This window comes from Mesorhizobium sp. M0894 (assembly GCF_040319725.1).
In the GTDB taxonomy this organism is placed as follows: domain Bacteria; phylum Pseudomonadota; class Alphaproteobacteria; order Rhizobiales; family Rhizobiaceae; genus Mesorhizobium.
Window position 1 is genome coordinate 1 of sequence record NZ_JAMYOG010000019.1, and the last position, 54,132, is coordinate 54,132.

At 62.8% G+C, this 54,132-nt stretch carries 61 protein-coding genes, 2 tRNA genes and 1 pseudogene (1 of these 64 only partly in view); 28 read left to right on the forward strand and 36 right to left on the reverse strand.

Translation table 11 applies throughout. The features are described 5' to 3' along the window. Positions 1-1,274 (forward strand): chaperonin GroEL (groL, locus tag NKH91_RS26805; protein WP_352951019.1); only part of this gene is annotated, 1,274 nt, incomplete at its 5' end. Between the two features lie 217 nt (positions 1,275-1,491). On the opposite strand, the gene NKH91_RS26810 is transcribed toward groL, so the two are convergent. Further along, positions 1,492-2,091, reverse strand: coding sequence for a TetR/AcrR family transcriptional regulator (locus NKH91_RS26810; protein ID WP_352481740.1), 600 nt, complete (start codon positions 2,089-2,091; stop codon positions 1,492-1,494). Positions 2,092-2,321: 230 nt separating this feature from the next. Between NKH91_RS26810 and NKH91_RS26815 the strand changes: the two are divergent. From NKH91_RS26815 to NKH91_RS26830, 4 genes and pseudogenes are all read left to right on the forward strand, one after another. Next, positions 2,322-2,798, forward strand: a pseudogene (locus NKH91_RS26815) (zinc-dependent alcohol dehydrogenase family protein); the annotation flags it as partial. A 40-nt stretch (positions 2,799-2,838) separates the two neighbouring features. Next, positions 2,839-3,201, forward strand: coding sequence for a zinc-binding dehydrogenase (locus tag NKH91_RS26820; RefSeq protein WP_352848378.1), 363 nt, complete (start codon positions 2,839-2,841; stop codon positions 3,199-3,201). 52 nt (positions 3,202-3,253) lie between these two features. Beyond that, complete coding sequence (locus tag NKH91_RS26825) at positions 3,254-3,700, forward strand: OsmC family protein (protein WP_023722760.1); 447 nt, start codon at positions 3,254-3,256, stop codon at positions 3,698-3,700. 16 nt (positions 3,701-3,716) lie between these two features. Further along, positions 3,717-4,103: a nuclear transport factor 2 family protein gene (locus tag NKH91_RS26830; RefSeq protein WP_352848381.1), complete on the forward strand. Its 387-nt coding sequence runs from the start codon at positions 3,717-3,719 to the stop codon at positions 4,101-4,103. Between the two features lie 160 nt (positions 4,104-4,263). Here NKH91_RS26830 and NKH91_RS26835 read toward each other — a convergent pair whose 3' ends face one another. Continuing rightward, positions 4,264-4,689 carry a GFA family protein gene (locus tag NKH91_RS26835; RefSeq protein WP_031195266.1) on the reverse strand — a complete coding sequence of 142 codons (426 nt, stop codon included), beginning with the start codon at positions 4,687-4,689 and terminating at the stop codon, positions 4,264-4,266. A gap of 192 nt (positions 4,690-4,881) precedes the next feature. Here NKH91_RS26835 and NKH91_RS26840 point away from each other — a divergent pair, with 192 nt between their 5' ends. Further along, entirely contained in the window at positions 4,882-5,916 is a 1,035-nt protein-coding gene (locus NKH91_RS26840) for an AraC family transcriptional regulator (protein ID WP_352848384.1), read from the forward strand. 60 nt (positions 5,917-5,976) lie between these two features. Here NKH91_RS26840 and NKH91_RS26845 read toward each other — a convergent pair whose 3' ends face one another. After that, a complete protein-coding gene (locus NKH91_RS26845; RefSeq protein ID WP_352848387.1) occupies positions 5,977-6,588 on the reverse strand; it encodes a LysE family translocator in 612 nt (203 codons plus the stop codon). 86 nt (positions 6,589-6,674) lie between these two features. Beyond that, positions 6,675-7,079 carry a nuclear transport factor 2 family protein gene (locus NKH91_RS26850; RefSeq protein ID WP_352885038.1) on the reverse strand — a complete coding sequence of 135 codons (405 nt, stop codon included), beginning with the start codon at positions 7,077-7,079 and terminating at the stop codon, positions 6,675-6,677. A 170-nt stretch (positions 7,080-7,249) separates the two neighbouring features. On the opposite strand from NKH91_RS26850, the gene NKH91_RS26855 reads away from it, so the two are divergent. Next, positions 7,250-8,170: an AraC family transcriptional regulator gene (locus NKH91_RS26855; protein ID WP_352848393.1), complete on the forward strand. Its 921-nt coding sequence runs from the start codon at positions 7,250-7,252 to the stop codon at positions 8,168-8,170. Between the two features lie 29 nt (positions 8,171-8,199). On the opposite strand, the gene NKH91_RS26860 is transcribed toward NKH91_RS26855, so the two are convergent. The 7 genes from NKH91_RS26860 to NKH91_RS26890 all read right to left on the reverse strand — a co-directional run bounded on the left by NKH91_RS26860 (position 8,200) and on the right by NKH91_RS26890 (position 11,740). Further along, the gene (locus tag NKH91_RS26860; RefSeq protein ID WP_502895891.1) at positions 8,200-8,517 is read right to left on the reverse strand and encodes a YkgJ family cysteine cluster protein; all 318 of its coding nucleotides are present in this window, start codon (positions 8,515-8,517) and stop codon (positions 8,200-8,202) included. Between the two features lie 71 nt (positions 8,518-8,588). Further along, positions 8,589-8,753, reverse strand: a complete 165-nt coding sequence (locus NKH91_RS26865; RefSeq protein ID WP_352481746.1) for a hypothetical protein — start codon at positions 8,751-8,753, stop codon at positions 8,589-8,591. 1 nt (position 8,754) lies between these two features. Further along, positions 8,755-9,162 carry a hypothetical protein gene (locus tag NKH91_RS26870; protein WP_023722751.1) on the reverse strand — a complete coding sequence of 136 codons (408 nt, stop codon included), beginning with the start codon at positions 9,160-9,162 and terminating at the stop codon, positions 8,755-8,757. Then, a complete protein-coding gene (locus NKH91_RS26875) occupies positions 9,162-9,389 on the reverse strand; it encodes a hypothetical protein (RefSeq protein WP_352481748.1) in 228 nt (75 codons plus the stop codon). Before NKH91_RS26875 ends, NKH91_RS26870 begins: the two co-directional genes overlap by 1 nt. A gap of 414 nt (positions 9,390-9,803) precedes the next feature. Then, entirely contained in the window at positions 9,804-10,013 is a 210-nt protein-coding gene (locus NKH91_RS26880; protein ID WP_010915421.1) for a cold-shock protein, read from the reverse strand. A gap of 429 nt (positions 10,014-10,442) precedes the next feature. Beyond that, positions 10,443-11,231 carry an SDR family oxidoreductase gene (locus NKH91_RS26885; protein ID WP_352848396.1) on the reverse strand — a complete coding sequence of 263 codons (789 nt, stop codon included), beginning with the start codon at positions 11,229-11,231 and terminating at the stop codon, positions 10,443-10,445. A gap of 47 nt (positions 11,232-11,278) precedes the next feature. After that, positions 11,279-11,740, reverse strand: a complete 462-nt coding sequence (locus NKH91_RS26890; RefSeq protein WP_031195259.1) for a RidA family protein — start codon at positions 11,738-11,740, stop codon at positions 11,279-11,281. 97 nt (positions 11,741-11,837) lie between these two features. On the opposite strand from NKH91_RS26890, the gene NKH91_RS26895 reads away from it, so the two are divergent. After that, the gene (locus tag NKH91_RS26895; protein WP_352848399.1) at positions 11,838-12,689 is read left to right on the forward strand and encodes a LysR family transcriptional regulator; all 852 of its coding nucleotides are present in this window, start codon (positions 11,838-11,840) and stop codon (positions 12,687-12,689) included. Positions 12,690-12,770: 81 nt separating this feature from the next. On the opposite strand, the gene NKH91_RS26900 is transcribed toward NKH91_RS26895, so the two are convergent. The 3 genes from NKH91_RS26900 to NKH91_RS26910 all read right to left on the reverse strand — a co-directional run bounded on the left by NKH91_RS26900 (position 12,771) and on the right by NKH91_RS26910 (position 15,686). Beyond that, on the reverse strand, positions 12,771-13,463 hold the full coding sequence (locus tag NKH91_RS26900; RefSeq protein WP_352848402.1) for an SDR family NAD(P)-dependent oxidoreductase: 693 nt from the start codon (positions 13,461-13,463) through the stop codon (positions 12,771-12,773). 82 nt (positions 13,464-13,545) lie between these two features. Continuing rightward, positions 13,546-14,214, reverse strand: a complete 669-nt coding sequence (locus NKH91_RS26905) for a glutathione S-transferase family protein (protein ID WP_352848405.1) — start codon at positions 14,212-14,214, stop codon at positions 13,546-13,548. Positions 14,215-14,243: 29 nt separating this feature from the next. Further along, positions 14,244-15,686: a patatin-like phospholipase family protein gene (locus tag NKH91_RS26910; RefSeq protein ID WP_352848408.1), complete on the reverse strand. Its 1,443-nt coding sequence runs from the start codon at positions 15,684-15,686 to the stop codon at positions 14,244-14,246. Between the two features lie 133 nt (positions 15,687-15,819). Between NKH91_RS26910 and NKH91_RS26915 the strand changes: the two genes are divergently transcribed. Then, entirely contained in the window at positions 15,820-15,999 is a 180-nt protein-coding gene (locus NKH91_RS26915) for a CsbD family protein (protein WP_352481754.1), read from the forward strand. A 60-nt stretch (positions 16,000-16,059) separates the two neighbouring features. Here the strand turns inward: NKH91_RS26915 and NKH91_RS26920 are convergent, their stop codons facing one another. Continuing rightward, positions 16,060-17,196: a metallophosphoesterase gene (locus NKH91_RS26920; protein ID WP_352481755.1), complete on the reverse strand. Its 1,137-nt coding sequence runs from the start codon at positions 17,194-17,196 to the stop codon at positions 16,060-16,062. Positions 17,197-17,315: 119 nt separating this feature from the next. Here NKH91_RS26920 and NKH91_RS26925 point away from each other — a divergent pair, with 119 nt between their 5' ends. Beyond that, positions 17,316-17,909 (forward strand): hypothetical protein, encoded by a 594-nt coding sequence (locus tag NKH91_RS26925; protein WP_023722740.1) that lies wholly within the window; start codon positions 17,316-17,318, stop codon positions 17,907-17,909. A gap of 60 nt (positions 17,910-17,969) precedes the next feature. Here the strand turns inward: NKH91_RS26925 and NKH91_RS26930 are convergent, their stop codons facing one another. Beyond that, positions 17,970-18,563: an LmrA/YxaF family transcription factor gene (locus NKH91_RS26930; protein ID WP_352848411.1), complete on the reverse strand. Its 594-nt coding sequence runs from the start codon at positions 18,561-18,563 to the stop codon at positions 17,970-17,972. A gap of 150 nt (positions 18,564-18,713) precedes the next feature. Between NKH91_RS26930 and NKH91_RS26935 the strand changes: the two genes are divergently transcribed. Further along, positions 18,714-19,511 (forward strand): NIPSNAP family protein, encoded by a 798-nt coding sequence (locus NKH91_RS26935; protein ID WP_352848414.1) that lies wholly within the window; start codon positions 18,714-18,716, stop codon positions 19,509-19,511. Here the strand turns inward: NKH91_RS26935 and NKH91_RS26940 are convergent. The 3 genes from NKH91_RS26940 to choX form a co-directional block, all read right to left on the reverse strand. Further along, on the reverse strand, positions 19,464-21,002 hold the full coding sequence (locus NKH91_RS26940; RefSeq protein ID WP_352848416.1) for an amidase: 1,539 nt from the start codon (positions 21,000-21,002) through the stop codon (positions 19,464-19,466). The two genes, NKH91_RS26935 and NKH91_RS26940, sit on opposite strands and share 48 nt — an antisense overlap. An 8-nt stretch (positions 21,003-21,010) precedes the next feature. Further along, the gene (locus NKH91_RS26945; RefSeq protein WP_352848419.1) at positions 21,011-21,766 is read right to left on the reverse strand and encodes an alpha/beta fold hydrolase; all 756 of its coding nucleotides are present in this window, start codon (positions 21,764-21,766) and stop codon (positions 21,011-21,013) included. Between the two features lie 101 nt (positions 21,767-21,867). Further along, positions 21,868-22,803, reverse strand: a complete 936-nt coding sequence (gene choX / locus NKH91_RS26950; protein ID WP_031195251.1) for a choline ABC transporter substrate-binding protein — start codon at positions 22,801-22,803, stop codon at positions 21,868-21,870. Between the two features lie 122 nt (positions 22,804-22,925). Here choX and betI point away from each other — a divergent pair, with 122 nt between their 5' ends. From betI to NKH91_RS26975, 5 genes are all read left to right on the forward strand, one after another. Then, on the forward strand, positions 22,926-23,528 hold the full coding sequence (betI, locus tag NKH91_RS26955; RefSeq protein ID WP_502899034.1) for a choline-binding transcriptional repressor BetI: 603 nt from the start codon (positions 22,926-22,928) through the stop codon (positions 23,526-23,528). A gap of 116 nt (positions 23,529-23,644) precedes the next feature. Continuing rightward, on the forward strand, positions 23,645-24,403 hold the full coding sequence (locus NKH91_RS26960) for an SDR family NAD(P)-dependent oxidoreductase (protein ID WP_352588577.1): 759 nt from the start codon (positions 23,645-23,647) through the stop codon (positions 24,401-24,403). 147 nt (positions 24,404-24,550) lie between these two features. After that, positions 24,551-25,948, forward strand: coding sequence for a class II fumarate hydratase (fumC, locus tag NKH91_RS26965; protein WP_352848422.1), 1,398 nt, complete (start codon positions 24,551-24,553; stop codon positions 25,946-25,948). A 159-nt stretch (positions 25,949-26,107) separates the two neighbouring features. Further along, on the forward strand, positions 26,108-26,542 hold the full coding sequence (locus NKH91_RS26970; RefSeq protein WP_352848424.1) for a DoxX family protein: 435 nt from the start codon (positions 26,108-26,110) through the stop codon (positions 26,540-26,542). A gap of 146 nt (positions 26,543-26,688) precedes the next feature. Further along, positions 26,689-27,111 (forward strand): DoxX family protein, encoded by a 423-nt coding sequence (locus tag NKH91_RS26975; RefSeq protein ID WP_023722730.1) that lies wholly within the window; start codon positions 26,689-26,691, stop codon positions 27,109-27,111. 23 nt (positions 27,112-27,134) lie between these two features. Here NKH91_RS26975 and NKH91_RS26980 read toward each other — a convergent pair whose 3' ends face one another. From NKH91_RS26980 to NKH91_RS26990, 3 genes are read right to left on the reverse strand one after another with little or no spacing between them, the layout of a single operon-like run. Beyond that, positions 27,135-28,196, reverse strand: coding sequence for a serine hydrolase domain-containing protein (locus NKH91_RS26980; protein ID WP_352848426.1), 1,062 nt, complete (start codon positions 28,194-28,196; stop codon positions 27,135-27,137). A gap of 57 nt (positions 28,197-28,253) precedes the next feature. Continuing rightward, positions 28,254-29,786 carry an exopolyphosphatase gene (gene ppx, locus NKH91_RS26985; protein ID WP_023722728.1) on the reverse strand — a complete coding sequence of 511 codons (1,533 nt, stop codon included), beginning with the start codon at positions 29,784-29,786 and terminating at the stop codon, positions 28,254-28,256. Continuing rightward, complete coding sequence (locus tag NKH91_RS26990) at positions 29,786-31,987, reverse strand: RNA degradosome polyphosphate kinase (protein ID WP_352481763.1); 2,202 nt, start codon at positions 31,985-31,987, stop codon at positions 29,786-29,788. Before NKH91_RS26990 ends, ppx begins: the two co-directional genes overlap by 1 nt. A 149-nt stretch (positions 31,988-32,136) precedes the next feature. On the opposite strand from NKH91_RS26990, the gene NKH91_RS26995 reads away from it, so the two are divergent. After that, complete coding sequence (locus tag NKH91_RS26995; RefSeq protein WP_023722726.1) at positions 32,137-32,382, forward strand: zinc-finger domain-containing protein; 246 nt, start codon at positions 32,137-32,139, stop codon at positions 32,380-32,382. Positions 32,383-32,401: 19 nt separating this feature from the next. Then, complete coding sequence (locus tag NKH91_RS27000) at positions 32,402-33,610, forward strand: FAD-dependent monooxygenase (protein ID WP_352717600.1); 1,209 nt, start codon at positions 32,402-32,404, stop codon at positions 33,608-33,610. 194 nt (positions 33,611-33,804) lie between these two features. On the opposite strand, the gene NKH91_RS27005 is transcribed toward NKH91_RS27000, so the two are convergent. Continuing rightward, a complete protein-coding gene (locus NKH91_RS27005) occupies positions 33,805-34,476 on the reverse strand; it encodes a TIGR02117 family protein (protein WP_352481908.1) in 672 nt (223 codons plus the stop codon). Between the two features lie 103 nt (positions 34,477-34,579). Here NKH91_RS27005 and NKH91_RS27010 point away from each other — a divergent pair, with 103 nt between their 5' ends. The 3 genes from NKH91_RS27010 to NKH91_RS27020 are packed head-to-tail and all read left to right on the forward strand — an operon-like array spanning position 34,580 to position 36,612. Continuing rightward, a complete protein-coding gene (locus NKH91_RS27010) occupies positions 34,580-34,843 on the forward strand; it encodes a metal-sensing transcriptional repressor (RefSeq protein ID WP_023719742.1) in 264 nt (87 codons plus the stop codon). After that, positions 34,840-35,868, forward strand: a complete 1,029-nt coding sequence (locus NKH91_RS27015; RefSeq protein ID WP_502895887.1) for a cation diffusion facilitator family transporter — start codon at positions 34,840-34,842, stop codon at positions 35,866-35,868. The genes NKH91_RS27010 and NKH91_RS27015 overlap by 4 nt, the downstream gene beginning before the upstream one ends. 30 nt (positions 35,869-35,898) lie before the next feature. Next, a complete protein-coding gene (locus NKH91_RS27020) occupies positions 35,899-36,612 on the forward strand; it encodes a HoxN/HupN/NixA family nickel/cobalt transporter (protein ID WP_023719744.1) in 714 nt (237 codons plus the stop codon). 74 nt (positions 36,613-36,686) lie between these two features. Here the strand turns inward: NKH91_RS27020 and NKH91_RS27025 are convergent, their stop codons facing one another. The 5 genes from NKH91_RS27025 to NKH91_RS27045 form a co-directional block, all read right to left on the reverse strand. Then, entirely contained in the window at positions 36,687-38,606 is a 1,920-nt protein-coding gene (locus NKH91_RS27025; RefSeq protein ID WP_352814888.1) for a multicopper oxidase domain-containing protein, read from the reverse strand. Positions 38,607-38,863: 257 nt separating this feature from the next. Next, positions 38,864-39,613, reverse strand: a complete 750-nt coding sequence (locus NKH91_RS27030) for an amino acid ABC transporter ATP-binding protein (protein WP_031194215.1) — start codon at positions 39,611-39,613, stop codon at positions 38,864-38,866. 69 nt (positions 39,614-39,682) lie between these two features. Further along, positions 39,683-40,840: an amino acid ABC transporter permease gene (locus NKH91_RS27035; protein ID WP_023719747.1), complete on the reverse strand. Its 1,158-nt coding sequence runs from the start codon at positions 40,838-40,840 to the stop codon at positions 39,683-39,685. A 4-nt stretch (positions 40,841-40,844) separates the two neighbouring features. Continuing rightward, the gene (locus NKH91_RS27040) at positions 40,845-42,032 is read right to left on the reverse strand and encodes an amino acid ABC transporter permease (RefSeq protein WP_023719748.1); all 1,188 of its coding nucleotides are present in this window, start codon (positions 42,030-42,032) and stop codon (positions 40,845-40,847) included. A gap of 80 nt (positions 42,033-42,112) precedes the next feature. After that, on the reverse strand, positions 42,113-43,141 hold the full coding sequence (locus NKH91_RS27045) for an amino acid ABC transporter substrate-binding protein (RefSeq protein ID WP_023719749.1): 1,029 nt from the start codon (positions 43,139-43,141) through the stop codon (positions 42,113-42,115). A gap of 436 nt (positions 43,142-43,577) precedes the next feature. Here NKH91_RS27045 and NKH91_RS27050 point away from each other — a divergent pair, with 436 nt between their 5' ends. From NKH91_RS27050 to NKH91_RS27065, 4 genes are all read left to right on the forward strand, one after another. Then, a complete protein-coding gene (locus tag NKH91_RS27050) occupies positions 43,578-44,747 on the forward strand; it encodes a cystathionine beta-lyase (protein WP_352481770.1) in 1,170 nt (389 codons plus the stop codon). Positions 44,748-44,999: 252 nt separating this feature from the next. After that, the gene (locus tag NKH91_RS27055; protein WP_023719752.1) at positions 45,000-45,671 is read left to right on the forward strand and encodes an RNA polymerase sigma factor; all 672 of its coding nucleotides are present in this window, start codon (positions 45,000-45,002) and stop codon (positions 45,669-45,671) included. Between the two features lie 104 nt (positions 45,672-45,775). Then, positions 45,776-46,300 carry a DUF4142 domain-containing protein gene (locus NKH91_RS27060; RefSeq protein WP_023719753.1) on the forward strand — a complete coding sequence of 175 codons (525 nt, stop codon included), beginning with the start codon at positions 45,776-45,778 and terminating at the stop codon, positions 46,298-46,300. An 11-nt stretch (positions 46,301-46,311) separates the two neighbouring features. Beyond that, complete coding sequence (locus tag NKH91_RS27065) at positions 46,312-46,626, forward strand: cupredoxin domain-containing protein (protein WP_352481771.1); 315 nt, start codon at positions 46,312-46,314, stop codon at positions 46,624-46,626. Between the two features lie 108 nt (positions 46,627-46,734). Here NKH91_RS27065 and NKH91_RS27070 read toward each other — a convergent pair whose 3' ends face one another. The 3 genes from NKH91_RS27070 to NKH91_RS27080 all read right to left on the reverse strand — a co-directional run bounded on the left by NKH91_RS27070 (position 46,735) and on the right by NKH91_RS27080 (position 48,452). Next, positions 46,735-47,955 carry an anion transporter gene (locus NKH91_RS27070; protein WP_352495570.1) on the reverse strand — a complete coding sequence of 407 codons (1,221 nt, stop codon included), beginning with the start codon at positions 47,953-47,955 and terminating at the stop codon, positions 46,735-46,737. 60 nt (positions 47,956-48,015) lie between these two features. Further along, positions 48,016-48,092, reverse strand: a tRNA-Arg gene (locus NKH91_RS27075). 54 nt (positions 48,093-48,146) lie between these two features. Further along, complete coding sequence (locus NKH91_RS27080) at positions 48,147-48,452, reverse strand: ETC complex I subunit (RefSeq protein ID WP_352515784.1); 306 nt, start codon at positions 48,450-48,452, stop codon at positions 48,147-48,149. Between the two features lie 160 nt (positions 48,453-48,612). Here NKH91_RS27080 and NKH91_RS27085 point away from each other — a divergent pair. Beyond that, a tRNA-Pro gene (locus NKH91_RS27085) sits at positions 48,613-48,689 on the forward strand. A 123-nt stretch (positions 48,690-48,812) separates the two neighbouring features. Here NKH91_RS27085 and NKH91_RS27090 read toward each other — a convergent pair. Then, a complete protein-coding gene (locus NKH91_RS27090; RefSeq protein ID WP_352495572.1) occupies positions 48,813-49,640 on the reverse strand; it encodes an alpha/beta fold hydrolase in 828 nt (275 codons plus the stop codon). Positions 49,641-49,769: 129 nt separating this feature from the next. Here NKH91_RS27090 and NKH91_RS27095 point away from each other — a divergent pair, with 129 nt between their 5' ends. Continuing rightward, positions 49,770-50,741: a GlxA family transcriptional regulator gene (locus NKH91_RS27095; RefSeq protein ID WP_352495573.1), complete on the forward strand. Its 972-nt coding sequence runs from the start codon at positions 49,770-49,772 to the stop codon at positions 50,739-50,741. Positions 50,742-50,981: 240 nt separating this feature from the next. Here the strand turns inward: NKH91_RS27095 and NKH91_RS27100 are convergent, their stop codons facing one another. The 4 genes from NKH91_RS27100 to NKH91_RS27115 form a co-directional block, all read right to left on the reverse strand. Then, on the reverse strand, positions 50,982-51,263 hold the full coding sequence (locus tag NKH91_RS27100) for a hypothetical protein (RefSeq protein WP_352495574.1): 282 nt from the start codon (positions 51,261-51,263) through the stop codon (positions 50,982-50,984). A 62-nt stretch (positions 51,264-51,325) separates the two neighbouring features. Then, positions 51,326-52,030 carry a DnaA regulatory inactivator HdaA gene (gene hdaA, locus NKH91_RS27105; RefSeq protein ID WP_023719758.1) on the reverse strand — a complete coding sequence of 235 codons (705 nt, stop codon included), beginning with the start codon at positions 52,028-52,030 and terminating at the stop codon, positions 51,326-51,328. A gap of 5 nt (positions 52,031-52,035) precedes the next feature. After that, entirely contained in the window at positions 52,036-53,262 is a 1,227-nt protein-coding gene (locus tag NKH91_RS27110) for an AI-2E family transporter (RefSeq protein WP_352481773.1), read from the reverse strand. Next, positions 53,234-53,791: a CDP-alcohol phosphatidyltransferase family protein gene (locus tag NKH91_RS27115; protein ID WP_023719760.1), complete on the reverse strand. Its 558-nt coding sequence runs from the start codon at positions 53,789-53,791 to the stop codon at positions 53,234-53,236. The genes NKH91_RS27110 and NKH91_RS27115 overlap by 29 nt, the downstream gene beginning before the upstream one ends. 141 nt (positions 53,792-53,932) lie before the next feature. Between NKH91_RS27115 and NKH91_RS27120 the strand changes: the two genes are divergently transcribed. Continuing rightward, positions 53,933-54,132, forward strand: partial view of a hypothetical protein gene (locus tag NKH91_RS27120; protein WP_352495575.1) — the 5' end (the start) only. 493 nt of this gene lie beyond the right edge of the window; the window shows 200 of its 693 coding nt (coding positions 1-200); its start codon is at positions 53,933-53,935; its stop codon lies beyond the right edge, outside the window.

The following is a 54,132-nucleotide window of genomic DNA, read 5'->3' on the forward strand; positions in this document are numbered from 1 at the left end:
TCGCGACGCTGATCAAGAACGCCAAGAAGATCAAGACCTCGGAAGAGGTTGCCCAGGTCGGCACCATCGCCGGCAATGGCGACGTTTCGGTCGGCTCGATGATCGCGGAAGCGATGCAGAAGGTCGGCAATGAGGGCGTCATCACCGTCGAGGAAGCCAAGACCGCCGAGACCGAGCTCGAAGTCGTCGAAGGCATGCAGTTCGACCGCGGTTATCTCTCGCCCTACTTCGTCACCAACGCCGAGAAGATGGTTGCGGATCTGGAAGACGCCTACATTCTTCTCCACGAGAAGAAGCTCTCCAACCTGCAGGCCATGCTGCCGATCCTCGAGGCTGTCGTGCAGACCTCGAAGCCGCTGGTCATCATTTCGGAAGACGTCGAGGGCGAGGCCCTGGCCACGCTCGTCGTCAACAAGCTGCGTGGCGGCCTGAAGATCGCCGCCGTCAAGGCGCCTGGCTTCGGTGATCGCCGCAAGGCCATGCTGGAAGACATCGCTATCCTCACCGGTGGCCAGGTCATCTCCGAAGACCTCGGCATCAAGCTCGAGAATGTCGGCCTGAACATGCTCGGCCGCGCCAAGAAGGTGTCGATCTCCAAGGAGAACACCACCATCGTCGACGGCGCCGGCAAGAAGGCCGAGATCCAGGGCCGCGTCGCCCAGATCAAGCAGCAGATCGAGGAGACCACCTCGGACTACGACAAGGAGAAGCTGCAGGAACGTCTCGCCAAGCTGGCGGGCGGCGTTGCCGTCATCCGCGTCGGCGGTGCGACCGAAGTGGAAGTCAAGGAAAAGAAGGACCGCGTCGATGACGCCCTCAACGCGACCCGTGCGGCCGTCGAAGAAGGCATCGTTCCCGGCGGCGGCGTCGCACTGCTGCGCGCTTCGCTGAGCATCAAGGCAACCGGCGCCAACTCCGACCAGACCGCCGGCATCAGCATCGTGCGTCGCGCGCTGCAGGCTCCGGCCCGCCAGATCGCGGCCAACGCCGGTGCGGAAGCATCGATCGTTGCCGGCAAGATCCTTGAGAACAAGGGCGCGACCTTCGGCTACAACGCCCAGACCGGCGAATATGGCGACATGATCGCCATGGGTATCGTCGATCCGGTCAAGGTTGTGCGCACGGCTCTGCAGGACGCGGCCTCGGTCGCCGGCCTGCTGGTCACCACCGAAGCCATGATTGCGGAGGCTCCGAAGAAGGAGTCGGCTGGCGGCGGCATGCCTGGCGGCATGGGCGGCGGCGGCATGGGCGGCATGGGCGGTATGGATTTCTAATCCAACCCATCAGCCTTCATGTACGGAAAGGGCGGCCGAGAGGTCGCCCTTTTTCGTTAATGGGACGGAGGATGAGAGGCGGTCCGATTCCAAAGCAAGCGGAAGCATACCCCTGACCGTTTCTTCGGCGTCGGCGCAGAACGTGAATTGCAGAGCTGGAGCGTCGGCCCTTCGGCAGGGCTCCGCGCTGGCCTCGATGCCGTGGAAGCGCGAAACGTCAATGCGCCGTGACTGCGATCTCTTTCGCCGGCAATGCCCCCTCAATCAGCGCCGCGACCTCATCGGCTACCGCCAGCACCGGGGCGCGGTCGCGGGTGGCGCGTGCGATCACCATCAGCCCTTCCAGCGATGATTCGACCAGCAGCGCCAGCGCGTGCGCGCGGCGCTCGGGCACCCCTGCCCTGACGAAGGCCGCCCTGAGCAGGCCTATCCATTGCTCGAAGGCCGACCGGCACAACTCAGCCAACTCCGGCATGTCGGTCGGCGAATCCAACACCACGGGCGCGATCGGGCAACCGAGCGTGAACTGGTTGTCTTCCAGCATGCGCGCGACCGATTGGTAGATGTGGTGGACCGCCACCGCCGGATCTTTTTCGGCAGCGAGCGCGGCGTCCAGCCTCTGCGTCACATCGGCGACGCTATCGCGCGTAACCTCGACGACCAGCTGATCCTTGCCGCCCGGAAAGTGGAAGTAGAGCGAGCCCCTTGGTGCACCTGAGGCACTCAATATGTCGTTGAGCGACGTGCCGTGGTAGCCGCGCTGCCTCAGCAGCAGCGCCGTTGTCTCGAGTATGCGGATGCGGGTGTCGTTCGCCATGTCAACCTCTGTCAGGAATGAGCATTATAGGCCTTGCCTCGAATATGACAACCGGTCTATATAATATATAGATCAGTCTATATATCAGCGAGGGGCGAATGCGTAGTTATCGTCTTGAAGGAACCGGCGTGACCAAGTGCCTGGTGATGCGCGACGGGACGCAGCCGACGCCGAAGCCGCACGAGATCGTCGTGCGTGTCCGCGCCACATCGCTCAACCGCCGCGATACGATGATCCTCAACGGCACCTATCCGCTGACGCCGCGCCAAGGCGTTATCCCGCTGAGCGACGGTGCCGGGGAAGTCGTTGCCGTCGGAGATGCCGTCACCCGCTTTGCCGCCGGCGACCGCATCACCGGCAGCTATTTTGCACGCTGGATTGATGGCCGCATCAATGCCGGGCTGATCGACCAGCTTGGCTGCACGCTGGACGGGATGCTGACTGAATACGCGGTGCTCGACGAGCAATGGGCGGTGTGGCTTCCCGATCATCTCGACTGGCATCAAGCGGCGACACTGACCTGTGCCGGCCTGACCGCTTGGAATGCCGTGACGGCGGCCGAGATGCCGAAGCCCGGGCAGTGGGTTCTGGTCATCGGTTCAGGTGGCGTCGCGCTGTTTGCGCTGCAATTCGCCAAGCTGCTCGGCTGCCGGGTCGTGGCCGTCAGCTCGCGCGGCGAGAAGCTGGACCGGCTGCGGGCGCTGGGCGCCGACCTCGTCGTCTCGACGGCCGACATGCCGGAATGGGGTGCAGCTGTGCGCGAAGCAAACCGGTGGCATCGACCTCGTCGTCGAGACCGGCGGCCCGCCGACCTTCGCGCAATCGATGATCGCCTGCGCGCTTTACGGGCGCATCGTGCTTCTCACCATACAGGATGCGAAAGGCGGGACGGTGCAGATCCCCGGCCCGGTCTACCAGCGCAGCCTCGCCACCATCAGCCGCCTCTTCGTCGGCAATCGCACCAACCTCGAAGCCATGCTGCGCGCCATCTCGGTGCATCGGCTTAAGCCTGTCATCGACAAGGTGTTCGCCTTCGACGAGCCCCAAGACGCCTACCGTTATTTCCAGCAAGGCGACGTCTTCGGGAAAGTGGTCGTCGACGGCGCCTGACTGGTTCGCCCCCAAAATCTGATCGACCCCCTCAAATCAAAGGAGAGACACAATGACCATTCGTGAAGCAGAGGCCCAATGGCAGGGATCGTTGAAAGAAGGTTCGGGCCGGCTGAGGCTAGGCAGCGGCGTATTCGAAGGCGCCTACTCCTTCCCGTCGCGTTTCGAGAACGGTCCCGGCACCAACCCGGAGGAATTGATCGCGGCGGCGCATGCCGGCTGCTTCTCGATGGCGCTGAGCGCCATCCTGGGCCGCGAAGGTTATACTCCCGCACGCATTCACACGATCGCGAAAGCGCATCTCGGCGCCACCGCGGCCGGACCGACGATCACCCGTATCGAGTTGGAGACGGAGGCAAGCGTGGCCGGGCTGGCTGCCGGGGATTTCGAGCGGCTGGCGCAGACGGCCAAGGAGAGCTGCCTCGTGTCGCGGGCGCTGGCCGGCGTCGCGGCGATCACGCTCAAGGCCCGCCTCGTCGAAACCGTTGCTGATCACTGAAGGGAAGGAATATCCAATGACACAGGAACTCATCATCGACATCGCCGCGGCCAAACGCTCCGCCGAGACGGCCGAGATCATGCGGCGCTACAACGACGTCTTCCAGCGCCACGACCCGTCGGCGCTCGACGATCTGGTGGCGGAAGATTGCGTGATCGAGAACACCACGCCGGCCCCGGACGGCGCCCGCCGCATCGGCAAGGGCGCCTGCGTCGAACTGTGGTCGGCGATCGCGACCGGACGCGGCACGCGCTTCGACATCGAAGAAACCTTCGTCGCCGGCGACCGGGCAACGATCCGCTGGCGCTACTGGATGGCCGACGGCAATTCGCTGCGCGGCGTCAACCTGATGCGCCTGGCGGACGGGCAGATTGTCGAGGCCATGGGCTACGTGAAGGGATAGCGCTTGGCGCGACAAGCTGCCGTCAGCCAAGCTGCACCGCGCGCGCATCCTTGCGATATAGATCCTTGATCGGCTCCTGCGCGGCGCGCAATGTCGTGATGTCCATGCATATTCTCCAGTCGTGAGATGTCGCTGTTCGAAATCGTGTGTCATTGCCGGGTTACTCCGGCACGCTCACACCCGAGCCCCCGAGTTCGGCGGGGAAGTCTTTCAGCTTCGGCAATCCGTCCTTCATCGGCAGGACCGTCTCGGCGTAGTTGACATGAACCCCCGGCGTGAACTTCACCGTCGGTATCGTGGCCGCATAGACGTCTACCAGTCCGAGCGGCGGATGATCGGTCATCAGATGGCCGCCGCACTTCGTGCAGAACTGACGGTCGCTCATGTTGGACTTCTCGAAGCCGGACAGGAACTCCTCGCCCTTGGTGACCTTGACGTTTTCCGGCTTCCACAGCGTGAACGCGTTCACGGGAGACGCCGACCACGAACGACAGGAACTGCAATGGCAGTAGCCCATCGCCTCGGCCGCTCCGTGCACTTCGATTTCCACGGCGCCGCAAAAACATCCGCCCTTATGTACCGTCATGACTTAGATCCTCATTTTTCTTGAGTTCGACTGCGCTCAGCAGCTGATTTGAGACAGAGCTCAGCGCCGACGGGGTTTAAAGCTTCCGGCAATGAACGGAATGACGAGGCGTCCGCCTCACTTGACAGCGCGTCCGGAACTCGAAAGGGATGTCGCGCCGGGTTGCCGCGCAACTTACGGGACATGGATGGAATGGCCGGGGACGCTCTGTCTGACCTCTTGAAAAAGGTGCGTCTCACCGGCGCGACGTTTTTCGACATCAAGGCTCAGGATCCATGGGCCGTCTGCTCGCCTGCCCCGTCATCGATACTGCCGAAGATCCTGCCCGGCGCGGACCACCTGATTTCCTATCACGTGGTGACGGCCGGCCGTTGCTTTGCTCGCATCGTGGGCAAGGAGGCGATCGCGGTGGAGGCCGGCGAAGTCGTGGTCTTCACCCACAGCGACCCGCACATCATGTCGAGCAATCCCAAGCTCGCGGCCGATCCTCCGACCGCCGATGTCCTGGAGATCGCGTCCGCCAGCCAAATGCCGTTCCACATCAACCATGGCAGCGACGGGTCGATCTCGGCTAGGCTCGTTTGCGGTTATCTTGCCTGCGACGCACAGCCATTCAATCCGCTGCTCGATGCATTGCCCCCGGTGATCAAGGCCGGGGACGTGAAAGGCGATGCCGGCTGGCTTGGCCAATTCATCAGATTGGCAGTCTCGGAAGTGGCGGAAAAGCGGGCTGGCAGCGAGACCGTGCTCACCAAGCTCAGCGAGCTCATGTTCGTCGACGTCCTGCGCCGCTATGTGGAGTCGCTTCCACCGCAACACACCGGCTGGCTGGCGGGCCTGCGCGACCCGCACCTGCGCAAGGCGCTGGCGCTGATCCACGATCGGCCCGAGCACAATTGGACCGTGGAGGCGCTGGCGAAGGAGGCCGCGCTGTCGCGCACCGTGCTCGCCGAGCGTTTCACCAGGCTCGTCGGGATGCCGCCGGTGCACTATCTCGCCAAATGGCGGATGCAGATTGCCTCGGAACTGCTCAGCACCGGCAACAGCAACGTCGCAAACATAGCGGCGGAAATCGGCTACGAGTCCGAGGCGGCGTTCAGCCGTGCCTTCAAGAAGATGATCGGCGTCCCCCCATCGGCCTGGCGGCTGGGTGTTCGCGCTGCGCCCGGTTTCGGCGGCGGCGAGGCTCCCGAAACCGAAGGCGGACCCGCCGATCCGCAGCGGTAAGAGCAATTCCAGGAAAGGTGCGAAACGGTTTCCGTCCGGAATGCGTCAAAACAAAGAGATCTACCGGTCCGCCAGCGCCAGTTTGGCGCCGAGCATGACAAAGGCTCCGGCGAAGGTGCGGCGCATCCAGGTCAGCACCTTCGGCCGCGACACGACATGGCTGCGGACCGACGCCGCGAAGATGCCGTAACCGACAAAGACCACGAAGGTGAGCAGCATGAAGACGCTGCTGAGCTCCAGCATCTTCGACAGCGCATGCGATTCGGTGGTGCTGACGAATTGCGGCAGGAAGGCAAAGAAGAAGATCGACAGCTTCGGATTGAGGATGTTGATGAGGATGCCCGAAGTGATCACTTTGCCGGCCGAGCGCGGCGCGACATTTTCGTCGACGCTCAGGCCGCCCTTCTCCTTCAGCGTGTTCCAGGCCATGTAGAGCAGGTAGGCGACGCCGAGATATTTCAGCGTCTCGAAGGCGACGGCGCTGGTGTGCAGCAGAGCCGCGAGGCCGGTGATGGCGGCCGCCATATGCGGAATGATGCCGAGCGTGCAGCCGAAAGCGGCAATGATGCTGGCACGCGCACCACGCGAAAGCCCGGCGCTCAGCGTATAGAGAACGCCAGTGCCGGGCGAAGCCACGACAATCAGCGACGTCAACAGGAATTCGATGCTCACAGATGGTCTCCCGGTGCTGGCCCTGCCGCCGGCAGCGTAATCAGCGAAACGTGCGGGCACAAGCCAGCCTGAGAGCCTATCCGCATTCAGATTATGCTATTGGCGTGCAGCTTGCTATCCGCGATGGGCTGCCGAACTTCCCAGTGTTCGACTAGCTTACTCTCGTTCAGCCTGAAAATGTCGACGATGGCCAAGCCCTCCTCTTCGGGTTCGCGTTTTGCGTGCATGTGCACGATGACGAAATCCCCTTCGGCAAAAATCCGCTTCACCTCTCCCCTCACGAGGGGAAATGACTGTTTGAGCTGCTGCAGATAGGCTTTGAAGCCGTCCGCACCATCCGCAATGTTCGGATTATGTTGGATGTAGCGTTCGCCAAAATGCATCGAAGCAGCTTCGATGTTGCCCTGGTTTACTGCTTTGTCGATGAAGTCCAGGACGATCGTCTTGTTGGTCTCGAGCGAATTAACTGGATTTGATGGTTCGTCACGCATGTTTTGCTCCGTGAGGTGCCTGCTTCTGCCTGGTGTGAACAGGAGCGTCCGCACGCCGACATTGCCAACATAATCAGCCACGCTTGTGAGATGGTCGATATGCCATTCCGCTAGATTCTTATCCAATCGTCTAATATCGTTGTCCGATTCATCATCGGAGGATGGTTCTCATGGATGCCTTGTCCGAAGTTCTTGCTTCGCTGAGATTTGGCAGCGCCATGATCGGCAGCGCGACCCTGCATCGGCCATGGGGTATTTCGGTCGATCCGATAAGGAATGCCGCCATCCACGTCATACAGAACGGCGAATGCTGGCTGCGGCTAGCCGGTGAAAAGGAGCCGATCCGCTTAGGCGAGGGAGACGTCATCCTTGTCGCGAGCGGTATCGGGCATGCCCTTTGCAATCCGGCGGATGCACCGACGGCATCGATATCCGCCGTCCTTTCCGCAAATCGGAGCGGACTGGAACCGAAAAGCGAGAGCGGCGCGACAACTCTTCTTTGTGCGAGATATTCACTCGTCGGCGTCGGACCATATCCGATGGTTTCGCTGCTTCCACCGCTGATCCATTTGACCCGAAATCAGATCGACACCAGCGAGCCGCTGCGGCTTGCCCTGGAACTTCTGCAGGTCGAAGCAAAAAGCAATCTCGGCGGTCACGACATTGTCGCCCCACGTCTTCTCGACAGCACGTTGATCTTCTTATTGCGTGCCTGGATAGAACATCAGCCTCTCGGAACAGGCGGATGGTTTGGCGCCTTACGCGATAAAGGCATTGCGCAGGCTTTGCGCCTGATCCACGAGCGGCCGGATGGTCCCTGGACTATCGCTTCCCTTGCCAGCGGCGCGGCACAGTCCCGGGCCACCTTCGCGCGTCGCTTCGCTCAACTCGTGGGACAGCCGCCGCTGTCCTATGTGACTCGATGGCGGATGAACCTTGCCGCCAAGGCTCTGCGAGAAACGAACCAGAACATTGGCGAGATCGGGCGCGCCGTCGGATATGAATCGGTGCCGTCGTTCTCGCAGGCATTCAAACGGTTGACCGGACGATCGCCCGGCCTCTACCGCAGCGACTTTCGATCATCTGACTGACGAATTTCAAAACTGCCCGAGGGCCGTCACTACACCACCGGCAGTCCGTGAGCCAGGCGCGCCATCAGGCAGTCGTCATCGCCCGGCATGCAGGCGCGGCAGACGTCGGGACGGATCTCGTAGATGCCGCAGGCGGTCGACTTGCCGACCTCGCCGCACAGTGCCGAACAGCGCGCGCCGTCGCAGCGCATGCCGGCTTCATCGGCAGCCACGTATTTTTGCGGGATAAGGTCGAGCTGCGCGTCATCCTCGGTTGAAAAGCGCGGCCATCTTGACGAGTAGGCGCAGCAGGCGCCACAGGTCTGGCAATCGAAGGCAACCGGATCGGCGCCCTCTTGTGGCGACAAAAAATCCTCTGCGACCGCCAGGGCAAGCAGCCTTGGCGCAGATTTCCGGCCGGCATTTTGCTGCAAGGGTGCTATTTCTTCTTCGGCTTACGCGGCGGTGCTTCGGCCGGCGACCTGAACAGATCGGTACCCGCTTCGGCGGCTTCACCGGTTTTTGGTGCGGCGGCCGGCTTGGCCGGCTTCACGGCGGCAGTAGGCGCGGCCGGCTGGCCCTTGGCGGAAAACTTGATTGCCATATCAATCCTCGTCAGAGAAACGCGATGATGGCGCATTCGGATTGCGAAGGCGGCCGATGAGCGCCGAAACGGCCGTGATGTTCATTTCTTCGGGCGACCAGTTCCTGGCTTCCTCGATGTGCCGGGGCGCCAGCTCGCGATGCGTGCTGCCGCTGTAGGCGGCGTCCTGATAGGTCACGCGCTCGTGCGTCTTGGCGTTTTCCCGGACGTATTCGATCAGATAATTGGGGCATTCGGCACGGCCGCGCACGCCGAGCCGCACCTGGGCATCGCCGTGGACACGCCGGCAGCGCTCGAGCTTTTCGAGCACGCGCCGGACATATTCGACCGGCTTGTCGAGCTCACCCACGACATCGGCGATGGTCGAATCGGCGGCGATCGCCTTTTGAGGCACGCGTTTGGTGGCCATCAGCGTTTGCCCGCGCGTTTCGGCGAGGCCGCGAGCGCAACCGCTGCCGCCATGTCATCGGCTTCCTTTTCCAGGCGCAGTTCGCGCAGCCGCGCGGTCTTGGCTTCGCGCGCCTGGCTGACGGCATCCCGTTCGGAATTGATGCGGTCGAGCGACATCGACTGGGTCCGCGTCTTGCTAAAAATGGATTCGGCCTGGTCGCGGGGTCTTTTTGAAGTTGCGGTCAAGGTCTTTCTCCCGGTTCGGAGCGCGCCGCCGAAAAGTGGCGAGACTGGTCTTTCGGCCAGGATCCCGCACAAAGCAATACGGCAGCCGGTTTCAAATTGCTGGAACGTCCTCAGAGACCGTTTGGAAATTCTACTCTGACGGCCGTCTGATGGCCGTCAGAGCGAATTTCGAAACAGCCTCTTAGCACGTCCGGGCCGTCGAGCAGCGCTCTTTCGGCGGTCGAAGCGCAAAAATGAAAAAGGCCAGGCACCGCCTGACCTTCCATGAGAGCGCATGCGCATCCCGAGAGACGCGCAAAGAAACGTTCTTCTCATGCGCATGAACGGGGACTTAACCTCCCGCGATCATGTGCTGGAATTTGCCATTCACCGGTGCCAGTACATCCGTGGTCACCGGTGAGGCTGAATTCCGTTTTAGGCCGCCTTCAACTGGTCGGCGGACATCTTGCCCGACTTGTTGTCGCGGACCATCTCGTAGCCAAGCTTCTGGCCCTCGACGATGTCGCGCATTCCGGCGCGCTCGACGGCTGAGATGTGGACAAAAACGTCGGCAGAACCGTCGTCAGGCTGAATAAAACCAAAACCCTTGGTGGCGTTGAACCATTTAACTGTGCCTGTGCTCATAACGAACCCTTTCCATGGCAAATATTCGTTCGCCGTCATGCGGATGCACAACAACGTTTGTCTCGATTTTGATGGGGAAGTTCGTCAAAGGCGCGCCTCGGCACGCGGATAACAAAAGTCGGTCAAACAAACATCGACAAAATTCTTGTAGACTTCTTTGCGCGCTGTGTCAATTTTTTGATTTGCAACACTCGTGGAGATGCGCGGCGGCGGCAAATACGACAGCGAAAACCGGGCTATTGCCCGCCGAAAAAACCACTTAGCCGGGAACCATTTTGGCGCCGGAGCATTTTTTCGGTGTCGAACGCCGTTCTCGAAAGAGCGATCTTGAGAAAAGGCGGACGACCACCAGGACGCCCCCCGCGCAGATAAAAGGCACGAGGGGCGTTCCTGTGTGATGCGACCATTCGCGCCGCCGCCCCCTGCTCCTCACACCATGCCGCGACTGAGCCCGCCATCCACCGGCAAAGCCACGCCGGTAATATAGGCGGCGGCGGCGCTGGCCAGGAATGCTGCAACCGCACCGAATTCGGCGGGAGTGCCGTAGCGCTTTGCCGGGATATCGGCCTGACTCTCGGCGGCGATCACGGCAGCGTCGACACCCCTGTCGGCGGCGTCCATGGCGTCGAACTGTTTGGTCCGGTCCGTCGCAAAACGGCCAGGCAGCAACAGGTTGACGGTAACGCCGTCCGCCGCCACTTCGCCGGCCAGGGTCTTGGCCCAGCCAGCGAGCGACGCACGCAGCGCATTCGAGGCGGTAAGGCCGGGGATCGGCTCGCGGACGGAAGTCGAGGAAACGGCGATGATGCGTCCCCAGCGCCGCGCCCGCATGCCTGGCAGGAAAGAAATGGCAACGCGCATCTGGCTCAGCACCATGCTGGTGAACTGCTTCTCCCAGACGCTCGCATCGAAGACGCTGGCCGCGAAGGGCGGCGGGCCGCCGCCATTGAGCAGGACGATGTCGATCCGCTGATGCTCGTCCTCGACGGCATGGATCAGCCGGGAGACGCTGTCGTGGTCGGAGAGGTCGGCGCTGAAGGTCGAGCAGATGTGGCCGGCGGCCTCGATCGCGCGCCGCGCCACATCCAGGGTCGCCTCCCCTCGTCCGACCAGGATGATCTCGGCGCCTTTCGCCGCGAGCGCTTCGGCAACGCCGAAACCGAGGCCCTTGCCTCCGCCGAGAACAAGCGCCCTCCGCCCCTCAAGATTTGCATCCATCAAGCCAAGCCTCCTGCTGGTTTCACTGGCTATTTCGAGCGACTTCCCTAGCGGACATGCACGATAGCGTCGGCTTCGACCGGAACATTGGCCGGCAAGCCGGCCATGCCGAGCGAGCAGCGGGCGTGCTCGCCACGCTCGCCGAAAACATGGAGCAGAAATTCGGATGCTCCGTTGCCGACCTCCGAATAGGCCGAAAAGCCGGCCGTCGCATTCACATAGACGGTCAGCTTGGCGAATTTCACGACACGGTCAAGATTGCCGTCCAGTTCCTTGTCCAGCCAATAGACGATGTTGGCCGCGCAGAGCCGGGCGGCGTTCTGCGCAGCAGCCAGATCGATCTCTCTGCCGACCTGGCCGATCGCGGCGATCTCCTGCGCGATCTCGGGAATCTGACCGGAGACATAGACGATGTCGGCGACCCGAACCGTCGGCGAGAACGGCAAAGCAGGCCGCTCGAGCGACGGCCAGGCGACACCGAACTCCTCAAATCTTCTTCTGTAGGACAAGGTGGCTGCTCCTGTTTTCGTTCGTGCGAGCGGACCTTGAATTCAGATCGGGCTTTCGGATAGCCTGATAGTGCTGACACAGCTATCAGGAATTCTTATGACTGGAGATATCGACGTCAGGCTGCTGCGCGCCTTCGTCACCGTGGCCGATACGGGAACGGTGAGCCGGGCGGCCGATCGACTTGCCCGCACCCAGGCGGCGGTGAGCATGCAGCTTCAGCGCCTCGAGGGTGAAGTCGGCGCCGAGCTGCTGCGCCGTTCGCCGCGCGGCGTGACGCTGACCGAGGCCGGCGAGATCCTGCTCGCCTTCGCCCGCAAGGCCATCGCGATCGGCGACGATGCCAGGCGCGAGATAGAAGGCCGCAGGCTGGTCGGCCGTGTCCGGCTGGGCATCATCGAGGATTTGGCGGTGACACGGCTGCCGCTGATCATTGCCGACTTCCGCCGCCGGCATCCTTCCGTGGAGATCGAGCTGACATCGGCCAGCAGCGCCGATCTCAGCAAGTCGCTGGGCGAAGGAAAATGCGACATCGTCATGGCCGATCCGGCGCGCTTCACAAAGGCGCCGCGAGGTCATCTGTCACGACAGCTGGTCTGGGCGGCAAGCCGCATGATCGAGATCGATGACGAGGTCGAGCTTCCGCTGGTCATCTTCGAAGGCGCCTGCTCCTGGCAGGACAGAATGCTGGCCTCGCTCGCCGAGGCCGGGCTCGGCTGGAAGATCGGCTGCCGCGTGTCGACTTTCGCGACGCTGATCTCGGCGCTGAGGGCCGGGCTTGGCATCGGCCTTCTGCTGCAGGAAGGACTGCCGCCCGACTGCCAAAGCCTCAACGGACGCTTCAACCTGCCGCCGGCGCCGATGGCGGATTTCGGCGTCTACTTTGCGAGGGACCCGTCCCGGCTGGTCGAGGAGTGTGGCGATTTCCTGCGGGCGGGATTCGAAGTCTAACGAAACGATCCGACGTCATTCACCGTTCCTGGTCGGTCGGGCGGATGACGATCTCGTTGACGTTGACGTGCGCCGGCTGGCTCACGGCGTAGAGAATGGCCGCGGCGATGTCCTCGGCGGCCAGCGCCTCCATGGCGGCGAGCCGCTGGTCGAGCCCAGTCTTCGCCGCCGGATTGGTGATATGGTCGCCGAGCTCGGTGCGCACCAGGCCGGGTTCGATGACGGTGACGCGAACCTTGTCGGAGTAGACTTCGCGGCGCAGCGATTCGGAAAAGCCGACGACGCCGAACTGGTTGCGGCATAGCCGCTGGCGCCGGGATTGGCGACGCGGCCGGCGACCGACGAGACATTGACGATGTGACCCTTGGCGGCCCTGAGATGCGGCAGCGCCGCTTTGGTGACACCCATCAGCGCCAGCAGGTTGAGCTCGACCATGCGGCGCCAGTCATCGAGCACCGCCTCGGCGGCCGGCGACAGAAGCATCACCCCGGCATTGTTGACGAGGATGTCGAGGCGGCCCCATTCGGCGACAACCTTGTCGACCATGGCGGTGACATCGTCGTTGCTGGTGACGTCGGCCGCGATATGGAGTGCCGTGCCGCCGGCCTTTTCGATACGCGCGGCCAGCGCTTCGAGGCGATCGGCGCGGCGGGCGGCAATCGCCACCTTTGCCCCGGCGGCCGCGAGCGCCACAGCGGTTGCCTCGCCGATGCCCGACGAGGCGCCGGTGACAAGAGCGACCTTGCCGGCCAGTGCGGAAGAAACAGCTGTCATTGTGGAGTCTCCAGAGCCCCTGCCCGATCTTCAGATAGGCCGCGGGCCGCGAAGTGGAAGACCAGCTTGTCGGTTGCTCGGCTCATTCGTCGGGGCCGGGCTCCGGCCATGGTTCCTTCGCCGCCTCCGCATACCAGTGGCGCATCGCCGGCATCGAAAGCACGGCATCGACATAGGCGCGGGTGTCGGGCGCCAGCGTGCCGCCATAGGTGTCGAAGCGGGTGACGACCGGCGCGTACATGGCGTCGGCCGCGGTGAAATGGCCAAACAGGAACGGCCCGCCTTTGCCGTATTTTTCCCGGTATTGCCGCCACAGATCCTCGATGCGCGCCCGTTGCGCCTCACCTTCGGCGTCGAGCGGCTTGTGGCCTTTTGGCCGGCGCAAATTCATCGGCCAGCCATAGCGGACCTCGCGAAAGCCGGAATGCATCTCTGTCGCCGCCGAGCGGGCGTGCGCGCGAGCGCCGATATCGGCCGGCCAGAGCTTCTTGTCGGGAAACAGGTCGGCAAGATATTCAAGGATGGCAAGGGTTTCCCAGACGATCCGGATCTCGCCATTCGGCAGCCGATGGTTCAGCACCGGCACCTGGCCGGTCGGCGATATCCTGGCCAGATTGGCGGCGGTCTCGGGCGTGCGCAGGCGCACAAAACCTTCCTCGAACGGTATCTCCAGATGCTTCATCGCCAGCCATGGCCTCAGTGACCAGGACGAGAAGCATTTGTTGCCGATGAAGAGCGTGAATTCAGCCAAGATGGTCTCTCCGTGTCGAGCCCAGCGGCTCAGTTTGCTTGTGCCGCGGCCAATTGTGCCCCCGGCGTGACGCCGGCGCGAGCGCGGATGGCGGCGACCGCCTTGGTGATATCCGCATTGACCAGCAGCGCCTCGCGACCGGCCGCGATGGTGAGGTCGACCTGATCGACCGGCAATTTCAGCCGCGTCGGGACAGCGTTCAGCTTGGCCTGTGTCGCCTGGTCGAGGTCGGCAAAGGACAGATATTGGACCACGAGTTCAACATCGCGGCAATCCCAGCCGGCAGTCGAGCCGCGATAGGCAGCCACGGTCGAGGTCGGCAAAGCACAGCGGTAGCGGACCAATTCACCGCGCCATTGCGAGACGGCCAGCTTCAGTGCGTCGGCTTCGTCGCGCACCGCGGCCGCCATGGTGGTGCTCGTCACGGCGTCGAGCAACTCGCTAAGCCGCGGTCCGTGGATAGACTTGGCCCAGCTCACGTCGTTGTCGGCGCCGGCGTCGGCAACGATGAAAAGCAGCGTCCTCAACCGGACAGCGGCGGCCGGCGACAGCGGACCATAGGCGGTGCCGGCGGCGGAGCGCTCCAGGGTAAAGCCGGTGACGCCGAGATTATCGGTCAGACCACCGTCCAGCAATTTCACATAGTCGAGGGGATCGGCGTTTTGATAGGAATCGAGCGCGCTGGCATAGGCCTTGAGCCTGATCGAGGCATTGTGATCGGCCAGTGCCCGGCTCAACCATTGCGGCCTGCGGTAGCCGCAATCCGGGCTGGTGGCGGAAACCACGATCGGCGCGAAGACCACCGGCACGGCAGCGGAAGCCGCGACCGCATCAGCCAACCGCATCTTGTCGAGATCGCTACAAAGCGCCGCGAAAGTGTCGTAGCTGAACAGAAATGGCGTGCGGTTATAGATATCGGACGCGTTGATCCAGATGATGGGCCGGTCCGGCTTGGCGAACGCCTCGAATGTCGCATCGTCGAAGAGATTGTCGTTCAGCCATTTGGCAAAACCGCTGCGGTCATTGACGCCGCCATAGTAGGCGCGGACAAGGTTGAACGGCGACAGCCTTGTTCGAAGGTCGGCCTCAGCATTCTGGATCAGGAACCGTTCGCGAAAGTCGCGGTAGCCGTCCTCGCCCTTGTAGCCGAAATAGGCGGCAGTCACCGCGCCGCCTGATGCACCGGAAATCATCCTGATGTCATCGACCAGCGTGCGCCGCCGCGGCTGCTCGTCGATGACGATGTCGTCCAGCGCCCGCAGAACGCCGTAGGAGAAGGCCGCGGCCCGGGTGCCGCCACCGGAGAAGGCGAGGCCGAGCACAGTCGAGCCGTCGTCGCCCGGATCTGGAATGAAAGCCGGCGACGGCCTGCCGGCTTCGGGCGTAAAGACATTGATCGGCCCGACATCATCGGCGACGCAGCCTGCCAAAAGCATGGACGTCGCAACGGCACAGGCAAGGCGAAAACGCATCGAAATCCCCCCGGGCAGAGCCTAGCCGCATTACCGCGCCGGGTGCAACCGGTTGTCCGGCGATGCATGGAACCGAAGCGGTGCCTGACCGTTTGCCTCGCAAATAAAACTCCCGAACTCCAGGAGATGCGCGATGGTGAACAAGGATCAGGTGGCAGGCGTCGCCAAGCAAGCCAAGGGCTCGGTCAAGCAGGCCGCCGGCAAGGCCACCGGCAACAGGCGCACCGAGGCCGAAGGCGACGTCGACAAGGCGACCGGCAAGATGCAGAAGGCTTACGGCGACGTGAAGGACAAGGTGAAGAAGGCGCTTTGACACTGGCCCCCTTCGCGAACCAGGAAAAAGGCGGCTCGGCCGCCTTTTTTGCGCCCTCTCTTACCGTAAGAAAGTCAGGCTTTTGCTGTATGCATTGGTGAAGGTGACCTCGCCATGATTTCCGGCGGCTTCGCCCAGCACCACATCCATGCTGTTTCCGGTCACCCGCGCCAAGGCAAAGCCGCCCATGAAGGCGGCCTTCGGTTTGAACAAGTCGAGCCCGTCACGGCGGTAGATCATCGGCGTTGCGTGCTGGTGGCCATGGAAGATGCCGACGACATTGTAGCCTTTCAGCACGGCCAGCAGCGCCTGCCTGTCGACTTCGCTCCACCAATGCGGCGGACCCGTGCCGCTGTCGTCGAAGGTTCTCTCGGCGGCGTCCCATCTTTCGATCGAAAAAGTATCCCAGCCATAATGCTGGAACAGGATGACCGGGCGGCCGTCGCCGGCATAGGTCGCCAGATCCTGCTTCAGCCATGGCAGGCTGTTGGCGGCGCCGTGGCCGGTATCGCCGGCAAAACGGTGCGTCTGGACAAGATGCAGACCGCCCCAATCCCATGAATAGCAGTCGGTCTCGACGTCGTAGTCGGTCGCCGGCGCAGGCGGCTTGAAGAACACGCCGGGGCGGTGGTTGACCTCGACATAGTCGCGCATTTCGCGGCGGTACCAGTCGACATGCGAGCGCGGGCCGTTCTGGTCGAGGTCGTGGTTGCCGAGGCCGACATAGACGGGCATGTGCACACGGTCGGGGCCGACGCCCTGCTGGTAGCGCTGGCTGAACTGAAGCAGCTGCGTGCCCTCGCTGGGCTGGGTGATCTGGCCGCCGCCGTCATCGGTGATGTCGCCGCCGACGACGAGGCCGAGCGGCGTGCCGATGTTGCCCGTCGAGCGCAGGCCGGTGGCAACGCCTTCGATTTCAGCCGGCCATTGTCTGTCACCGACGCCGTTGAGTGCGGCGACGTTGCGCAGCAAGGCAGCGTCGGTCTTGCCCTCCTGCTCGCAATGCGGGCTCAATCCGTTCGCCATTCGGCAGGCATGGACATCAGCGATAAACAGGAAGGTGGCGTCGATCGGCGGGATGCGCTGCCCGGTCTGGCCGAAGGCCGGGCGCGAAACTGCGCCGGCCGCGGCAACGGCCGCTGCCTGCATCAGGAAGCTGCGCCGAGAAACCGGTAGGGCGGGAATGCGATGCATCATGCGCTAAAATTCAGCACGACGCGGATCGGCAGTCCAGTTGCTCGCAAAGTATGTCGACACGTTCTCCCAGGTCTGGCATTGCTTTCGGCATTCAACTTGCGCGGGCAGAGGAGGACGGCATGAAAACTGCATCCATCGGCATGACAATGGCCATTCTGGCGGTGACGAGCGCAGCGCATGGCGCCGAGTGCATCGACGTCAAATCGGCCAAGGCCGGCTTCATTCTCGAAAGGCCTGGCATCCACAGCGAATTTCGACCGGCAGCGGGCGGAATGGTGGCCGTTGCCAACAAATACCAGTCGCAATCGCCGCAGTCGCAGTACCTGTTCGGCGGACTGATCGAGGTGTTTCGCGACAGCAGCACGGGGCAGCTGGCGATGATCCCGTTTTCCGATCTCAGGAAGGTGTTCCCGCTGAAGGCGGGGGCTAAGAACAAGATCGTGTTTGCCCGCCTCGCACCGAACAAGCCGCCGAAGGGCACCGAGACGCTGGAGATCAACGTCAAGGGCAAGGAGACGTTCAGCCTGGGTGAATGCAAATACTCCGTGCTCGCGGTCAAGCAGACGATCAGGAGCGAGGCCGGCGAGACGCGGGACGAGTTTACCGCGCTTTACGCACCCGACTTGCAGGCAGTTGTGGCCAGGCGCTATGACGAGGGCACCAGCGCCGAAAGCGTGGTCGGCTACGAGCTGATCAAGCCGCTGCCGAATTAAGAGCTCGGCCTCCCCACCTCGGTCATAGTGAGCGACGGCGGCGCCTCTGTCCTGCCGGCGTCAAGGGGCTTTGTGCAGTATCCTGCGACGTCGCCTCGTGACTCCCTGTTCCAAGGCCATCAGGCAGTCGCGCAGCACTCTTGTGTCCTGTGCGGTCTTGGCCATCGACATGGCGCCGGAATAGGTGGCGACGGCGAGCGCTGCGAAGCGCTGCGGATCGGTGCCCTGCTCCCGGCCCACCTGCTGGTCGGCCCTGATCTTGTCGGCGATCGCCTGACGCCAGGCCAAAAAAATGCCGGCAAGGGCAATGCGGAAATCCGGGTCGGCAAGCGACAGTTCGTGCGCCAGATTGTTGAGCGGGCAGCCGCGCACGAAACCCTGCTGCTCCAGCTCCGCCGCGACGGCCGCGAACACGGCGCGCACGCCCTCCCGCGCCGAGCCGGCCATCCGCACCGGCGCGATCCATGTGTCTTCGACGGCGGCAGCGACCCGCTCCTCGATCACTGCAAGCGCCAGCGCCTTCTTGGTCGGAAAATGGTGGTGCAGCGCGCCGCCGGTGACGCCCGCCGTCGCCATCAGGTCGCCCATGCTGGAGGCGTGATAGCCGCGTGCCTGAAACGCCTCTTCGGCGACATCGAGCACCTTTTTGCGCATGCCTTCGGGGTCATTGGTGCGTTTTTGAGCCCGCGCCTTTGGGCGGGCTGTGTTCTCTGCTGGCATTTTCACACGATAGCAGATTGACAAAACAGGACAACCGGTCTGTTTTGTAAAACAGGATGACTGTCCTGTTTTGGAGATCACGCAATGAGCCTGCCTTTAAACGCCATGCCTAAATCCGATCTGCTCGCCTCGCCCGTCGTCGAACTTCGGCAATACACGCTGAAACCTGGCCGACGCGAGACGCTGATCGGCATCTTCGACAATCATTTGATCGAGGGCCAGGAAACCGCGGGGATGACCATCATCGGCCAGTTCCGCGATCTCGACCGGCCACATATGTTCGTCTGGTTGCGCGGCTTCGACGGCATGATCGCGCGGAAGCATGCGCTGGCCGCCTTCTATGACGGGCCGGTGTGGGCGGCCTGGCGCAACGCCGCCAACGCCACGATGATCGATTCCGACGACGTGCTGCTGCTGAAACCGGCTTGGCCGGGCGCCGGCTTCGACCTCTCGGGATCGCAACGAGTACCCCAGACGGATCTCGAAGAACCAAGCACAAGCAGTGCTTTACAGGCAATTGTTGTCATCAGGATTCATCATTTGCGACCGGGCCTCGAAGCCGGCTTCGCCAGGGATTTCCAGACCGAGGCTCTTCCGGTTCTTGCCGCACTTGGCGGACAACCGCTCGCCGCCTTCGTCACCGAGCATGCCGAAAACAGCTTTCCGCGGCTGCCGGTGCGGGCCAGCGAAAACGTCTTCATCAGCGTCACGGGTTTCGACAGCGCCGAGGCGCATACCCGCCACGAGGCGGCCTTGGCCGCCTCCCCAGACTGGCAGGCGCTTCAGCAGACCGTACAACGGGAATTCGCCAGGCCCGCGGAGGTTTTGCGTCTGTTACCGACGGCGCGATCGCTGCTCGGGCAGCACCCAATTTCGGTATGAACCAACATCGTCGACGCCTCCTACGTCGCCGGAGCCTCCTGGTTCATGCCTGAAAGTGTCTGGCATGATCGCCTGGTAACGCGCCGTCCATGCGGTTGCCTGCTCCAGGTCAAGGGAAACGCGCAGCAGACGGTGATCCTCGTTCTTGCGGCCAATGAGCTGGATGCCAATCGGCAGGCCGCCTTTCGACTGGAACAGCGGCAGGCTGGCGGCCGGTTGGCCGGTGACGTTGAAGATTTCGGTGAAGGGCGCAAAGCCGTAGGCCCGGCTCGCCCAAGCCTCGTAATCAAAGAGAGCACCATCGCCATGGATGGCGCCAAGCCGGGGCGGCAGGCCGGCCGTGGTCGGCGTCATGATCAGGTCGAACGCATCGAACGCCCTCGCCATCGCCAGCGAAGCGCTGTGCACATGGTCCTGCGCCCTGAGATAGTCGGCGGCCGAGGACCGTCGAAAACAGTCGAGCGCGTGACGACTGAGGCTTTCGATTTCGCCGGCCCCCGGCATCCGCCCGATCTCGTCGGCGCGCTCGTCAACCAGCCGCGCGACCTCCGACATCCAGAAGATGCTCCAGTCCGCTTCGGCGCTGCCTTCCCGCGGGAAACGCGCCTGTGTGACCTCGTGCCCCATATCCTCGAGGAGGACCATGGCTTGACGTAATTTTTCCTCGATCTCGGGCGCGACCGGCGCGCCATCCGGCCGGTGCGCCAGGCACGCGACGCGCAGATGCTCGCCGGGCGAAGACAGCCAGTCCAGGTAGGACGGCACCGATTTTGACACGGAGTAAGGCGCTCCTTGTTCTGGACCGGCAGTTATGTCCAGCATGGCGGCGCTGTCGCGAACGGTGCGGGACAGGACGTTGTCGGCGTAGAGCCCGGCGCCGACCTGACCTCGACAGGGGCCGACAGGCGTGAGTCCGCGCGACGGCTTCATGCCGAACACGCCGCAACAGGCAGCCGGCACCCGGATCGAGCCGCCGATATCGGAACCGTGGGCGACCGCCACCATGCCGCTTGCCACCGCGGCAGCAGCTCCACCGCTTGAGCCGCCCGCCGTCAGCGAAAGATCCCAAGGGTTCAAGGTGGGGCCGCGAAAGCTGGGTTCGGTGACGAAGTCATTGGCGAATTCAGGCGTGTTTGTCTTGCCCAGCAAGATCAGACCGGCGGCCCGCCAGCGCCGGACGATCTCGCTGTCGGGTTTCGGCGCGGCATCCTTGAAGTAGAGCGACGAGTGCGTCGTCGGCCACTCCCGCACATTCACGCCGGTGTCCTTGACCAGGAAAGGAATGCCGGCGAGTGCGGCGTGCCGGTTGCAGCTTGCCGCCGCGGAAAGCGCCCGGTCCGCATCGATCAGTGTCACGGCATTGATGGCGGGATTGATGCTTTGGATTGCTTCGATAGCCGCCTCGACGACCTCGACAACGGACAGTTCGCCCGAACGAACGTGCCCGGCCAGGGCGACGGCATCCAACGCCACATATTCGGAAAGGTTCATGACTGCTCTCAGCCCGGACTGCCGGTCGCGTCGGCCGTCGACTGGGATCCAGCTTTACTCCGGACCTTGAAATATCGGGCGATGGCTGCCGCGACCAATGCCGGATCCTCCCAGTGCGGGTTATGCCCGCACCGCGCCGCGCCCACGAACTCCGCGGCAGGGATTTCTTCGAGGAGCCGCTGTTGGTGCGTTTCGTCGAAGAGCAGGTCGCGCCCGCCAGCAATGACAAGCGCCGGCAGGCGCAGCGTACGCGCCTTGTCGGTAAGATCGACGCGCCGAACCTGCTCCAGGATTGCGCGCCAAAGTGCCGCCGGCATGGCTGACGCCTCCTTTGCAGCCATGGTCAGGAAGTCCGCTGGAATCTCGGCCTCGCAGGCATGCCAATACTCATAGAACGGATCGGCCGGCGATATAGGGTCTCGAAGTGCCCGCACACCAATGGTCATCGGGTGATCCTCACCGATCTGCGGCCGCACCGTTCCGGCCATCAGCACCAGGCCGCCAATCATCTCGGGATAGCGCGCTGCTGCCTCGATCGCCACCATACTGCCCAAGGAATGCCCGACCAGAACCGGCCGCTCGAGGCGCAACCGCTCGATCAAACTCACCACATCTTCCGCGAAATCCGCTGACGCGAAGCCGCGTGTCCCGGCCGGCGAGGCGCCATGCCCGCGCAGGTCTGGGATGATAAGCCGGCGCCCGGCGAGATGCGGCGCCAGCAAGGAGAAGCTGCGGCTCGTGTCGGAGAAGCCGTGCACCAGCACCAGCGCGGGCTCCTGCCCGGCGATTTCGACGCAGGCCGTTTCAGTGCAGCCGGCACCGACCTTGCGCTTGCGGCCGTTCCAGCCAGCCTGATCGACCGATATCAAAGGCCGAGCTGCTGCTTGACCGCGTCGAGCGCGGGCTTGCCATCGAATGTGGTGACACCGGCAAGCCAGGCGCCGAGCCTATCCGGATTCCCTTTGATGGCCTTCAGGCCGGCTTCCTCCGGCTTCAGGCCGTCATTGATGAGATAGCCCATGCCGAGATTTTCGAAATCGATGTCGAAGGCGAGGTTCTTCAGCAACTGCCCGACATTCGGGCATTGCTGCAGATAGCCCTTGCGCACCTGCGTCGTCACCGTCGCGGCGCCGAAGTTCGGGCCATAGAACTTGTCGCCGCCGCTCAGATATTTGAAGTCGTACATCGTGTTCATTGGATGCGGCGCCCAACCCTGGAAGACGATGAAGCGCTTTTCCTTGATCTCGTAGCCGACCTCGGAAAGCATGCCGGCTTCACTCGATTCGACGACCTGCCAGCCATCGAGGCCCAGCGACTTATCGGCGATGGCGTCCATCATCAGCTGGTTCGAGCCCGGCTCGATGCCATACATCTTCCTGCCGAACTTGTCGGCGAACTTTTGCAGGTCGGCAAAATCCTTGACGCCGGCCTCCCAGACGTAAGTCGGCACGGCAAAGGTGTATTTGGCGCCGACGAGATTGACGCGCACATCGTCTACCGAGCCGTCCTTCTTATAGGGCTCGTAATAGGTGATCATCGCCGGATCCCAATAGCCAAGGAACACGTCCAAATCATTGTTCTTCAAGGATTCATAGATGACGTTGATGCCCAGAAGCGAGCTTGCCGGCTTGTAGCCGAGCGCATCGAGCAAGACGCTGGTGACGCCGGTGGTGAAGGCAAGGTCGTTCCATCCAGGCTCGGCCATGCGCACGACCTTGCATTGTTCAGGTTCAGCCGCAAAGACCGGCTGGGTCGCCAGCAGGACCCAGAGCGAGGCGCCTATTCCAAGGCTACGAAGCATTTCGGTTCTCCTCATTTCACCAACGGTGTTGACCATTCGGTCCTTATATTGTCCCACCAGTCAATTCTTGATCTCGGCGGACGAAAATGTCAACCTCGGTTTTCGATGCATGGATCCGGCCCGTGAAACTCAAGCGCCTCAGCGACATACGCCGCAAAGAGCTGCGGCAAGCCGCCTTTGCCGTGCTTCAGCGCGAAGGCATAGCTGGCGCCACCATAGAAAAAGTGGCGGCACAGGCCGGCGCGTCGAAGGGCATCGTGCTGCATTATTTCAACAGCAAGCGGGAACTGTTCGAGCACGCCATGCGCGAGTCGAACCTGGTGCTGCGTCATGCAGTGGTCGAGCGGCTGAAGCAGGCGCGCACCCCAATGCAACGGATAGATGCCATCATCGAAGGCAATTTCGAGCCGCATCTCTTCCAGCCGTCCCTCTGCCACGCCTGGCTTTCGCTTTGCGCGGAGGTGCCGCGCGACGAAAAGCTTGCCCGCATTCAGAAGGTGATCCATGCGCGCATGCGCTCCAACCTGCTGTCCGGCCTGCGCGGTCTCACGCCGGCGCGCGATGCTGACGAGATCGCTTTCGGCGTCACCACGCTGATCGACGGGCTGTGGCTGCGGCTTGGCCTGCAGCCAGGCAGCGTTACGCGTGAACAGGCCATTCATCAGGTCAAGGATTTTGTCGCTCTCCGCCTGGCTGTTCGGCGCGATGCAGCCGCTGCCGAATAGACCATCGTGCCCCGACAGCCGAAGTTCATACTGTGAGATAGGCCGGCGGCTTGACCACAATCGGCAACGGCGCTGCTCTCCTTACCAGACAAGACGGCAATGCGCGGGAGTGCTGGATGAGACTAGGCGGCAAACGGGCACTGGTCACCGGCGGCTCGGACGGGATCGGGCTGGCAATCGCCGAGGCTTTCTTGCGCGAAGGCGCTGGCGTGCTGATCGTCGGCCGCGACGGCAAAAAACTCGACGCCGCCCGCAAGCAGCTCGGGGATAATGTCGAAACGCTGTCAGCTGACCTGTCGGCCAGCGCCGGCATCGATGCCGTGGTCGAGCATGTCAGGCGCGGCCCACCTCTCGATATCCTCGTCAACAATGCCGGCGTGGCGTTCCTGATGCCGTTCGAAACCGTCAGCGAGGACCAGTTCCAGCAATCGTTCGCGCTCAACGTCACGGCGGTATTCTTCCTCACCCAGCGACTGTTGCCGCATCTCGCGCCGGGCGGGGCATCGGTCATCAATGTCTCGTCCTATTTTGCGCACAAGATGATCCCGAAGCGGCCGTCCAGCCTCTATTCGCTGTCGAAGGGCGCGCTCAATTCGCTGACCAAGTCGCTCGCCTTCGAGCTCGGGCCGCGCGGCATAAGGGTCAACGCCATCGCGCCCGGCACGGTCGACACCGCAATGCGGCGCAGGTCGATCGAAAACCTGCCGGAAGCCGCGCAGGCCGAGCTCAAGGCCTATGTCGAGCGCAGCTACCCGCTCGGCCGCATCGGCCGAACCAGCGATCTTGCCGGCATCGCGGTCTATCTCGCCAGCGACGAAGCGGCGTGGACCAGCGGCGGCATCTTTGCAGTGGATGGAGGGTACACGGCGGGGTGAGGAGCGCGCGCTCTTCCTTCTCCCCTTGCGGGAGAAGGAAAAGGCGCTGCTTCAACCGATTTGCATCCCCATCGTCCGCAATCTCCGCTTGAAGGCATTTGTGCAACGCGATACGCCGTTTGCAAATTTGCAACCCGGAGAGACTTCGTGAGCGTGCCAGAGACCAGAACCGAAACCGACACGTTCGGTCCCATCGAGGTCGCCGCCGACCGTTACTGGGGCGCGCAGGCGCAGCGTTCACTTGCCAATTTCAAGATCGGCTGGGAGAAACAGCCGGCGTCGATCGTGCGGGCGCTGGGCATCGTCAAGCGGGCCGCCGCCGAAGCCAATATGGAGCTGAAGCGGCTCGATCCGGCGATCGGCAAGGCCATTGTCGAGGCCTCCCAGGAGGTCATCGACGGCAAGCTGAACGAGCATTTCCCGCTGGTCGTCTGGCAAACCGGCTCAGGCACCCAGTCCAACATGAACGCCAATGAGGTGATTTCCAACCGCGCGATCGAGCTTTTGGGCGGCGTCATGGGGTCGAAGAAGCCGGTGCATCCCAATGACCACGTCAATATGAGCCAGTCGTCGAACGACACCTATCCGACGGCCATGCACATCGCCTGCGCCGAGCGCATCAAACACGACCTGCTGCCGGCGCTGAGACATTTGCATGCGGCACTCGAGGCAAAGACCAGGGCTTTCGCCCACATCGTCAAGATCGGCCGCACCCACACCCAGGACGCCACGCCGCTGACGCTCGGCCAGGAATTCTCGGGCTATGCGGCGCAGGTCGCCTCGTCGATCAAGCGCATCGAGATGACCCTGCCCGGCCTGCAGGAACTGGCACAGGGCGGCACCGCGGTCGGCACCGGCCTCAACGCGCCGGTCGGTTTTGCCGAAAAGGTGGCGGCGCGTATCGCCGCGATCACCGGCATCGATTTCGTCACCGCGCCGAACAAGTTCGAGGCGCTGGCCGCCCATGATTCCATGGTCTTCTCGCACGGCGCCATCAATGCCTGCGCGGCGGCGCTGTTCAAGATCGCCAACGACATCCGCCTGCTCGGCTCGGGCCCGCGTTCGGGCCTCGGCGAATTGTCGCTGCCGGAAAACGAACCGGGCTCCTCGATCATGCCGGGCAAGGTCAATCCGACCCAATGCGAGGCCATGACGCAGGTTTGCGTGCAGGTGTTCGGCAACAACGCGGCGATCAGCTTCGCCGGCAGCCAGGGCCATTTCGAGCTCAACGTCTACAATCCGCTGATGGCCTATTGTTTCCTGCAATCGGTCCAGCTGCTGGCCGACGCTTCGGTGTCGTTTACCGACAATTGCGTCGTCGGCATCGAGGCCCGCGAAGACAACATCAAGGCAGCACTCGACCGTTCGCTGATGCTGGTGACGGCGCTGGCGCCGACGATCGGCTACGACAACGCCGCCAAGATCGCCAAGGCGGCGCACAAGAACGGCACAACACTGCGCGAGGAAGCGCTGGCCACCGGGCTGGTCAGCGAAGCCGATTATGAGCGGCTGGTGCGGCCGGAGGACATGACGCATCCGGGCTAGGGTGTTGATATGCCTGGATCTCAACACCCATGTTGATCGCGAAAACGTTACCTGGGTGAACAATCCGTAACCAATCTCGCATCTTTGGTGAACAGTCGGCCTGCGCTAACTAGACGGGTATCCCAAGCCGTTTGGCCAAACCCTTCTGGAGAGTTACGCATGTCCACCAACACGTCCACCAACACGTCGTTTGCCGGTTCCGGCACAGCCGCCGGCGCCTCGGGCACGATCCTGCTCGGCCGCATCCTGCTTTCTGTCATCTTCCTGCTTTCCGGTTTCGGCAAGCTGACGGCGATTGCCGGCACCGCCGGCTATTTCGGCAGCCTTGGCCTGCCGCTGCCGATGGTGACCGCCATTGTCGTCGGCCTTATCGAACTGCTTGGCGGCCTGGCCATCCTCGTCGGCTTCCAGACCCGGATCGTCGGCTGGGTAATGGCGATCTTCACCGTCGCCACCGCGCTGGTCGCCCACACCGGCTGGGCCGATCAGATGCAGATGATCAATTTCATGAAGAACCTCGGCATTGCCGGCGGCTTCCTCGTGCTCGCCTCCTCGGGTGCCGGCGCGTATTCGATCGACGCCAAGCGCGGCTGAAGCGGCCCAGCATTGCCTAGACAAAAGGGGCGCGGAATTTTCCGTGCCCCTTTTTCGTTGTCGGAATGCGTCGGTCGATCTGCTGGCCGGAACTCTGCTAAGATCGGGCGCTGGGCCAAAACGGCCGCTGATAACGGAGGTGAATCATGCCCCGCAATGCGCTGCTCTTGCTGTCCCGGCTGCTGCTCGCCGCACTGTTCGTGCCGTCCGGCTTCCATGCGCTTGCCGACATCGCCGGCACATCTAGCTATTTCGCCGGCCTCGGACTGCCGCTGCCAACACTCGCTGCCTGGGGCACGGGGCTGTTCGAGCTGATCGCCGGGCTGCTCATCCTCGTCGGCTTCAAGACGCCGATCGTGGCGCTGCTGCTCGCCGCCTTCTGCATCGCGACCGCCTTCATCGGTCATTACGGCCAAGGCGGCGACGATCCGACGCTGACCTTCCTGCATTCACAGATGCTGATGAAGGACATTGCCATAGCAGGTGGTTTTCTGGCGCTGGCAATGGCTGGTGCGGGCGCCTGGTCGGCCGACGGGCGTGGCATCGGCGTCGGTGCCGAAGCGACCTGAAAGACTGGCGTCAGCACAGATCATCAGGCGTTCAGGAAATTGGCCAGAATGATCTCGCGCCAGACGCGGGTCGGCGTCACCCAGGCATCCTGGGCGTTGTACTTGCCTGCATAGATCACGGCGGCGATGTCGGCCTCGGGCATCAGCCAGAGCCGCTGTCCGCCATTGCCGAAACCCCCATACCATGATTTCGGGGCGGCGAATGCTGGCGCCGGCGCGTCGCCGGTGAACCACAACCGGCCATAACCAAGGCCGTCCGGCGTCGAGATTGTGGCTGTTAACGACGCGTTTATCCAGCCTTCCGACGCGATCCTCTCTCCATTCCACAGACCCTTGCGAAGAAGGAGTTGGCCGATCTTCAAAAGATCAGGGGCCGCCAGCCTGAGGCCGGACGCTGCGGAGGCGACGCCGTCACCACCAGCCGACCAATGGAAGCGCTCGATGCCAAGCGGCGCGAAAAGCGCCTCGCGCGCGAAATCCGGCAGGGATTTGCCGCAGCCTCTTTCAATGATCGCGCCAACCAGCGCGACGCTGCCGCCGGAATAGATCCAGCGGCTCCCAGGGTCGGCGATGATCGGCCGCTCAAGGATGAAGCGATAACGATCGGGCGCGTTCTCCATCGCGATCTCGCTGTTCTGCGGATCGCTATAGGGACGGTTTTCGTCCCACTCCATGCCGAGCGTCATCGTCAGCGCATGGCCGATCGTGATCTTCTCACGCGCGGGATCGGCGGCGAGATCGGCGTATTCGGGAAACAGCGCGAAGAGCGGCGCATCGGGTGGCGGCACCAGTCCCGTGTCGAGGGCAATGCCGTAAAGCAGGCTGACGATGCTCTTCGTTACCGAGCGCAGATCGTGCAGCGTGCCGGCGTCAAACGCGATCTGCCCGATCGGGCGCCCCCATTCTTCGTCCCTGCCCTCGGCATAGTGCTCCAGGAAGACCTTCTCGGAGCGGGCAGCGAGAACGACGTGCAGGTCGCGCAACAGACCGGACTCGAGCCCGGCAAGCAGCTTGCGGTGGATCGCTGGATCGAAGCCGAGCGCTTCGGCTGCAGCTACGGACGGAGATGACGATGGGATGGTCATGGAATTTTTCGCTCTGCGTTTACCCCACGTCCCGAAATCCGGCCTTGGACCGCCCGTTCACTTCACAGACATGCTTGGCCCGCCCTCGACCGCCAGCACCAGCCGGCGGTTGGTGACTCTTGCCAGCTGTGCCAGCCGGCCAGCCGGCCGCTCGCCGTAAAGATCGGCCAGCGCTGCCGGCAGCACCAGCGCCAGCACGCCATTGCCGCGGTTTTCCCATTTCAGCCGCGGCATGACGCCCGGCATTGCCGCGGTCAACAGATAGACGACGCGCAACAGCGCCGCCAATACCCGGGCGCGTTCGAGATAGCGCGGTGTCGCCAGCCCGCGGATTTCCGGAGCGGCTTCATTGAACACGCCCTCGTGGCGAAACAGGCTGACAAGCGCCAGGAAGGCGCGGCCGGGATGGTCGACGCCGATGAACGAGGCGTGGGCGATGATGTTGAGCGATTGCTTGCCGCGATATTCGGGATGGGCGCGCCAGCCGATATCGGCAAGCAGGCAGGCGGCGTGGCGGTAGCGCGCCTCATCCCTGGTTTCGTCGATGCCGAAGGCAGCGAAGGCCTTACCGGTCCATTCGACAAGCTCATGCGCGTGGTCGACCGATCGCGAGCGCAGGCGGGCAAGCTCTTCCGCCGCCGAGATCAGCGGATCGGCTTTCTGTTCGGCCTTGTCGAGCAGCGAATAGAGAAAGCCCTCGCGCACGCCCAGCGCCGACACGATGATCTTCGACGGCTGCATCGCCGCCATGATCTCCTGCAGCACGATGGCGCCGTAGGGCAGCAGCGAGCGGCGGTTCTTGGAGACGCCCTCGATGCCCTTGACCTTATCGATCTCGGCTTTGGCGACCTGCCGGAGGAAGCTCGCGGCGCTTTCGATGCCGATCTCGTAATGGTGCATGACGCCGAGCGGGTAGTTGGTCATTTCCATGTGCAGACGGGCGAGGTTTCGCCAGGTGCCGCCGACCGTGTAGAAGGCCCTGCCCTGTCCGCCCTTCAGCAATTTCGCCCGCGCCAGTTGCTCGCGCGTGATCTTTGCCGCCTGGGTCAGCGAGTTCTTCGCCATGTCCTGCAGGCGCAAGCCGCCCAACGGCAGGGTGATGCCGTCACCGATCGCCTCGCCGTCGATATCGATCAGTTCGAGGCTGCCGCCGCCAAGATCGCCGGCGATGCCGTTGGCCGGGTGGAAACCGGAGATGACGCCGAGCGCCGAATAATGGGCTTCCTCGCGGCCGCTCAGCACCTGGATCTCGGTCTTGAGTACATCCTCGGCGCGGTGGATGAAGTCGGGGCCGTTGACCGCCTCACGGGCGGCGGCGGTCGCCAACACATACATGCGCTCGGCGCCGGCCTGGTCGGAGAGCGCGCGGAAACGGCGGAACTCTTCCATCGAGCGCGTCACCGCCTCGGGATCGAGCTTTCCGGTCGAAACGATGCCGCGGCCGAGACCGGCGAGCATCTTTTCGTTGAACAGCAAGGTCGGCGAGCGCGCCAGCCCTTCATAGATGACAAGACGGATCGAGTTCGACCCGATATCGATGATGGACAGCGGTCGGCGGTCCTGAAGCCGGCCCTGGGACGCTGAAATCATCAGCCCGTCGCTGCGTTCTGTTTCTTGCGGCGCTTGAACTGCGCGATGCGCTTGGGCGCATGCGACTTCAACGCATCGCCCCGTCCGGACAGGCTCGGATTGGTCATGAAATATTCCTGCGCGTTGAACGGTTCCTCGCCCTCCTCCAGCACAACGCGCCGGGAGGTTCCGTCAGCCAATACGTCGAAACTTTGCTGGTTGTCCATGATGTTGCCGAGCATGATCTGGCCGAGCACCTGTTCATGCACAGTTGGATTGGTGATCGGCACCATGGTCTCGACCCGGCGGTCGAGATTGCGCGGCATCAAATCGGCCGAGGAGATGTAGACGATCGCCCCGTCCGAGGGCAGGCCGTGGCCGTTGCCGAAGCAATAGATGCGGCTGTGCTCGAGGAAGCGGCCGACGATCGACTTCACCCTTATGTTCTCCGACAGGCCCGGCACCTGCGGTCTCAGGCAGCAGATGCCGCGCACGACGAGATCGATCTCGACGCCGGCGCGGCTGGCATCGTAGAGCGCATCGATGATGATCGGATCGACCAGCGCATTCATCTTCATCCAGATGCGAGCCGGCCTGCCATCCAGCGCGTGGCCGATCTCGTCCGAAATATGCTTGAGGATGCGGTTGCGCAGCGTGAACGGCGATATGGCCAGCCGCATCTGCTCGGCCGGCTCGGCATAGCCGGTGATGAAATTGAACAATTGCGCGACATCGCGCGCGATCGTCGGATCGGTGGTGAAGAAGGACAGGTCGGTGTAGATGCGCGCGGTGACCGGGTGGTAATTGCCGGTGCCGAGATGCACGTAATTGCGTAGCCTGCCATCCTCGCGCCGCACCACCAGCGACATTTTCGCGTGGGTCTTCAGCTCGAGAAAGCCGAAGACGACCTGGACTCCGGCGCGCTCGAGGTCGCGCGCCCAGCGGATGTTGGCCTCCTCGTCGAAGCGCGCCTTGAGCTCGACCAGCGCCGTCACCGACTTGCCGGCCTCGGCGGCGTCGACCAAAGCCCGCACGATCGGGCTGTCGTTGGAGGTGCGGTAGAGCGTCTGCTTGATCGCCACCACTTCCTGATCGGCCATCGCCTGGCGCAGGAACTGCACCACCACGTCGAAGGATTCGTAGGGGTGGTGGACGATGATGTCCTTCTCGCGGATGGCGGCAAAGCAATCGCCACCATGCTCGCGGATGCGCTCCGGGAAGCGCGGATTGTAGGGCGTGAACTTCAGATCGTCGCGAGCGACGGCGACGATCTCCGAGATCTGGCTAAGCGCCAGCGGCCCGGTAAGCACGCTGATGCGGCTGGCCGAGACGCCAAGCTCGCCGGCGACGAAGTCGCGCAATTCGGACGGCATCAGCCTGTCGAACTCGATCCGGATGACCGAGCCGCGGCGGCGACGCTTCAGCGCCGTCTCGAACAGCCGCACCAGATCTTCGGATTCTTCCTCGACCTCGATATCGCTGTCGCGGATGATGCGGAACGTGCCGGAGCCCTTGACCTCGTAGCCGGGGAACAGCTTGCCGATGTAGAGACTGACCGCCTCTTCGAGCGGAACGAAGCGGACGTGATGCTTGCGATCCGGCAAGCGGATGAAGCGCCTCAGCGCTACCGGCAGGCGCAAAAGCGCGCTCATTTCCTCGCCGTTCTTGCGGTGGCGCAATTGCAGCGCCATCGAGAAACCGAGATTGGGAATGAACGGAAACGGATGCGCTGGGTCGATCGACAGCGGCGTCAGGACCGGAAACACCTGCTCCTGGAAATGGTCCTCGAGCCAGGTCTTCTCGTCCTTGGTCAGCGCATCGCGGGTGATGCTCTCGATGCCTTCCTTGTTGAGCTGCAGCATCAGCGCCGAAAGGCTGTTCTGCTGGTCCTCCTGCAGGCGCTCGACCTCGCGCAGCAATTGTTCGAGCTGCTGCTCGGGGGTGCGCCCGTCCGGGCTCTTCAGCACGATACCCTCGCGCACCTGGCCGGCAAGACCGGCGACGCGGACCATGAAGAACTCGTCGAGATTGGCCGCCGATATCGACAGGAAGCGAACGCGCTCGAGCAGCGGATGATTGGCGTTCAGCGATTCCTCGAGCACGCGCCGGTTGAATTGCAGCCAGGAAAACTCGCGGTTGACGAAGCGGTCAGGATTGCCGCCTTCGCGGCTCGCAGCCTCGATGGTGATGAATTCGCTTTGCACCGGCTTCAGTTCGTTCATGGTTCCTGCTCTTCCTACACCAGCCGTCGGCGCCAGCCTTAACCGGCTTAACTTATCCTCTGACAGGCTTTTGCGACAGTTTCATTTCATCGATCTTGCAAAGAGACGGGTTATGATCCAGATCCAATCGACAAGATCAGGAGACGACGATGGCAGGCGGTTCCATTCCCCATTTCCAGAACGATGCGGGCTATCCGGCAATCGACATCGGCGTCAAGGAATTCATGTGCACCGGCGCCAATCCGCCTTTCGACCATCCGCATGTATTTCTCGACATGGGCGACGACAATGAAAAGGTCTGCCCCTACTGCTCGACGCTCTATCGCTATTCGCCGAAGCTGAAGGCATTGGAAACGGTGCCGCCGGGCTGCCTTTATATCGACCAGGCCGCCTGATTCTTCCGCGACAAGCCTGATGCGAGAAACGCAGTCCCGGCATGTGGTCATCGCCGGGGCGGGCGTCGCCGGGCTGACCGCGGCACTGGCCTTCGCCGAGCGCGGCCATCGGATAAAACTGTTCGAACAGGCGCAGCACCTCGAGGCTGCCGGAGCCGGCATCCAGCTGTCGCCCAACGCGACACGTATTCTTCGACAACTCGGCGTACTCGATCGGCTGCTGCCGACGGCGGTGCGGCCGGAGGCGGTCGTGCTCAAGGATGCCGCCACGCTGCGCGAGTTGGCGCGCGTACCGCTTGGCCAGGCCGCCGAAACGCGCTGGGGAGCGCCCTATCTCGTTGCCCACCGCGGCGATCTGCAGTCAGCGCTGATGGCGCGGACAGCCGAGCGACCCGAGTTCGAGCTTGTCACCGGCGCCCGCGTCGGCAGCGTAGCATCCGGACCGAATGGCATCACCGCAACAGTCGAGATTGCCGGCACGACCATCGAAACCGAGGCATCGTTGCTGGTGGGAGCCGACGGCGTCTGGTCGTCGGTGCGAGAAAAGCTGGCCCGCACGGAGGCCGACTTTGTCAGAAGCCGATTCTCGGGCGAGCTTGCCTGGCGAGCCACGGTGGCCGCGGACAGCCTCGCCGGACAGGCCTTCGGCATGATCGGTGCGCCCGATTGCGTTACTGCATTCCTCTATCCCGGCTTCCATATGGTCGCCTATCCGGTCAGCCGTGGCACTGCCTTTAATCTCGCCGCCTTCACCAGGGGTGAGCGAATCGCCGAGGGCTGGTCGGGGCATGCCGACCCCGCCAGCCTCGTCAGTGCCATGCGCGGTACCGCGCCGGCGCTGGTCCGTCTGGCGAGCGAGGCGGCGCCGTGGACGGCATGGCCGATCCACACCGTCGAGCAGCGGCGGTGGACGACACCGGAAGGCGTCGCGCTGATCGGCGATGCGGCGCATGCGATGACGCCCTTTGCCGCACAGGGCGCGGCGATGGCGATCGAGGACGCGGCGACGCTTGCCGGCTTCGTTGCCACCTCGCCTGCCGATCTCAGCGGCGCGCTTGCCGCTTGGGAACAGGCGCGGCGGCCGCGCGTCGCCCAGGTCGCCCGCCGCGGCGCGGTCAACCGCCTCGCCTGGCACGCGGCCGGGCCGGTGGCGATGGCCCGCAACCTGTTCCTGGCGATGCGCTCACCCGAAAAGCTCGCCGCCGATCTTGATTGGCTTTATGGCTAGCGGGCGCGCGAGTCTGGGGATCGGCGATAAAAAGCTCGATAGGCCGGCGGGACAGCGCCCCCCTCTGTCCTGCCGGACATCTCCCCCACAAGGAGGGAGATTGGCAGTTTCGGCGCCTTGCTAGGTCCTGCAACGTTAGAGATTGGCGAAAGGAGGGCTCGAAGGATCGCGGCGTTGATCAGCCGGAACCCTCTTCAATTGTGAAGCCGCATCGACAGGCCGAGCGAGGCTGGCAGCGGGTTCCACCAGCCGGTGCGCAGCCCGGCCGTGCGCAGTGCCGCCGCCGTCCAGGTGTTGCAGCCGATCAGCGCGTTGAAATGGCCATTGGCTTCGAAGAAACGATCGAAGCGGGAATAGGCCGCATTCTCGATCGGAATGGCCCCGTTCGGCCCCCGCTGGAAGCTTGCCGCAATGTAATCGAGCAGCGCTGCAAAGCGTTCGTCGCCGATGTCGAAGCCGGCGACGTCGGGATGCGGCTCGGCGATGTCGCCGGAAATGTCGACATGCATCACCGAGGCATCGACGGTCAGCGCCTTCATCACCGGCATCGGCTTCAGCTCCGACCAGGTCGGCGTCTCCAGATAGAAGGCGCGGCCGCCCCAGCCGAAGACGATGTAGCGGACCTCCGCCATGTCGGCAGGAATGCCGGCATCGACCAGGAAATGGAAGCGCCGGCGCATATCGTCGTCGACCGGAATGGCGATGTCGGTGTGGATCGGATTTTGCAGCACCAAGATGCGGTGGCTTGCGCCGATCGGATCGGCAACTGCCGCCGGCCAGAGCGGGCGCGGCAGCAGCGTGCCCAGCGCTGCGGCAAGCACTGTTGCAACGACCAGCAGGCCAAGAAAACGGGCAAGCTTCTTCATGGGAAAGGCTTAGAGCAAGCCATGCTCAAGGTGAAGCGTCTCTGGAGTTGCACGGCTGACAAAGCGCTTGACGCGTATCCTCCCCGGGAGGATATGCTCAAGCATGTCAGATCACCTCCACGCCTCGCATCCTTCCATCATAAAGCGCCTGAAGCGCGCGCAAGGTCACCTTGCGGCTGTGCTGGCCATGATCGAGGCGCATCGCCCTTGCGTTGATCTGGCGCAGCAGCTTCATGCCGTCGAAAGGGCCATCAGCAGCGCCAAGCGCGAGCTGATCAACGATCACATCGAGCATTGCCTCACGGACAGCGTGGAAACCGGCGGCAACTCGCTGGCGGAACTCAAGCAGCTGGCGAAGTATCTATGAATGCCATCGTAGCCCGCATTCTGGACTGGCTCGGGTTCGGCTCGCACGCCGCACATCATCACGGCGATCACGGTTCGCACGGTCACACCCACGGCGTCATCGATGCGACAATTGCTACCACCGACCGGGGCATCTGGGCAATCAAATGGTCGTTCGTAATCCTGGCCATCACCGCGGCGTTGCAGATGGTCGTGGTTGTGCTGTCGGGGAGCGTGGCATTGCTGGCCGACACGATCCATAACATCGGCGATGCGACAACGGCGATCCCGCTATGGATTGCGTTCGTGCTGGCGCGGCGCAAGCCGTCGCGGACCTTTACCTATGGCTTGGGCCGGGTCGAGGATCTGGCCGGCATCATCATCGTGCTCATCATCCTGTTCAGCGCTGTTGTCGCCGCCTACCAAGCCATCGACAGGCTGATCAATCCACAAGTAGTGACACACCTCGGCTGGCTGACGGCGGCGGGCATTGTCGGCTTCCTCGGCAACGAGGCGGTTGCCGTGTTCCGTATCCGCGTCGGCCGCGAAATCAACAGCGCGGCACTCATTGCCGACGGCTACCACGCCCGCACCGACGGACTTACCAGCCTTGCCGTGGTCATCGGAGCCATCGGCGTCTGGCTCGGCTTTTCCTTGGCCGACCCGATCGTCGGCCTGCTGATCACGATTGCGATCTTCGGTATCGTGTGGCAATCGGCCCGTTCGGTGCTGACCCGCATGCTGGACGGAATCGAACCCGGTGTGATGGATGAAATCCGACATGCCGCCGAGCATGTTGCGGGCGCGCATATTGTCGATGCCAAGGCGCGCTGGGTCGGTCATAGATTGCACGCGGACATCGCAATTGCCGCGGACGAAACCTTACCGCTGTCGGCGGCGAACAAGATCGCGGCAGCGCTGAAAGACGAACTGTCCCAGCATATGCCAGCCCTGGCTGAGGCGAATGTCCGGTTTTCAACGGAACGTGGAGAGAACGACCATCCGCACCCTCACGAGCACACGCATGACCACGGCCACATGCACTGACGCTCGCCGATTTTCTGCTAGTCTCGTCCGATGTTCCAGACGCTCGTCGAATTTCAGCGCACGATCTATCTGACGCTCGGCGAGCAGATCAAGCTGCTTGCGGCCGGAGGCAATTGGCTGGCATTCATGGCCTTCCTGCCGATGGGCGTCGTGTTCGGGGCTGCCCATGCGCTGACGCCGGGTCATAGCAAGGCGGTCCTGGCGACCTATCTTGCCGGTTCGGATGCGAAGGTCTCGCGCGGCCTGCTCGTGTCTATCACGCTATCGTTCACGCATGTGACGATTGCCGTTCTGATTGCGGCTCTCTCGCTGCCACTGGTCTCCATAGCATTGGGCAGCGTTGGCCGCGCTCCGCTCCTGGAGCATATCAGTCGTGGGCTGCTCGGCCTCATTGGCGTCTGGATGCTCTGGCGCGCTTTGAGCCACAGCCATCACCACAGGCACGAAGGCGAGGCTGTCGGCGTGATGGCAGGCCTGATCCCCTGCCCGCTGACGCTTTTCGCGATGACTTTCGCGATCTCCAGGGGTGTTCCGGCAGCGGGCGTCCTGTTTGCCATCACCATGATGGTCGGCGTGGCGCTGACGCTGTCCTGCGTCGCGGTATTGTCGATCGTGTTTCGGGAACGGCTTGTACAGTTTTTCGCGCGCCAGCCACGGCTGTTCGAAACCATCTCCCGGGCCATCGAGGGCGCTGCCGGTCTCGCCCTTGCCGGCGTCGCTGTCTGGCAGATCACATCAGCTTAAGAGAAAACATGGTTTCAGCCACTGCATGGCGTCCGGGCCGGTGCAGCAGTTGGAACGAGCCAAGCCGACGCCGGTCATGTCACATCGATCACGACCATCAGCCCGCCGCCGCCCTTCTCCTCGACATTGTTGTTCGTGGTGTGATGCGGGATGTGGCAATGGATCAGCCATTTGCCCGGACGCTGTGCCTTCCAGATCACGTCATAGCGCTGACCTGGCCCGACGTTGACTGTATCGGCAAGGAAACGACCCGAGGCAGGGATCGTCTCGCCGTCGCGGGCAACGACCTCGAACGGTCCGCCATGGATGTGCATCGGATGGATGAAGCCGTTGTTGGTGCCGATGAACCGCACCTTGAGCGTCTCGCCGACCTTCATCGGAATCGTCTCGGTCGAGGGATAGGCCTTGCCGTTGATGGTGAAGAAATTCGGCATGCCGCCGTCCATCGGCATCGACGGGTAGGTCAGCCCTTCCCGCACCAGCCATTCCTGAAGCTCGATGACGTAATCATGGTCGGCCGCGACCTCATCGGCGGGATTGGCGGGATCGATGATCAGCGCACCGTAGAGGCCGAGCGCCTGGGTCCGGTCCGGCTTGGCATGGGGGTGATAGAAATAGGTTCCGTGCTGGGTTGCGGTGAATTCGTATGAATAGGATTGGCCGGGCTCGATCGGCGCCTGCGTGATCTCGGCTGGCCCATCCATCTGGTTCGGCAGGATCAGGCCATGCCAATGCACCGTCGTTTCCTCAGGCAGGCCGTTGACGACGTTGATCCTGACCCGATCGCCCTGGCGAATGTGAATTCGCGGACCGGGAATCTGGCCATTATAGGCATAGGCGTCGACCGCAACGTCCGGCAGGATCTGCCAGCGGACCACCGAAGGCCTGAGCTCGAACACCTTGATGCCGTTCTCCATTCGAAAAGGCAGGTCCTGGTCACCCTTTGCCGTCAGATCATAAGAGGCGGCCACAAGGCGAGGATCGGTGGCGGCCATGTCGCGCATCGCGTCGGCCGGCGTGTCGCGGTCCATGATCATGCCTTGCGGCATGATCACCCCGCCGACGTCGCGCGCCGACAGCGTCAGGTTCAGCCAATTCGCCGGCGCGATCATGCCGATGGCGAGGGCCAGCAGGGAGACCATGCTGAGGGCGGCGACTTGCGGGGTCGTGGCATCCGTCTCCATGTGATGACCGGCGCCGCCTTTGCCTTTGTGGGAAGCCATATCGTGGTGCTGCCCGTGATGGCCGCTGGCGTCGGCCTGCTGCATTTGCATCTGCGCGTGTTGCCCTTGGTGGGGCTGCTCTCGACCGTCGGTGCCGGCCGCCTGTTGGCGCTGTGTCATCAGCCCATGTTTCAAGCCGCGGGCGACCAGCCAGACATTGGCCGGGTAGGCAAGCGCAAAGCCGGCGATGACGCCGATCGACATCACGCCCCAGAACAAAAGCTCCGTCGGTTCCATCGCGCGCATGTCGCGGCCCATCATCAGAAAACTCATGACCGGCGCCATGCCGGCCATCATGAAGTTCATGGAGATGAACTCGGGCAGAAAGCTCTTGCGCACATTCTCCCAATAGGTGCCGCCCATCATCGATTTCATGAACAGCGACTGGAAGATGAACAGGCCGAAGGCAAAGCCGGCGAGATATTCGACGATCAGGTCGATCCACATCGGCAGGCCGAGCGCCGCCGTGACGGCGGCGGCAAGAATGATGCCGGTGGCATCGCCGGCGACGCAGTGGATGGTGGAGCCGACGCCCTGCTTCCAGAGCGGCCGGGTAAAGAGTTCATGCTCGCCCGGCCGGGGCTCCTTGTCGGCTAGCACGTAGAGCAGCAAGCCGAGCGGACCCATATAGAGGGTAACCAGGATGAATCCCCATTTCATCACCACCGGCTCGGGATTGTTGCGATATTGATCGAAGCCGACATAAAGCGTCGAAGCCAGCGCCAGTGCGAACCAGACGACGAGAAAATAATCGATCGGTTGGATGAGCATCGGGATGAACCTTGACCTGCCGCCGCACGCGCCAACGCGGCTCGTTATACAACTCCCAATGGCAATGAACGCAGCCGGCGCGCTTATGATCCGTGCCGGCCTTAGCTACCAGGTTGCAAGGTGACCACTCGAGCGGCCTGAAGCACGCTTGCTATCTTCTCGCGCCGCGCACGGTCAGCGCTCGTCGAATACGCGTAAGGCCCTGAGCAACGCAGCGAGCCCGGTCCGCCGGTCTTGTTCCGAACCGGCGTACAGGATCAGTGCAGGATCTGCGACAGGAACAGTTTCGTGCGTTCGTGGCGCGGGTGGTCGAAGAACTCGGCCGGCGTGTTCTGCTCGACGATCTGGCCTTGGTCCATGAAGATCACCCGGTTGGCGACTTTGCGCGCAAAGCCCATTTCATGGGTGACGCAGAGCATGGTCATGCCTTCCTCGGCCAGCCCGACCATCGTCTCCAGCACTTCCTTGATCATTTCCGGGTCGAGCGCCGAGGTCGGCTCGTCGAACAGCATGATACGCGGGTTCATGCACAGCGAGCGGGCGATCGCCACGCGCTGTTGCTGGCCGCCGGAAAGCTGGCCGGGATATTTGTTGGCCTGTTCCGGGATCTTGACGCGCGTGAGGAAATGCATGGCGATTTCCTCGGCCTGCTTCCGCGGCATCTTGCGCACCCAGATCGGCGCCAGCGTGCAATTCTCGAGGATGGTCAGATGCGGAAACAGGTTGAAGTGCTGGAACACCATGCCGACTTCGCGGCGCACCTCGTCGATCTTCTTCAGATCGTTGGTCAGTTCCTTGCCGTCGACTATGATCTTGCCCTTCTGGTGTTCCTCCAGCCGGTTGATGCAGCGGATCATCGTCGATTTGCCGGAGCCCGACGGGCCGCAGATGACGATCCGCTCGCCGCGCATCACCTTTAGATTGATGTCCTTCAGGACATGGAATTCGCCGTACCATTTGTGCATGGCGATGATGTCGATGGCGACATCGGTGGTGGAAATATGCATCTTGGCGGCATTGACCTTGATCTCTTCCGCGCTGACGGCGTTTTCTATGACCATGACAAGGTCCCCTTTTTAGCGTTTGTGGCCGGTGTCGAGACGGCGTTCCGTGTACATTGAATAGCGCGACATGCCGAAGCAGAACAGCCAGAAGATGAAGGCCGCGAACACCAGGCCGGACCTGGCCGTCTGCGGCGTTGCCCAGCTGGCGTCGGAGAAGTTCTGCTTGACGATGCCGAGGAGGTCGAACATCGAGATGACGATGACCAGGCTGGTGTCCTTGAACATGCCGATGAAGGTGTTGACGATGCCGGGAATGACCAGCTTCAGCGCCTGCGGCATGACGACCAGACCCATCTTCTGCCAGTAGCTGAGGCCGAGCGAATCGGCGCCCTCATACTGGCCTTTGGGGATCGCCTGCAGGCCGCCGCGCACCACTTCGGCCATGTAGGCGGCGGCAAACAGCGACACGCCGATCAGCGCGCGCAGGAACTTGTCGAAGCTGACGCCGGCCGGCAGGAACAGCGGTAGCATCACGCTGGCAAAGAACAGCACCGTAATCAGCGGGATGCCGCGTACCGTCTCGATGAAGATCACGCACAGCAGCTTGACGATCGGCATGTTCGAGCGCCGGCCGAGCGCCAGCACGATGCCGACCGGCAGCGACACAGCGATGCCCACGAAGGACAGGCTGAGTGTCACCAGCAGTCCACCCCAAAGCGGGGTTTCGACATAGGGCAGGCCGAACATGCCGCCGAGCAGCAGAACGAAGGCGACGACCGGCAGCGCAAAAAAGAGAAGAATGGCATTCAGCCCCTTGCGCGGTACGCGCGGAATGAGCAGCGGCACCAGCAGCGCCACGAACAGGATGGCGACCAGGATCGGGCGCCAACGCTCTTCCAGGGGATAGCGGCCGAACATGAACTGGCCGAACTTGGCGTTGACGAAGGCCCAGCAGGCGCCGGTCCAGCCGTCCGGCTGGATGCCGCCCTGCGCCACGGTGGCGCAGACCGTGCGGTCCGGTCCCGTCCACTGGGCGTTGATGAAAGCCCAATTGACGATCTGCGGCAGGATCATGGCAACCAGCACGATGCCGATGATGGTCAGGATGGTGTCGCCGGTCGACGCGATCAGATTCTTGCGGACCCAGGCGCCGAGGCCGCGCTCGCTCGACGGCGCCGCCTGCGCCAGCGCCATCTCCGTCCGCACCCAGGACATATCGTGCTCTTGCATGGCCTTATCTCTCCACCAGCGCCATCCTGGCGTTCACCACGTTCATGACCGCCGACGTGATCAGGCTGAGCGCCAGGTACACCGCCATCATGATCACCACGCCTTCGACTGCCTGCCCGGTCTGGTTCAAGACCGTGCCAGCCGTCGCCGTCAGGTCCGGATAGCCGATGGCGATGGCGAGCGAGGAATTCTTGGTCAGGTTGAGGTACTGGCTGGTCAGCGGCGGAATAACGATGCGCATCGCCTGCGGCACGACGACAAGTCTGAGGATCGATCCCGAACGCAGCCCGAGTGCAGCGGCCGCCTCGGTCTGGCCTGCGCTGACGCCCCTGATGCCGGCGCGCACGATCTCGGCGATAAAGGCGGCCGTATAGCAGGACAACGCCAGATAGAGTGACAGGAACTCGGGCCTGACCTGAAAGCCACCGACGAGATTGAAGGTCGACTGCTTTGGAAATTCAAAGCTCAGCGGAAAGCCGCTCAGCGCGTAGGCCAGCAGCGGCAGGCCGACGATCAACGCTATGGATGTCCAGAACACCGGGAATGGCTGCCCCGTCGCCATCTGCCGCTGTCGCGCCTTGCGGGCGACGAACCAGGCCATGGCGATGCCGAGGAGCAGTGCGACCAGGATCAGCCAGGATCCCTCGCCCCACATAGCGCGGGGAAAATAGAAGCCGCGCTGGTTGAGAAAGGAGCCGAACGGCAAATTGATGCTGTCGCGCGGCGGCGGCAGCACGGCGAGCACGCCGGAATACCAGAAGAAGATGACCAGCAGCGGTGGGATGTTGCGGAACACCTCGACATAAACGGTGCAGATCTTCCTGATCAGCCAGTTATGCGACAGCCGGCCTATGCCGACGATGAAACCGATGATGGTGGCGGTGATGATGCCGACGACAGCAACGATCACGGTGTTGATAAAGCCAACCAGGATGGCACGGAAATAGGTCGAATCCGATGAATAAGCGATGGCGCTTTCGCTGATGTCGAAGCCGGCGCGGCCCTTGAGAAAGCCGAAGCCGGAAGCGATGTGCAGCCGCGTCAAATTGGCGATGACGTTGTGGGTGACCCACCAGACACCCGCTACCAGCAGGACGAGGACCAGTGCTTGAAAGAATATGCCGCGGACGCGAGGATCATTGATGAAGGAACCGCGGCTTGGCTCCTCGCGAAGAATTTCCTGCGATGCCATTAAACCACCACCCTTCTGGCGACCATCCCCTGGAAAGAGAAACCGGAAGGCAGGAAGCTGCCTTCCGGATCACATTTCGATCAGCGGATCGGCGGAGCGTATTGCAGGCCACCCTTGGTCCACAACGCGTTGATGCCGCGCGCGATCTTCAGCGGGCTGCCCGAACCGACATTGCGTTCGAACATTTCGCCGTAGTTGCCAACTGCTTTGACGATGTTGACGACCCAGTCGTTGGAGACGCCGAGATCGGTGCCGATCTTGGTGTCGGCTTCCTGGCCGAGCACGCGCTTGATCTCAGGATTGTCCGAGTTCTTCATCTCGTCGACATTAGCCTGGGTGATGCCCAGTTCCTCGGCCTGCAACAGCGCAAAGTAGGTCCACTTGACGATGTGGTACCACTGGTCGTCACCCTGGCGCACGGCCGGGCCGAGCGGTTCCTTGGAGATGATCTCGGGCAGCACGACATGGTCGGCCGGCGCGCTGAGCGTCAGGCGGATGCCGTAGAGACCCGACTGGTCGGTGGTGTAGACGTCGCAGCGGCCGGCGTCATAGGCGGCGTTGACCTCATCCAGCTTTTCGAAGACGACGGGGTTGTATTCCATCTTGTTCGCCTTGAAGTAGTCGGCGAGATTGAGCTCGGTCGTGGTGCCGCTCTGCACGCAGACCGCCGCGCCCGAAAGCTGCAGCGCCGAATTGACGCCCGGCAGTTTCTTGGCGTTGATCATGAAGCCCTGACCGTCATAATAGGTGACGCCGACGAAGTTCAGGCCAAGTGCCGTATCGCGGTTGATGGTCCAGGTGGTGTTGCGCGACAGGATGTCGACCTCGCCCGACTGCAGCGCGGTGAACCGCTCCTTGGCGCTGAGCGGCGTGAATTTGACTTTGGTGCCATCGCCGAAGACGGCGGCCGCCACGGCGCGGCAGAAATCCACATCGATGCCTTTCCATTCACCCTTGTCGTCCGGCGCCGCGAAGCCAGCAAGACCTGTGTTGGTGCCGCACTGGATGAAGCCTTTCGCCTTGACGTCGTCGAGCGTGCTCGCGGATGCGGCCGAAGCCGCGAATCCAAACGCGGCGGCGCCCAAAACGCCGATTGCAATGTGTTTCATGACCCACAGACCCTTTTCTGTTTTTTCCAGGCGAACCTGACTTTTTCCCGTGTGAACGCAGCTTCGTATCCCGGCCCATTACCGGAATCCCGCATCGTAACCGACGCGCTGTCTCCCATTCACGAACAACATCGAAGGCGATTATTCCTGTGAGGTCAAGGGAAATGACCAAATCCGAAAGACTTTGAAAACCAACTGGCTGAAATGCCTGAATCGCAGACAAACGCGCCCGCAAATCGGTCAACGCGCCGATAAAGCCGGCAAAATCCGATCGCGCCTTCCCGACCGCGACTTCCCGACCGCGCCGGGCGCCCTGCGGATCTACGGCGCATTGCTGAATTGGCATATTCAAGACCTTTGCCTGGCGAGTGCGGTGCGGTTGCGCGGCCAATGCCGCCGCACTATGGCTAACGACCTACTCACGGGACGAAATGCAATGGCAAAAGACGGCAGCGAGATGGGCATCAACACGCGGCTCGCCCATTCCGGCAACAACCCGCATGACTATTTCGGCTTCGTCAACCCGCCGGTGGTGCATGCCTCGACCGTGCTTTATCCCAACGCGGCGGCGATGGCTTCACGCAGCCAGAAATACACCTACGGAACGCGGGGCACGCCGACCACCGATGCGCTGAACAGCGCGATCGATGCGCTGGAAGGCTCTGCGGGCACGGTCGCGGTTCCATCGGGCCTGGCGGCGGTGACGCTGCCGCTGCTCGCCTTCCTGTCGGCCGGCGATCATCTGCTGATCGTCGATTCCGTCTATCACCCGACCCGCAATTTCGCCGACACGATGCTGAAGCGGCTGGGCATCGAGGTCGAGTATTACGAACCGCGCATCGGCGCCGGCATCGCGGCGCTGATCAAGCCCAACACCAGGGTGGTGTTCACCGAATCGCCGGCCTCCAACACTTTCGAGGTGCAGGACATACCGGCCATCGCCAAGGCAGCGCATGCCGCCGGCGCCATCGTCATGATGGACAACACATGGGCGACGCCGCTCTACTTCCGCCCGCTCGACCATGGCGTCGACATCTCGATCCATGCGGCGACGAAATACCCGGCCGGCCATTCCGACGTGCTGCTCGGCACGGTCTCGGCCAACGCAGCCTGCTGGAAGCAGCTTTGCGAGACGTTCAACACGATGGGATGCTGCGCCGGGCCGGATGACGTCTACCAGGTGCTGCGCGGCCTGCGCACAATGGGCGTGCGGCTGGAGCACCATCAAAAGAGCGCGCTTGCCCTCGCCGGCTGGCTGGAGGGCCAGCCGGGCGTGGCGCAGGTGCTGCATCCGGGGCTGCCCAGCCATCCCGACCACGTTTTGTGGAAGCGCGATTTTTGCGGATCGAGCGGCATCTTCTCTATCGTCCTTGCAGGCGGCGGACAGAAGCAGCAGCACGCCTTCCTCGACGCGTTGAAGTTTTTCGGCCTCGGCTATTCCTGGGGCGGCTATGAGAGCCTTGCCGTGCCGGTATTCCTGGGCGACCGTACCGTCGCCAAGGGCCCGTATGACGGACCGCTGGTGCGCCTGCAGATCGGGCTCGAGGATGTCGAGGATTTGAAGGCCGACCTGGCGCGCGGGCTGGCGGCGGCCGCAGAGGCCTGAGCCAGCACCTTGCCAGACTGAGTCAGGAATCGGCGTAACAGCCTGGAAACACTGCGATCCTGAGCGGTGTCATGGCGACCGATCAGCCGATGAAGCGGCGTCTACAAAATAGAGACGCCGGCGTGGCGGAAGCGATAGAATAGCTTCTGCCGGCGCTTGATGCGGATCGAGGCTGGCCGGCGGATCGGTCGGGAACCTTTTGTCGGCCGATGCATCCAATATCCCGATGAGAAGCCTATCAGGAGATCGCCAATGCCGGCTGTGTTGACGGCAACGTCCGCCGCTTCCGGCGACATGCAGCTTGTCGGCCGCGCGCTGGCACGCGATGGCGATGCATTCCGCACCATCATCAAGACGCACAACCAGAGGCTCTACCGCATCGCCCGCGGCGTTGTGCGCAACGACAGCGAGGCCGAGGACATCGTCCAGGAGGCCTATGTCAGGGCGTTTGCCCACCTCGAGGCCTTTCGTGGCGATGCCTCGCTCGCCACGTGGCTGTCGCGTATCGTCATCAACGAAGCGCTCGGCCGCTTGCGCAAAAGGCGGCGAATGGTGGCGATACCTGAAAATCCGCAAGCCGAAATCATCCGGTTTCCCCTCAACCCGAGCGACGATCCGGAGCGGACGATGGCGCAACGGCAGATCCTTGAGCTTGTCGAACGGGCAACCGACAGTCTTCCCGATGTCTACCGGCTGGTGTTCGTGGCGCGAGTCATCGAGGGGCTGAGCATCGAGGAGACCGGCGAACTGCTTGGCGTGCGACCAGAAACCATCAAGACCCGGCTGCACCGCGCTCGTGCGCTGGTGCGCAAGGCGCTGGACGACCAGATCGGCCCGGTGCTGCTCGACGCGTTTCCGTTCGCGGGCCGGCGCTGTGAACGGCTGACCAATGCCGTGATGCAGCGGCTTGGTCTTTCCGGATAGGTCGCGTCGATTTTCGCGGGAACGTTTTCCGGCGACCTGCATCCAATGAGCATCACTGAAAACGAAGCCCGATGCAGCTCGGCGTCGGGGCGAAGGAGAGCATCATGTTTATTCGATCGACCACGGCACTGGCCGCATTTTTCCTGCTTAGCGCAGCGCCCTTGTCGCAAGCTGCCGACAAGCCGACCGATCCGCAGATCGCACATATCGCCTACACAGCGGGCGTGCTTGACGTCGAGGCGGCCAAGCAGGCGCTGCAGAAATCGAAAAACAAAGAGGTCGTAGATTTCGCCAAGGACATGGTGCGGGATCACGAGGCCGTCAACAAACAGGCTCTCGACCTGGTCAAGAAGCTCAAGGTCACGCCTGAGGACAATCCGACCAGCAAAGCGCTGACCAAGGCGGCGGCCGAGGAACGTGCCAAGCTTGCCAAGCTCAAGGGCGCGGCGTTCGACAAGGCCTATGTCGCCAGCGAGGTGGCCTACCACAAGCAGGTCAATGGCGCGCTCGAAACTCTGCTGATCCCGTCGGCCGGCAATGCCGAGCTGAAGAGCCTGCTGGAAACCGGCCTGAAAATATTCCAGGGCCACGAACAGCACGCCGAACACGTCGCCGGTATGCTGAAGTGAGGATCGGGCCAATGGTGTCGAGGCGGCATCTGTGGGTTGCGCTGGCGCTGACCATCGGCGCCGCACCTGCTAAGGCCGAAACCATTGAGGTGACGATCGACAAGGTTGTGTTTTCGCCCGGAAACATCGAGGCGAAGGTCGGCGACACGATCAAGTGGGTGAACAAGGACGTGTTCGCCCACACGGCAACCGTCAACGGCGGCTGGGAAGTGATGATCCCGCCGAAGCAGGCAGCAAGCCTGATGGTGAAGAAGGCCGAATCGGTCGATTATTTCTGCCGCTTCCATCCCAATATGAAGGGCCATGTGACGGTGACATCGCCCTGACTGGCTAATGCCTGTCGCGCAAAAGTGTGCAGCGGTTTTGCGATAACGACATGCATAAAACAAGAGCCTAAAGCGCGTCGCATGAGGCCGGTCGAACGCGACGTGCTTTTAGGCCGCCAGCCATGCCGTCCCGACAAGAAGCGTGACCAGCGTCAATGGCAGGCCAACCTTGAAGAAGGCGATGAAGCCCAGCGGCTTGCCGGAGACCCGCGCGTGCTCGGCAACGATCAGATTGGCGACCGAGCCGAGCAGCGTGAAATTGCCGGCCAGGGTCGAGCTCATGGCGACGACCAGCCAGGCACGCTCTGGATTCTCCAGGCCGGGTATGAACGGCCGCAGCGCCAGCACGGCCGGAACGTTGCTCATGATGTTGGACAGCACTGCGGTGAAGCCGGACAGCCGCCAGACATCATTCAGCCCAAGGTCCTTTGCCGAAGCGACGATGTCGGGCGTCAGCAATGTCTTTTCGGCACCGGCGACGACGATGAACAGCCCGGCGAACATGAACAGCAGCGGCCCGTCGATCTCGCGATAGATGCGCTCAGGCTTGATGGCGCGGGTCAGCAACAGAATCGCACCGCCAATCAGCGCCGCCTTGGCTACGGGAACGCCGGCAAAGAAAGCGACCGCCAAACCGATACAGACGACCACCGCCTTGAGCACCTGCCCCGGCAGCATGCGGCCGCGATAGACTTCGGGGCTGAGCTCGGCCTTGCGCGAAAATTCGGCGCGGTAGACGATGCGGATGATGACGATGACGGCGAAGAGGCCGAACGCCGCGACCGGTGCAAGTGCCGCCGAGAAGGCCGGATAGGAAATCCCCGACAGGGCGCCGATGACCATGTTCTGCGGATTGCCGGTGATGGTGGCGACACTGCCGCAATTCGAGGCCGTGGCGGTGGCGATCAGATAGGGAACCGGGTTGCGGTTGATGACGCGGGTGACATGGACGACGATCGGCGCCATGACCAGGCAGATGGCGTCGTTGACCAGGAATGCCGACAGGACGCCGGTCAACAGCGTCACCATCACCAGCAGCATGAATGGCGCATGCGCATGCTCAATGGCGAACCCGCCGAGCGCGCGAAAAGCGCCGGACACTTTCAGATGCGCCACGACGATCATCATGCCGAGCAAAAGCGTGATGGTGTCGAAGCTGATGGCGCGGTAGGCGTCCTCCATGCTGAGCGCGCCGATGGCGATCATCGCCGCACCGCCGAGCAGCGCGATGCCTGCCCGGTCGAGGCGCAGCCCTGGTATCGTGCCGATGGCGACGCCGGCATAGGTCAGGACCAGGATCAGCAATGCCGCCGCGCCCATCGCTGTCATGTGTTGGAAATCCTGTTCGCGACTGGCGAGTGAACCTGTCCGGAATGGACGCTGAAATATTGGCGATCCCGACAGGATTCGAACCTGTGACCATCGGCTTAGAAGGCCGGTGCTCTATCCAGCTGAGCTACGGGACCGCTGGCCGGCCGCATGACCGGCTGATTGTTGGCGCCGGCAGGGCCGGTATGAGATCAATGCGTCCAGGGCGTCCTGCGGTCATAGCGGAAATTCTCCGCATAGGAAATCTGGCGGCGTTTGATTTCCTTCGGCTCCTCGACGCGGAAAGACAGCCCTTCCTTCTCGGCATAGGCGACCGCCTCTTCCCTGGTGTCAAAGGTCAGCCTGATCTGGCTTCGCATGTCGCCGGACGTGGTGTAGCCCATCAGCGGATCGATCTTCTTGCGCTGCTCCGGATCGAATTCCAGCACCCAATAGCCGGTCTTGGCCTTGCCGGACTGCATCGCGGTTTTGGCTGGGCTGAAAATGCGGGCTGACATGACCACCTCATTGCTGGTTGCAAGCACACGACCTCGAAACCAGATTACTATTCTCTGGCCATGCACTAGCCCGTCATTACTGCGCAATGGCGCCGGCAGCAAGGCCGATGGCTTTTTACGCTTGCTTTGGCGGGCCGAAATCAATAGGCAACAGACCGTTCGGAGTGTAGCGCAGCCTGGTAGCGCATCTGGTTTGGGACCAGAGGGTCGGGAGTTCGAATCTCTCCACTCCGACCATTCATCAAGCAAATCTCGTCGGCAGCGCAAGCTGATCACGCTCGAGCGTGATCCGTCGCCGTATCATGCTCAGGCAACGGACGGACAGCACGAGCCTGCGCTGCCCGTCCGATATGGAAGATGTCAGCCCTGGATGAAGGCCAGCAGATCCGGATTGATGATCTCCGGATGGGTGGTGCACATGCCGTGCGGCAGGCCCTTGTAGATCTTGAGCGTGCCGTGCTTCACCAGCTTGGCCGCAAGCAGCGCGGAATCGGCGATCGGCACGATCTGGTCGTCGTCGCCATGCATGATCAGGACGGGAACCTCGATCTTTTTGAGATCGTCGGTGAAATCGGTCTCCGAGAATGCCTTGATGCAGTCGTAATGGGCCTTGGCTCCGCCCATCATGCCCTGGCGCCACCAATTGTCGACGGCGCCTTGCGAGATCTTGGCGCCGTCGCGGTTGAAGCCATAGAACGGGCCGGCCGGCACATCCCTGTAGAACTGGGCGCGATTAGCGGCCAGAGCCGCGCGAAAGCCGTCGAAGACTTCGATCGGCAAGCCGCCGGGGTTGCTGTCGGTCTTGACCATAATCGGCGGCACGGCGCCGATCAGCACCGCCTTGGCAACACGGCCTCCGCCGCCATAAAGCGCGACGTAACGCGCCACCTCGCCGCCACCGGTCGAGTGGCCGATGTGGATCGCATCCCTGAGATCGAGATGCGCCGCGAGCGCCGCAACATCGGCGGCGTAGGTGTCCATCTCATTGCCGGTCGCGGTCTGCGACGAGCGGCCGTGGCCGCGGCGGTCATGGGCGATGACGCGGTAGCCCTTTTCGACGAAGAACAGCATCTGGTTGTCCCAGTCGTCTGAGCTCAGCGGCCAGCCGTGATGGAACACGATCGGCTGGCCCTTGCCCCAATCCTTATAGAAAATCTCGGTGCCGTCATGGGTGGTGAATGTGCTCATCGTCCTACTCCTTGATGGAAAGCTGGGAGGTAACAGGGAAGCTTTTAGCCCCTTCAGCTGGACAAATTATAACAGTGCGGTCAGGGTGAGCATTGGCAAAACGGACATTCAACGTGGCAAAACTGACAAATGACGGCTGCGCGTGATCTGATCGAAATCGGCCTTGTCTTGTATCCCGGCGTGCAGGAAGCAGCCGTGCTCGGCCTGACCGATCTTTTCATGCTGGCAAACCGGCTGGCTGTCGAGCGGTCGCCGGAGGCGGCGAGGCTTCGCGTCAGCCATTGGCAATTGGACGCGGGCAATACCGTAATCCGCACCTTCGACAGCGACCCCGGCGCCGACAATGAACCGGCCATGGTCATCCTGCCGCCGACCCTGCTGCAGCCGATCCCTCGCGAGGCGGCCGCGCCCTATGCCGGCTGGCTCAGGGACCGTCATGCGGCAGGCGCGACGCTCGGTTCGGTCTGTGCCGGCGCCTTCGTGCTTGCCGAGACCGGCCTGTTGTCCGGTCGCGCCGCGACAACGCACTGGGCCTATCGCGACGCGCTGGCGCTACGCTTTCCAGACATCTTGCTCGACGCCGACAGGCTGGTCATCGACGATGGCGACATCATCACCGCGGGCGGCTACATGGCCTGGACCGACCTCGGCCTCAAGCTCGTGGACAGGGTGCTCGGGTCAACCGTCATGATGGACACGGCGCGTTTCATGCTGGTCGATCCGCCGGGCCGCGAGCAACGTTTTTACAGCCCGTTTGCGCCGCGATTGACCCATGACGACGAAGCGATCCTCAAGGTGCAGCATTGGCTGCAGGCGAACGGCGCGCGCGACGTGACGCTCGGCGCCATGGCCGAGCATGCGGGGCTGGAGGAGCGGACCTTTCTGCGACGCTTCCGAAACGCCACTGGCCTCAGGCCGACCGAATATTGTCAGCACCTGCGGGTCGGCAAGGCGCGCGAGATGCTGGAAACCACGATACGATCGATCGACCAGATCGCCTGGGAGGTCGGCTATGACGATCCCGGCTCCTTCCGCAAGGTATTCGCCAGGATAACCGGCCTGGTGCCCGGCGATTATCGCCGGCGCTTTGGCGTGGAATGAGCTGTGATTGCGGGTGGAGAGAGCTGAGGCCCGGCCGCCGCGCAATGGCGCTATCGATTCGATGCTGCCAAAGGCAAGCTCGCCGGGAAGAGAACCCCAACCACCCCATCTCCCGGCGAGCCTACTTACCTGATTGATACGCAATCAGGACCGGGATCAGCCGGCAAGCTCTTTGTTGCAAGACAGATGCCAGTCTTTCTTCTCGAAATGGGACACAGACGGGAATGAGCTCCCTGATGTTCACGCCGAGGCTTTTTGCCTGATGTGCCGGATCAGTCGAATTCCTGAAATTAGCAGCAATGCGCCTCCGACTTCCACGACCAGGATCACGGCCGAGCCCCAGGGAATAGCTGGCCAAAACTCCGAAAAGGCTTGCCTGAGCCAGGTGCTATGAGCAGGCTCCTCGCCGTAGGTCCTGAGCATCAAGTCCGCGTAATCGAAGATCTCTTGGACCACGATCGCCGACCAGAACAGCGATGAGACAAGCCATATCAGTGCGATTCGTCTGACGATCGGGCTCATTCCAATACCTACTGTCAAAAAGATCGACTTGATTAGCACACCCGCCAAACGAGATCATCCCGCTATATCTCGAACTCGCCCTGCCCTTCATCCATGGCGCTGACCGTCTCGGCTGCGAGCGCTCGCGTTATCGGCGTCTTGCGCTCGAGCGCGGTGCGGTCGAGCCGTTCGACCACCCGCATGGCGGTGGCCAGCGAGCGTTCGATGCGGCGCACCAGGTATTGCACGACATGCGGCTCGACCTCGACCTGGCGGTCGGCGAACAGTTTTGTGATGACGCCGGCCAGCAAGAGATCGTCGGGCTCGTGGATCTCGACGGTAGCCGCCGCCTTGAGCCGCGACGCCAGGTCGGGCAGCCTGACGCCCCAGGCGGAGGGAAAGCGGCGCGCCGTCAACAGTAAGGTCGAGCCGGCGCCGCGCACCGCATTGATCAGGTGGAACAGGCCGTGCTCGTCGACCGGGCCGGCGTCGACATCGTCGATCAGGGCCGGATGCGCGCCGAGATTTTCGATACAGTCGCCGATGCGGGCGGCCTCCACTTTCACCGCGTCGGCGCGGGTCCGCCAGATCGAGGCCAGATGGGTTTTTCCCGAGCCGGCCGGCCCAGCCAGCACGACAACCGGCGACGGCCAGTCCGGCCAGCGGTCGACAAGCGCCGCGGCCTGGCTGTTGGTGGCGGAGACGACGAGCTCGTCACGCGAATAGCCGGTGCCGTGGCCTAGATCGAGCGGCAATTGGCGCGGCGGATCGATCTTGTTGTCCGGCATCTGGCTCAACCGCGCGCGCCCCCGCGGCGCCGAACCGGCAGCGGCGGCACCGGCTCGTCGGCATGGCCCTTGTAGAGCGGCGATTCGAGATAGCGCGCGATGGCGAAACGCACCAGAACGGCAACGGCGGCGGAAGCCGGAACGGCGATCAGCAGGCCGACGAAGCCGAACAGCGCGCCGAAGGCAAACAGCGCAAACATCAGCCATACCGGATGCAGGCCGACGCTTTTGCCGACTAACCGCGGCTGCAGGATGTTGCCCTCGATGAACTGGCCGACGAAGAACACGCCTGCCACTGCCGCGATCATGGTCCAGTCCGGCCAGAACTGGACGAAGGCAACGCCGACAGCCAGCACCAGCCCGGTCAGCGAGCCGACATAGGGGATGAACGAGATCAGCCCGGCGAACAGGCCGATGAGGATGCCGAAATTCAGGCCCGTCAGCGTCAGGCCGGTGGCATACATGGCGCCGAGCACCAGGCAGAGCGTACCCTGGCCGCGCACGAAGCCGGCGGTCGCGGTGTTGATGTCCCTGGCGATCGCCCGGACCGTCTTGACATAGTCGCGCGGCACCCAGCCGTCGACGATTGCCACCATGCGGTCCCAGTCGAGCAGCATGTAGAAGGCGACGACCGGCGTCACCACGAACAGGCTGACAACCGAGACCAGCGCCACGCCGGAGCTCCAGATCGAGGTGAAGACCGTAGTCAGGAGACCGAAGCCGGAGGTCAGCAGCGAGTTCAGCCCTTCGCGCAGGCCATTGGCGTCGACGCCGAATTTCTCTTCCAGCCATTTCGGGTCGAAACTGGTGATCAGGCTCTGCAGCCGGGTCAGATAGTCCGGCAGCTTGCTGGCGAAATCAGCCATCTGCGAGGCGAGCACCGGAACCAGGATGACGACGGCCAGCACCAGGACGACGATAAAGGCGATGAGGATGACCACCGTCGCCATCAGCCTGGACAGGCCGAGCCGCTCCAGCCGGTCAGCGACAGGGTCGAGGAAATAGGCGAGCACCATGCCGGCGACGAAGGGCAGAAGGATGCCGCTGAAGACATAGAGGAAGACGGCGAGGATGATGGCGCTGACCAGCCAGAAGCGGATCTGGCGCCGAAACGACGCCGATGCCGCAGCCTCCGCTGCCGCGGCTTCGGCCTCGGCGTCGATCGACCGTTCGTCGGGTGCCTGGTGTTCAGGTGCCCCGCGTTCAGGTGCCGGGTGTGGAGCCTTCGCCATAGCCGCTCATATGCCTCAGCCAAGCCACGAGATAGGCCGCGGCCGAAGCCACGGTCAAGACCCCGGACAGCAATATGAGGGCCGGCCTCAGCGGATCGAGACGGATGTCAAAGGCGAGTTCGCCCAACACCACTGCCGCCAGCACGATCTGGATCGCGGTGTTGGCCTTCGACACCAGGAGCGGCTTCATCTCAACCGGATGCGCCATGACGGTGGACAAAAGCACGGCGCAGACGATCAGCGCGTCGCGCGACACCATGGTGATGACCAGCCATAGCGGCAACTCGCCGCTGATGCCCATGACCACGAAGACGGAGACCAGCAGCAGCTTGTCGGCCATCGGGTCGAGATAGGCGCCGAGCCTGGAAAACTGATTGAAATGGCGGGCGATGAAGCCGTCGACGCCGTCGGAAATGCCGGCAATGAGGAAGCCGGCAAAGGCCCAGTCCCAGCGTTCCTGCAGCATGGCCAGCACCACGGCCGGCACCAGCACGAAGCGCATGATCGTGATCATGTTGGGGATGGTCAAACGCATTATCCCGTCGCTCTTGTTTGTCGATACATGATGGAGATGGAGGGTCACGGCAAGTGAGAAGCGACAAAAGTTGGGCCGTGCACGGGTTTGTCGAGAGCGCACTGGCCGCGAAGCTATTTTGGAACAAGCGGCGCAGTGGCTGGACTCTTCGGCAACCATCAAGGCACCATGGCGCAACAAAGAGGGAGTGGAACCTTGTCTTTGGCCGTTGGCGAAGCGCGTAAGTATCTCGATACGTTCATGATGGGACATGGCTTTCGCCGCATCCGGAAAGGCGTCTTCGAAGTCGACCGGAGCGACGATATCAGCCTGATTCTCGAAGAAGCCTTTACTGC

Bases quoted from the DNA above. Each gene is read 5' to 3' on its own strand.
- NKH91_RS26920 (WP_352481755.1), bottom strand. From the start codon at position 17,196: ATGATGCATCGCATTCCCGCCCTACCGGTTTCTCGGCGCAGCTTCCTG.
- NKH91_RS27090 (WP_352495572.1), bottom strand. From the start codon at position 49,640: ATGAGCACATTCACCACCCATGACGGCACCGAGATTTTCTATAAGGAT.
- NKH91_RS27030 (WP_031194215.1), bottom strand. From the start codon at position 39,613: ATGCATATTTCCACCACCGATGTCGCCATCGACATCATCGCCATGCAC.
- NKH91_RS26830 (WP_352848381.1), top strand. From the start codon at position 3,717: ATGACACAGGAACTCATCATCGACATCGCCGCGGCCAAACGCTCCGCC.
- NKH91_RS26810 (WP_352481740.1), bottom strand. From the start codon at position 2,091: ATGGCGAACGACACCCGCATCCGCATACTCGAGACAACGGCGCTGCTG.
- NKH91_RS27005 (WP_352481908.1), bottom strand. From the start codon at position 34,476: ATGAAGAAGCTTGCCCGTTTTCTTGGCCTGCTGGTCGTTGCAACAGTG.
- NKH91_RS26885 (WP_352848396.1), bottom strand. From the start codon at position 11,231: ATGGATGCAAATCTTGAGGGGCGGAGGGCGCTTGTTCTCGGCGGAGGC.
- NKH91_RS26825 (WP_023722760.1), top strand. From the start codon at position 3,254: ATGACCATTCGTGAAGCAGAGGCCCAATGGCAGGGATCGTTGAAAGAA.
- NKH91_RS26935 (WP_352848414.1), top strand. From the start codon at position 18,714: ATGAGCCTGCCTTTAAACGCCATGCCTAAATCCGATCTGCTCGCCTCG.
- NKH91_RS27065 (WP_352481771.1), top strand. From the start codon at position 46,312: ATGGTGTCGAGGCGGCATCTGTGGGTTGCGCTGGCGCTGACCATCGGC.
- NKH91_RS27035 (WP_023719747.1), bottom strand. From the start codon at position 40,840: ATGCAAGAGCACGATATGTCCTGGGTGCGGACGGAGATGGCGCTGGCG.
- NKH91_RS27110 (WP_352481773.1), bottom strand. From the start codon at position 53,262: ATGGCGAAGGCTCCACACCCGGCACCTGAACGCGGGGCACCTGAACAC.
- NKH91_RS27050 (WP_352481770.1), top strand. From the start codon at position 43,578: ATGGCAAAAGACGGCAGCGAGATGGGCATCAACACGCGGCTCGCCCAT.
- NKH91_RS26865 (WP_352481746.1), bottom strand. From the start codon at position 8,753: ATGGCAATCAAGTTTTCCGCCAAGGGCCAGCCGGCCGCGCCTACTGCC.
- NKH91_RS27010 (WP_023719742.1), top strand. From the start codon at position 34,580: ATGTCAGATCACCTCCACGCCTCGCATCCTTCCATCATAAAGCGCCTG.
- NKH91_RS26870 (WP_023722751.1), bottom strand. From the start codon at position 9,162: ATGGCCACCAAACGCGTGCCTCAAAAGGCGATCGCCGCCGATTCGACC.
- ppx (WP_023722728.1), bottom strand. From the start codon at position 29,786: ATGATTTCAGCGTCCCAGGGCCGGCTTCAGGACCGCCGACCGCTGTCC.
- NKH91_RS27020 (WP_023719744.1), top strand. From the start codon at position 35,899: ATGTTCCAGACGCTCGTCGAATTTCAGCGCACGATCTATCTGACGCTC.
- NKH91_RS26840 (WP_352848384.1), top strand. From the start codon at position 4,882: ATGGCCGGGGACGCTCTGTCTGACCTCTTGAAAAAGGTGCGTCTCACC.
- NKH91_RS27000 (WP_352717600.1), top strand. From the start codon at position 32,402: ATGCGAGAAACGCAGTCCCGGCATGTGGTCATCGCCGGGGCGGGCGTC.
- NKH91_RS26850 (WP_352885038.1), bottom strand. From the start codon at position 7,079: ATGCGTGACGAACCATCAAATCCAGTTAATTCGCTCGAGACCAACAAG.
- NKH91_RS26910 (WP_352848408.1), bottom strand. From the start codon at position 15,686: ATGCGTTTTCGCCTTGCCTGTGCCGTTGCGACGTCCATGCTTTTGGCA.
- choX (WP_031195251.1), bottom strand. From the start codon at position 22,803: ATGCTTCGTAGCCTTGGAATAGGCGCCTCGCTCTGGGTCCTGCTGGCG.
- NKH91_RS26855 (WP_352848393.1), top strand. From the start codon at position 7,250: ATGGATGCCTTGTCCGAAGTTCTTGCTTCGCTGAGATTTGGCAGCGCC.
- NKH91_RS27100 (WP_352495574.1), bottom strand. From the start codon at position 51,263: ATGAGCCCGATCGTCAGACGAATCGCACTGATATGGCTTGTCTCATCG.
- hdaA (WP_023719758.1), bottom strand. From the start codon at position 52,030: ATGCCGGACAACAAGATCGATCCGCCGCGCCAATTGCCGCTCGATCTA.
- NKH91_RS26900 (WP_352848402.1), bottom strand. From the start codon at position 13,463: ATGACAGCTGTTTCTTCCGCACTGGCCGGCAAGGTCGCTCTTGTCACC.
- NKH91_RS27060 (WP_023719753.1), top strand. From the start codon at position 45,776: ATGTTTATTCGATCGACCACGGCACTGGCCGCATTTTTCCTGCTTAGC.
- NKH91_RS27015 (WP_502895887.1), top strand. From the start codon at position 34,840: ATGAATGCCATCGTAGCCCGCATTCTGGACTGGCTCGGGTTCGGCTCG.
- NKH91_RS26930 (WP_352848411.1), bottom strand. From the start codon at position 18,563: ATGCGCAAAAAGGTGCTCGATGTCGCCGAAGAGGCGTTTCAGGCACGC.
- NKH91_RS26835 (WP_031195266.1), bottom strand. From the start codon at position 4,689: ATGACGGTACATAAGGGCGGATGTTTTTGCGGCGCCGTGGAAATCGAA.
- NKH91_RS26895 (WP_352848399.1), top strand. From the start codon at position 11,838: ATGACTGGAGATATCGACGTCAGGCTGCTGCGCGCCTTCGTCACCGTG.
- NKH91_RS27080 (WP_352515784.1), bottom strand. From the start codon at position 48,452: ATGTCAGCCCGCATTTTCAGCCCAGCCAAAACCGCGATGCAGTCCGGC.
- NKH91_RS26940 (WP_352848416.1), bottom strand. From the start codon at position 21,002: ATGAACCTTTCCGAATATGTGGCGTTGGATGCCGTCGCCCTGGCCGGG.
- NKH91_RS26970 (WP_352848424.1), top strand. From the start codon at position 26,108: ATGTCCACCAACACGTCCACCAACACGTCGTTTGCCGGTTCCGGCACA.
- NKH91_RS26925 (WP_023722740.1), top strand. From the start codon at position 17,316: ATGAAAACTGCATCCATCGGCATGACAATGGCCATTCTGGCGGTGACG.
- NKH91_RS27070 (WP_352495570.1), bottom strand. From the start codon at position 47,955: ATGACAGCGATGGGCGCGGCGGCATTGCTGATCCTGGTCCTGACCTAT.
- NKH91_RS26960 (WP_352588577.1), top strand. From the start codon at position 23,645: ATGAGACTAGGCGGCAAACGGGCACTGGTCACCGGCGGCTCGGACGGG.
- NKH91_RS27025 (WP_352814888.1), bottom strand. From the start codon at position 38,606: ATGCTCATCCAACCGATCGATTATTTTCTCGTCGTCTGGTTCGCACTG.
- NKH91_RS27045 (WP_023719749.1), bottom strand. From the start codon at position 43,141: ATGAAACACATTGCAATCGGCGTTTTGGGCGCCGCCGCGTTTGGATTC.
- NKH91_RS27040 (WP_023719748.1), bottom strand. From the start codon at position 42,032: ATGGCATCGCAGGAAATTCTTCGCGAGGAGCCAAGCCGCGGTTCCTTC.
- NKH91_RS26915 (WP_352481754.1), top strand. From the start codon at position 15,820: ATGGTGAACAAGGATCAGGTGGCAGGCGTCGCCAAGCAAGCCAAGGGC.
- NKH91_RS26880 (WP_010915421.1), bottom strand. From the start codon at position 10,013: ATGAGCACAGGCACAGTTAAATGGTTCAACGCCACCAAGGGTTTTGGT.
- NKH91_RS26990 (WP_352481763.1), bottom strand. From the start codon at position 31,987: ATGAACGAACTGAAGCCGGTGCAAAGCGAATTCATCACCATCGAGGCT.
- NKH91_RS27055 (WP_023719752.1), top strand. From the start codon at position 45,000: ATGCCGGCTGTGTTGACGGCAACGTCCGCCGCTTCCGGCGACATGCAG.
- NKH91_RS26975 (WP_023722730.1), top strand. From the start codon at position 26,689: ATGCCCCGCAATGCGCTGCTCTTGCTGTCCCGGCTGCTGCTCGCCGCA.
- NKH91_RS27095 (WP_352495573.1), top strand. From the start codon at position 49,770: ATGACGGCTGCGCGTGATCTGATCGAAATCGGCCTTGTCTTGTATCCC.
- NKH91_RS26980 (WP_352848426.1), bottom strand. From the start codon at position 28,196: ATGACCATCCCATCGTCATCTCCGTCCGTAGCTGCAGCCGAAGCGCTC.
- NKH91_RS26995 (WP_023722726.1), top strand. From the start codon at position 32,137: ATGGCAGGCGGTTCCATTCCCCATTTCCAGAACGATGCGGGCTATCCG.